49 protein-coding genes and 4 tRNA genes (2 of these 53 cut by a window edge) are annotated in these 57406 nt (G+C 68.5%); 35 read left to right on the top strand and 18 right to left on the bottom strand.

Annotated features, from left to right (window positions below; translation table 11 throughout):
• Positions 1–817: the 5' portion of an NAD(P)H-quinone oxidoreductase gene (locus RCP80_RS00760; RefSeq protein WP_308483045.1), read on the bottom strand. It extends 164 nt beyond the left edge of the window; the window shows 817 of its 981 coding nt (coding positions 1–817); its start codon is at positions 815–817; its stop codon lies beyond the left edge, outside the window.
• A 100-nt stretch (positions 818–917) separates the two neighbouring features.
• On the opposite strand from RCP80_RS00760, the gene RCP80_RS00765 reads away from it, so the two are divergent.
• The 4 genes from RCP80_RS00765 to RCP80_RS00780 all read left to right on the top strand — a co-directional run bounded on the left by RCP80_RS00765 (position 918) and on the right by RCP80_RS00780 (position 4061).
• Positions 918–1430 carry a MarR family winged helix-turn-helix transcriptional regulator gene (locus tag RCP80_RS00765; RefSeq protein WP_308480528.1) on the top strand — a complete coding sequence of 171 codons (513 nt, stop codon included), beginning with the start codon at positions 918–920 and terminating at the stop codon, positions 1428–1430.
• A 32-nt stretch (positions 1431–1462) separates the two neighbouring features.
• A tRNA-Ser gene (locus RCP80_RS00770) sits at positions 1463–1549 on the top strand.
• A gap of 268 nt (positions 1550–1817) precedes the next feature.
• Positions 1818–3122 (top strand): AurF N-oxygenase family protein, encoded by a 1305-nt coding sequence (locus tag RCP80_RS00775; RefSeq protein WP_308480529.1) that lies wholly within the window; start codon positions 1818–1820, stop codon positions 3120–3122.
• Positions 3123–3227: 105 nt separating this feature from the next.
• Positions 3228–4061: a class I SAM-dependent methyltransferase gene (locus tag RCP80_RS00780; RefSeq protein WP_308480530.1), complete on the top strand. Its 834-nt coding sequence runs from the start codon at positions 3228–3230 to the stop codon at positions 4059–4061.
• Between the two features lie 65 nt (positions 4062–4126).
• On the opposite strand, the gene lipE is transcribed toward RCP80_RS00780, so the two are convergent.
• Positions 4127–5365 carry a lipase LipE gene (gene lipE / locus RCP80_RS00785; protein ID WP_308480531.1) on the bottom strand — a complete coding sequence of 413 codons (1239 nt, stop codon included), beginning with the start codon at positions 5363–5365 and terminating at the stop codon, positions 4127–4129.
• A gap of 79 nt (positions 5366–5444) precedes the next feature.
• On the opposite strand from lipE, the gene RCP80_RS00790 reads away from it, so the two are divergent.
• On the top strand, positions 5445–5870 hold the full coding sequence (locus RCP80_RS00790) for a hypothetical protein (protein ID WP_308480532.1): 426 nt from the start codon (positions 5445–5447) through the stop codon (positions 5868–5870).
• 2 nt (positions 5871–5872) lie between these two features.
• Positions 5873–6766, top strand: a complete 894-nt coding sequence (locus tag RCP80_RS00795; protein WP_308480533.1) for an NAD-dependent epimerase/dehydratase family protein — start codon at positions 5873–5875, stop codon at positions 6764–6766.
• Here the strand turns inward: RCP80_RS00795 and RCP80_RS00800 are convergent.
• From RCP80_RS00800 to RCP80_RS00810, 3 genes are read right to left on the bottom strand one after another with little or no spacing between them, the layout of a single operon-like run.
• Positions 6753–7577, bottom strand: coding sequence for a crotonase/enoyl-CoA hydratase family protein (locus RCP80_RS00800; protein ID WP_308480534.1), 825 nt, complete (start codon positions 7575–7577; stop codon positions 6753–6755). The genes RCP80_RS00795 and RCP80_RS00800 overlap by 14 nt on opposite strands.
• 25 nt (positions 7578–7602) lie before the next feature.
• Positions 7603–7920, bottom strand: coding sequence for a hypothetical protein (locus RCP80_RS00805; protein ID WP_308480535.1), 318 nt, complete (start codon positions 7918–7920; stop codon positions 7603–7605).
• A 1-nt stretch (position 7921) separates the two neighbouring features.
• On the bottom strand, positions 7922–8971 hold the full coding sequence (locus tag RCP80_RS00810) for a pyridoxal phosphate-dependent aminotransferase (protein ID WP_308480536.1): 1050 nt from the start codon (positions 8969–8971) through the stop codon (positions 7922–7924).
• A gap of 88 nt (positions 8972–9059) precedes the next feature.
• Between RCP80_RS00810 and RCP80_RS00815 the strand changes: the two genes are divergently transcribed.
• A tRNA-Ser gene (locus RCP80_RS00815) sits at positions 9060–9151 on the top strand.
• A 16-nt stretch (positions 9152–9167) separates the two neighbouring features.
• Positions 9168–9240: transfer RNA gene (locus tag RCP80_RS00820), tRNA-Arg, on the top strand.
• 173 nt (positions 9241–9413) lie between these two features.
• Here the strand turns inward: RCP80_RS00820 and RCP80_RS00825 are convergent.
• Positions 9414–9773 carry a hypothetical protein gene (locus RCP80_RS00825; protein WP_308480537.1) on the bottom strand — a complete coding sequence of 120 codons (360 nt, stop codon included), beginning with the start codon at positions 9771–9773 and terminating at the stop codon, positions 9414–9416.
• A 222-nt stretch (positions 9774–9995) separates the two neighbouring features.
• Between RCP80_RS00825 and RCP80_RS00830 the strand changes: the two genes are divergently transcribed.
• The 3 genes from RCP80_RS00830 to RCP80_RS00840 all read left to right on the top strand — a co-directional run bounded on the left by RCP80_RS00830 (position 9996) and on the right by RCP80_RS00840 (position 24637).
• Positions 9996–10514 (top strand): hypothetical protein, encoded by a 519-nt coding sequence (locus RCP80_RS00830; protein ID WP_308480538.1) that lies wholly within the window; start codon positions 9996–9998, stop codon positions 10512–10514.
• A 515-nt stretch (positions 10515–11029) separates the two neighbouring features.
• Complete coding sequence (locus RCP80_RS00835; protein WP_308480539.1) at positions 11030–17272, top strand: beta strand repeat-containing protein; 6243 nt, start codon at positions 11030–11032, stop codon at positions 17270–17272.
• Positions 17273–18118: 846 nt separating this feature from the next.
• A complete protein-coding gene (locus tag RCP80_RS00840; protein ID WP_308480540.1) occupies positions 18119–24637 on the top strand; it encodes a beta strand repeat-containing protein in 6519 nt (2172 codons plus the stop codon).
• A gap of 134 nt (positions 24638–24771) precedes the next feature.
• Here the strand turns inward: RCP80_RS00840 and RCP80_RS00845 are convergent, their stop codons facing one another.
• The 4 genes from RCP80_RS00845 to RCP80_RS00860 form a co-directional block, all read right to left on the bottom strand.
• Positions 24772–25533, bottom strand: coding sequence for an SDR family NAD(P)-dependent oxidoreductase (locus RCP80_RS00845; protein WP_308480541.1), 762 nt, complete (start codon positions 25531–25533; stop codon positions 24772–24774).
• 56 nt (positions 25534–25589) lie between these two features.
• Positions 25590–26768, bottom strand: coding sequence for an acyl-CoA dehydrogenase family protein (locus RCP80_RS00850; protein ID WP_308480542.1), 1179 nt, complete (start codon positions 26766–26768; stop codon positions 25590–25592).
• Positions 26765–27760 (bottom strand): phosphotransferase family protein, encoded by a 996-nt coding sequence (locus RCP80_RS00855; RefSeq protein ID WP_308483046.1) that lies wholly within the window; start codon positions 27758–27760, stop codon positions 26765–26767. Before RCP80_RS00855 ends, RCP80_RS00850 begins: the two co-directional genes overlap by 4 nt.
• A gap of 82 nt (positions 27761–27842) precedes the next feature.
• Positions 27843–28589, bottom strand: coding sequence for an alpha/beta fold hydrolase (locus tag RCP80_RS00860; RefSeq protein ID WP_308480543.1), 747 nt, complete (start codon positions 28587–28589; stop codon positions 27843–27845).
• A 118-nt stretch (positions 28590–28707) separates the two neighbouring features.
• On the opposite strand from RCP80_RS00860, the gene RCP80_RS00865 reads away from it, so the two are divergent.
• The 5 genes from RCP80_RS00865 to RCP80_RS00885 all read left to right on the top strand — a co-directional run bounded on the left by RCP80_RS00865 (position 28708) and on the right by RCP80_RS00885 (position 36091).
• A complete protein-coding gene (locus tag RCP80_RS00865) occupies positions 28708–29412 on the top strand; it encodes a response regulator transcription factor (RefSeq protein ID WP_308483047.1) in 705 nt (234 codons plus the stop codon).
• Positions 29390–30895 carry a sensor histidine kinase gene (locus tag RCP80_RS00870; protein WP_308480544.1) on the top strand — a complete coding sequence of 502 codons (1506 nt, stop codon included), beginning with the start codon at positions 29390–29392 and terminating at the stop codon, positions 30893–30895. Before RCP80_RS00865 ends, RCP80_RS00870 begins: the two co-directional genes overlap by 23 nt.
• A gap of 44 nt (positions 30896–30939) precedes the next feature.
• On the top strand, positions 30940–32196 hold the full coding sequence (locus RCP80_RS00875) for a bifunctional glycosyltransferase family 2/GtrA family protein (protein WP_308480545.1): 1257 nt from the start codon (positions 30940–30942) through the stop codon (positions 32194–32196).
• Positions 32193–34151, top strand: coding sequence for an ArnT family glycosyltransferase (locus RCP80_RS00880; RefSeq protein WP_308480546.1), 1959 nt, complete (start codon positions 32193–32195; stop codon positions 34149–34151). Before RCP80_RS00875 ends, RCP80_RS00880 begins: the two co-directional genes overlap by 4 nt.
• A gap of 62 nt (positions 34152–34213) precedes the next feature.
• On the top strand, positions 34214–36091 hold the full coding sequence (locus tag RCP80_RS00885; RefSeq protein WP_308480547.1) for an alkyl/aryl-sulfatase: 1878 nt from the start codon (positions 34214–34216) through the stop codon (positions 36089–36091).
• Positions 36092–36101: 10 nt separating this feature from the next.
• On the opposite strand, the gene RCP80_RS00890 is transcribed toward RCP80_RS00885, so the two are convergent.
• Positions 36102–36677 carry a TetR/AcrR family transcriptional regulator gene (locus RCP80_RS00890; RefSeq protein WP_308480548.1) on the bottom strand — a complete coding sequence of 192 codons (576 nt, stop codon included), beginning with the start codon at positions 36675–36677 and terminating at the stop codon, positions 36102–36104.
• A 92-nt stretch (positions 36678–36769) separates the two neighbouring features.
• Here RCP80_RS00890 and RCP80_RS00895 point away from each other — a divergent pair, with 92 nt between their 5' ends.
• On the top strand, positions 36770–37378 hold the full coding sequence (locus tag RCP80_RS00895) for a histidine phosphatase family protein (RefSeq protein WP_308480549.1): 609 nt from the start codon (positions 36770–36772) through the stop codon (positions 37376–37378).
• Here RCP80_RS00895 and RCP80_RS00900 read toward each other — a convergent pair.
• A complete protein-coding gene (locus RCP80_RS00900; protein WP_308480550.1) occupies positions 37375–37713 on the bottom strand; it encodes a LapA family protein in 339 nt (112 codons plus the stop codon). The genes RCP80_RS00895 and RCP80_RS00900 overlap by 4 nt on opposite strands.
• Before the next feature lie 105 nt (positions 37714–37818).
• On the opposite strand from RCP80_RS00900, the gene RCP80_RS00905 reads away from it, so the two are divergent.
• From RCP80_RS00905 to RCP80_RS00925, 5 genes are read left to right on the top strand one after another with little or no spacing between them, the layout of a single operon-like run.
• A complete protein-coding gene (locus tag RCP80_RS00905; protein ID WP_308480551.1) occupies positions 37819–38763 on the top strand; it encodes an ABC transporter substrate-binding protein in 945 nt (314 codons plus the stop codon).
• A gap of 7 nt (positions 38764–38770) precedes the next feature.
• Positions 38771–39886 (top strand): ABC transporter ATP-binding protein, encoded by a 1116-nt coding sequence (locus RCP80_RS00910; protein ID WP_308480552.1) that lies wholly within the window; start codon positions 38771–38773, stop codon positions 39884–39886.
• 2 nt (positions 39887–39888) lie between these two features.
• Positions 39889–40569 carry an ABC transporter permease gene (locus RCP80_RS00915; RefSeq protein ID WP_308480553.1) on the top strand — a complete coding sequence of 227 codons (681 nt, stop codon included), beginning with the start codon at positions 39889–39891 and terminating at the stop codon, positions 40567–40569.
• Positions 40566–41348: an ABC transporter permease gene (locus tag RCP80_RS00920; protein ID WP_308480554.1), complete on the top strand. Its 783-nt coding sequence runs from the start codon at positions 40566–40568 to the stop codon at positions 41346–41348. The genes RCP80_RS00915 and RCP80_RS00920 overlap by 4 nt, the downstream gene beginning before the upstream one ends.
• Before the next feature lie 4 nt (positions 41349–41352).
• Positions 41353–41946 (top strand): putative glycolipid-binding domain-containing protein, encoded by a 594-nt coding sequence (locus tag RCP80_RS00925; protein WP_308480555.1) that lies wholly within the window; start codon positions 41353–41355, stop codon positions 41944–41946.
• Here RCP80_RS00925 and RCP80_RS00930 read toward each other — a convergent pair.
• Complete coding sequence (locus RCP80_RS00930; RefSeq protein ID WP_308483048.1) at positions 41912–42853, bottom strand: prephenate dehydrogenase; 942 nt, start codon at positions 42851–42853, stop codon at positions 41912–41914. The two genes, RCP80_RS00925 and RCP80_RS00930, sit on opposite strands and share 35 nt — an antisense overlap.
• A 94-nt stretch (positions 42854–42947) precedes the next feature.
• On the opposite strand from RCP80_RS00930, the gene RCP80_RS00935 reads away from it, so the two are divergent.
• From RCP80_RS00935 to RCP80_RS00945, 3 genes are all read left to right on the top strand, one after another.
• Positions 42948–43472 (top strand): tRNA adenosine deaminase-associated protein, encoded by a 525-nt coding sequence (locus tag RCP80_RS00935; RefSeq protein WP_308480556.1) that lies wholly within the window; start codon positions 42948–42950, stop codon positions 43470–43472.
• On the top strand, positions 43469–43930 hold the full coding sequence (locus RCP80_RS00940) for a nucleoside deaminase (protein ID WP_308480557.1): 462 nt from the start codon (positions 43469–43471) through the stop codon (positions 43928–43930). Before RCP80_RS00935 ends, RCP80_RS00940 begins: the two co-directional genes overlap by 4 nt.
• 167 nt (positions 43931–44097) lie before the next feature.
• Positions 44098–44188: transfer RNA gene (locus RCP80_RS00945), tRNA-Ser, on the top strand.
• A 226-nt stretch (positions 44189–44414) separates the two neighbouring features.
• Here the strand turns inward: RCP80_RS00945 and RCP80_RS00950 are convergent.
• The gene (locus tag RCP80_RS00950; RefSeq protein WP_308480558.1) at positions 44415–45761 is read right to left on the bottom strand and encodes a Fic family protein; all 1347 of its coding nucleotides are present in this window, start codon (positions 45759–45761) and stop codon (positions 44415–44417) included.
• A gap of 444 nt (positions 45762–46205) precedes the next feature.
• Here RCP80_RS00950 and RCP80_RS00955 point away from each other — a divergent pair, with 444 nt between their 5' ends.
• Positions 46206–46646: a hypothetical protein gene (locus RCP80_RS00955; protein WP_308480559.1), complete on the top strand. Its 441-nt coding sequence runs from the start codon at positions 46206–46208 to the stop codon at positions 46644–46646.
• On the opposite strand, the gene RCP80_RS00960 is transcribed toward RCP80_RS00955, so the two are convergent.
• Positions 46592–46945 carry a Fe-S protein gene (locus RCP80_RS00960; RefSeq protein ID WP_308480560.1) on the bottom strand — a complete coding sequence of 118 codons (354 nt, stop codon included), beginning with the start codon at positions 46943–46945 and terminating at the stop codon, positions 46592–46594. The genes RCP80_RS00955 and RCP80_RS00960 overlap by 55 nt on opposite strands.
• A gap of 65 nt (positions 46946–47010) precedes the next feature.
• Between RCP80_RS00960 and RCP80_RS00965 the strand changes: the two genes are divergently transcribed.
• The 6 genes from RCP80_RS00965 to RCP80_RS00990 are packed head-to-tail and all read left to right on the top strand — an operon-like array spanning position 47011 to position 52259.
• The gene (locus RCP80_RS00965; protein WP_308480561.1) at positions 47011–47628 is read left to right on the top strand and encodes a TetR/AcrR family transcriptional regulator; all 618 of its coding nucleotides are present in this window, start codon (positions 47011–47013) and stop codon (positions 47626–47628) included.
• The gene (locus tag RCP80_RS00970) at positions 47625–48710 is read left to right on the top strand and encodes a DUF1214 domain-containing protein (RefSeq protein ID WP_308480562.1); all 1086 of its coding nucleotides are present in this window, start codon (positions 47625–47627) and stop codon (positions 48708–48710) included. The genes RCP80_RS00965 and RCP80_RS00970 overlap by 4 nt, the downstream gene beginning before the upstream one ends.
• Positions 48707–49945: a sulfotransferase family protein gene (locus tag RCP80_RS00975; protein WP_308480563.1), complete on the top strand. Its 1239-nt coding sequence runs from the start codon at positions 48707–48709 to the stop codon at positions 49943–49945. Before RCP80_RS00970 ends, RCP80_RS00975 begins: the two co-directional genes overlap by 4 nt.
• A 7-nt stretch (positions 49946–49952) precedes the next feature.
• Positions 49953–50360 (top strand): VOC family protein, encoded by a 408-nt coding sequence (locus RCP80_RS00980; protein ID WP_308480564.1) that lies wholly within the window; start codon positions 49953–49955, stop codon positions 50358–50360.
• A 40-nt stretch (positions 50361–50400) separates the two neighbouring features.
• Positions 50401–51774 (top strand): WS/DGAT/MGAT family O-acyltransferase, encoded by a 1374-nt coding sequence (locus tag RCP80_RS00985; protein ID WP_308480565.1) that lies wholly within the window; start codon positions 50401–50403, stop codon positions 51772–51774.
• Complete coding sequence (locus RCP80_RS00990; RefSeq protein ID WP_308480566.1) at positions 51774–52259, top strand: NUDIX hydrolase; 486 nt, start codon at positions 51774–51776, stop codon at positions 52257–52259. Before RCP80_RS00985 ends, RCP80_RS00990 begins: the two co-directional genes overlap by 1 nt.
• Before the next feature lie 134 nt (positions 52260–52393).
• Here the strand turns inward: RCP80_RS00990 and RCP80_RS00995 are convergent, their stop codons facing one another.
• From RCP80_RS00995 to RCP80_RS01005, 3 genes are all read right to left on the bottom strand, one after another.
• Positions 52394–52927 (bottom strand): lipoprotein LpqH, encoded by a 534-nt coding sequence (locus RCP80_RS00995; protein ID WP_308480567.1) that lies wholly within the window; start codon positions 52925–52927, stop codon positions 52394–52396.
• 156 nt (positions 52928–53083) lie between these two features.
• Positions 53084–53524 (bottom strand): lipoprotein LpqH, encoded by a 441-nt coding sequence (locus tag RCP80_RS01000; RefSeq protein WP_308480568.1) that lies wholly within the window; start codon positions 53522–53524, stop codon positions 53084–53086.
• 55 nt (positions 53525–53579) lie between these two features.
• Positions 53580–54092 carry a lipoprotein LpqH gene (locus tag RCP80_RS01005; protein ID WP_308480569.1) on the bottom strand — a complete coding sequence of 171 codons (513 nt, stop codon included), beginning with the start codon at positions 54090–54092 and terminating at the stop codon, positions 53580–53582.
• Positions 54093–54178: 86 nt separating this feature from the next.
• Between RCP80_RS01005 and RCP80_RS01010 the strand changes: the two genes are divergently transcribed.
• From RCP80_RS01010 to RCP80_RS01020, 3 genes are all read left to right on the top strand, one after another.
• On the top strand, positions 54179–54943 hold the full coding sequence (locus RCP80_RS01010) for an HAD-IB family hydrolase (RefSeq protein ID WP_308480570.1): 765 nt from the start codon (positions 54179–54181) through the stop codon (positions 54941–54943).
• The gene (tgt, locus tag RCP80_RS01015) at positions 54918–56138 is read left to right on the top strand and encodes a tRNA guanosine(34) transglycosylase Tgt (protein WP_308480571.1); all 1221 of its coding nucleotides are present in this window, start codon (positions 54918–54920) and stop codon (positions 56136–56138) included. Before RCP80_RS01010 ends, tgt begins: the two co-directional genes overlap by 26 nt.
• A 101-nt stretch (positions 56139–56239) precedes the next feature.
• Positions 56240–57406 carry the 5' portion of a cytochrome P450 gene (locus RCP80_RS01020; protein ID WP_308480572.1) on the top strand. It continues 57 nt past the right edge of the window, so the window shows 1167 of its 1224 coding nt (coding positions 1–1167); it begins with the start codon at positions 56240–56242; its stop codon lies beyond the right edge, outside the window.

Below are 57406 nucleotides of genomic sequence, written 5' to 3' on the forward strand. Positions count from 1 at the left end.
CCTTGCCGGCGGGACCCTCGACCGGGCGGCCGCGCAGCGCGGTGCCGATCACCCGGGCGCGCTTGCCGATCAGTTTGCGCAGGTCCAGTTCGGCCTTGGTGCCGCCCTGCATGCCGATCACCACCAAGCGACCGTCCAGGGCCAGCGCGTCGATGTTGCGGCCCAGATACGCCGCGCCCATGATGTCGAGGATCACGTCGGCGCCGGCACCGTCGGTTTCCGCCCGGATTCGGGCCACGAAGTCCTCATCGCGGTAGGCGATCGTGAAGTCGGCCCCGAGGTCGCGGCACAGGTCGAGTTTGGCGGACGATCCGGCCGTCACCGCGACGCGCGCGCCCAGCGCCTTGCAGATCTGAATTGCGTTGCTGCCCACGCCACTTGAGCCGCCGTGGATGAGCACGACCTCGCCGGAGGTCAGGCCGGCGGCCATGGCCAGGTTGGACCAGACCGTGCAGGCGACCTCGGGTAGTCCGGCCGCGTCGACAAGGTCGACGCCGTCGGGCACCGGCATGACCTGGGCCGCGGGCACCGCCACGAACTCGGCGTAGCCACCGCCGGACAGCAAAGCGCAGACCGGTTGCCCCACCGTCCACTCGGTCACCCCGGGACCCAGCTCGGCCACCACGCCGGAGACCTCCAGCCCGAGCACCTCGCTGGCCCCGGGCGGCGGTGGATAGTGACCCGCCGCCTGCAGCAGGTCCGCGCGGTTCACCCCAGCCGCGGCGACTTTGATCAGGATCTCGTCCGGCCCGGGCGTGCTGTCGGCGATCTCGCGCCAGAACAGGCGATCGGCGGACTCCGCAATTATCGCGTGCATGGCCGCCACCGTATCCGGCCGATGCGCCGGACCGATCGGCTGCCAGGTACTTCTCAGGTTCGCCGGTAGGTTGTCGTAGGCGTCACTTAATATGTCGCCCATGGAGGGGATGATTGCGGGGCGGACTGCAAGCGATATGCCGGGACTAGATATTGCGGAGCAGCGATCATGGCAGAACTTTCTGGACGCGGGACTCCGCGTCTACGACGCATTGAATAGGGGATTGACTCAGGCGCACGAGCTGACTCTGGACGATCTGCGGCTGCTCGACAAATTGGACAAGTCGCCGACGGGCGCGCTGCGGATGGGAAGCCTCGCCGAGTCGTTGATGGCGTTGCCGAGTCGGGTCACCCGGCAGATCCGCCGTCTCGAGTCCGCGGGGTTGGTGACGCGCACGGAGAGTCCCGAGGATGGTCGCGGCGTGCTCGCGAATCTCACCCAAGAGGGGAGCCAAGTCGTCGCGAAGGCGATGGTCACCTACTCCCAGGGGGTGCGGACGCACTTTCTCGGGCATTTGTCGCGGCCGCAGATGGCGGCGATGGGCGAGAACTGCCGGCGCATCAGTTCGGCGCTGAAGGGAAACCCGCCGCCACGCGGCTACGGGCGCGGCTGAGGCCACCCGAGTGCACCGCTAGTCTTAGCGGCGGTGGCGTGGCAGAGCGGCCTAATGCACTCGCCTTGAAAGCGAGAGGTGTCTAACCGCACCCGGGGGTTCAAATCCCTCCGCCACCGCAGCTCAGAGGCGGTTTCCGGGGCGCGTCGTCGGCAAGTTGACGGCGCGTGCACCGAAAAGATGTTCGGTAAGGCGGTTACCGCTTCGGTGCACGGCCGTGATCTCTTTGCACACCGCGGGTCGGAATAATCGTGCTTTCAAGGGCGGGTCGGCACCCAAGTTTCGGCCCGCCGCCGGACACCTTCTCCGGCGGTACCGACGGGTATCCCTTGCCGAATGCTCACAGATTGATACCCTCAGCGGACAATCGGACTTTACGGACGGAAAATGACCGCGGTCAACGACGCAGATGGCCAGCACGAGGGTCTCTACCTCGATAGAGTGGAGGCCCTCACTCGTGCGACGGCGCGGTTGCGTTTTGATCCGGATGTCGACATCGACTGGGACGCACCCGAGAATGCGTTGGACGACGCCGATCCGCGGTGGCAGTTGGACCCCGCCAGCGCTCCACTGGCGGCCACGGACTGGTATGGAAAGCAGCCATTGCAGGCCCGCATCGATATGGGCCGCTGGGTTACCGCGAACACTCTCAAGGTCACGCTTCAATTCGAGATGATGTTGATCCGCGGGGTGGTGCATTACGCGGGTAAATTGCCGAATGGCTCGCCGATTTTCCGGTATCTCCTCCACGAACTGATCGACGAATGCAACCACATTCAGATGTTCCAGGAATTCATCAATCGCACCGGCGAGGATGTTCCCGGAATGCGGCGGGGCTCCCGGGTGATCGGCCCTATTTTGGGCTTCATCGGCGGATACGCCAACCTGATCCATTTCATCGGGGTGCTCTGTGGCGAGCAACCGCTGCACTTCCAGCAGACGCTGCAGCATCGCGGCGCAGCCCAGGTGCCCCCGCTGCTGAACAAGATCACCTACATTCACCTGGCCGAAGAGGCCCGCCACATTTCGTTTGCCGACGATCATCTGGCCGAGCGGTTGCAACGTAGTTGGCGTTTGAAGCGGGCGTGGTACGCGTTCCTGTTCCCATTCTTCCTGCGGTGGTTGATCGGGGAGATGATCGCGCCGCCGCGTACTTTCGCCAGGGAGTTCGGGATTCCGCGACGGGTGTTCAAGACCGCGTACTGGCGGAGCGCTCAATCACGCCAGATGATGGCGGAATCGGCGGCCGATGTCCGGCTGATTGCCGAGGACCTGGGTCTACGGCCGGCATGGGCGCGCTGGATATGGCGACTGTTGGGGGTCGAGGGGCGGCTACCGCGGTACCGCGGGGAGCCGGATCGCGGCCCCGCGCCCGCCCGGGTGGCCGGATTTCGTGCCGTGGTGTGGGCCCGCGTGGTGGCCGCCGCGACCATGGCCGGTGTCGCTCTGGTCTGCACGCCTGATGGATTACGGATCATTGCCGCTGCCGCGGCCGGGGCCGGAGTGTGGGCGATCTACCACGCGCTACGCGCGCGTCGTGGCGGTGTGGTGGGGAATCAGTCGTTCGAATGGCCCAGGCTGCTGGTCTGGGTGGTGGTGTGCGTGGCCATGATCCCCGTCGGGGGGCTGATCGGGCTCGCGCTGGTGGTGCTCATGATCCTCGCGCTGGCCGAATTCACGCGCACCATTTGACCTGCGAAATCCCCGGTGGGGGCAGGGCCGCGGCGGCGGTTCGGTCATTGCCGCCGAGCGGCTCGGCGCCCCGGTCAGCAGCCCTTTTCGTGGTATCGTCCGCGCATGGCTGACCTGCCCTACTTTGACCTGCTCATCGACGAACGGCAGGACGGCGGTGAAACCGCGCAGCTGTGGGAAAACGAGGTGCACTGGGGGTACTGGGAAGACCCCAAGTCTGCCGAGGGCACCCGCGCCGACTACATCGCGGCCATGAAGCACATGAACGGCGAGCTGCTGAAGGCCGGCAAGGTCGCCGACGGGCAGCGCTTGTTGGATGTCGGCTGTGGATTCGGCGGAACCATCCAACAGATCAATGCCGGGCATTCCGGTATGCACCTCACCGGTCTGAACATCGACGCGCGCCAGCTCGCCGCCGCCGAAGCCCAGACCAAGGCCGCCAACGGCAACCGCATCGAGTGGGTCGAGGCGGACGCATGTGACTTGCCGTTCGAGGACAACTCCTTCGACCGCCTCTTGGCCGTCGAATGCGTCTTTCACTTCCCGTCCCGGGAGCGCTTCCTCGCGGAGGCCGCGCGGGTGCTCAAGCCGGGTGGCTACCTGGCGGTGTCCGATTTCGTCCCCGCCGTGGCATGGTTCGGCAAGACCCCGTTCTGGATGGCGATTCGCACCCGGATTGCGAAGTCGTACGGAACGCTCGGAAACGTGCCCCTGCGGTCCTACAAGAGCCAGGGCAAACGCGCCGGACTGGTGTTGGAGGCAAGTCGCAACATCCGGAAGAACACGATGCCGACCTACCCCTTCCTGATCAAGTTCTTCCGGGAACAGGGTTCATCGGACGCCCAGAAGACGATGATTGTGGGCACTCGGTGGATGAAGTGGTTGTCCAAGCTCGGACTCATTCAGTACCGGGTGTACACGTTCCACAAGCCAGCCTGATCTCAGCGCGCCAACCGTTGTCGACCGCCGGCGCCGAAATCCGGGCCTGCTGACCGAAATTCGAGTCACACCCGCGGCGTGATCTCGGCGTTGATCCGGTCGAGCAGGGCCGGGTACCGCTTGGCTTCGGGATGCCCACCGGGCTTACCGCTACTGACCACGGCCGCCGCCAACGCACGCTCGGGGTCCGCCCACAGCGCGATGTCGACCAGGCCGGTATGTCCGAACGCCGCCGGGGTGTTGCGCCCGAACGGACTGAACCGCTTGGCGCCCAACATGTATCCGGTGCCCCACCGCATCGGCATCAGCCCGGTGGCCACGTCGGGACGTAGCCGGCGGGCCTGCGCGGTCGCCGCCTGCAACGTCTCGGGCTGCAGCACTCGGACCCCGTCGAGTTCCCCTCCACGGCAGAGCATCTCGGCGAACCGCGACAACTCCTGGGCGTTGGATACCGTGTTCGACGACGGCACCACACTGGTGAGGAATTCCGGGGTGTTGGTGAACGGGATGATCTGCTGCATGGTCCCGCCGACCGCCAAGCGGAACGCCCGCGCGACGGCGGCGGGCAGCGGCTTGCCGGTCGGGTGGCTCGGCGCCACCCGCGGCACGTCGGCCGCGGCCACCCCGAAGTTGGTCCACCGGAACCCGAGCGGGTCCAGGATCTCCTCGGCGAGGATGTCGCGGATGCTGCGTCCCGTTGCGGCAGAGACGATTTCACGGATCAGCGGACCCCAGGTCAACCCGTGGTAGATGTGCACCAGGCCGGGGCGGTAGACGGGTTTGAGGGCGGCGAGCATCTCGCGGGCGTAGTCGCTGTCGTTCATCCGGCGCAGGTCCGGTCGCGGTCCGGTCGCGAATGGCACACCCGCGCTGTGCGTCATGACGTGCCGGATTGTGGTGCGGTCCTTGCCGTGGCTGGTGTAGGTCGGCAGATAGTCGCAGACCCGGTCCTCCAGCGAGAAGTCGCCACGTTCGACGAGTCGGTGCACCACCGTGCTGGCGATCGCCTTGGCCGCCGAGTACACGCAGAACGGGGTGTCCGGCGTGGCGACCACCTGCTCGGCGTCCGGCGGGTCGTCGGGGGCGTTGCCCCAGCCGTGTCCGATGGCCCGGTTGAGCACGATCTTGCCGTTGCGGCGCAGGCACACCTGGATGGCGGGGTGCATGCCCGCGGCGTACCAGTGCCGCGCCGCCTGCCAGATCCGTTCGACGGCCGCGCCGTCGATGTCCGAGTGGTCCTCGGCGGCGATGGTGGTCACGGCGTCGAGGTCCGCAGGTACGCGAATTCTGCCGTCGGACGTCACTTCAGCAGGGTACGTGGTGGTTGGTTTCACGCCGCCGAACGCTTCACCGGAATCCGGCCCGGCGGCTAGCGTGGGATTCGTGGCGCGTGCACCGACCGACCACCGCAGCCGCTTCGTCGTCATCGTGTTGACGGTGTTCGGGCTCTACTCGGTGCTGCTCGGCTTGTTCATGTTGCTGGCCCCCGAGGCATTTTTCGACTCCTTGGGCGCGTTCGGGGCGCGCAACAACCATTACATTTTCGACAACGCCAGCTTCGAACTGCCGCTCGGACTGTTGCTGCTTGCCGCCATCCGCTGGCCGAGTTGGCGGCTACCGGCACTGAGCTTCGCCACCGTCCACTGGGTTTTGCACACCGTGAGCCACCTCATCGACACCGACCATGCCGCCGGCCGGGCGGTGGGATTGATCGAGGCTGCCGGGCTGGCCCTCGGCACCCTGTGGCTCGCCGTGTCCCTGTGGTTCACCATCCGCGCCGCCGGCGCACCGAGCCAGAAGGAGAACTGACCATGCGAGTGCTTGTCGCCGGCGCCACCAGCGTGCCGGGCATCCCCGTCGTGCGGGAGCTCATCGCTCGCGGCCACGACGTCGTCGGACTGACCCGCGCGCCCGGCTCGACGGGCGCGATCGCCGAGACCGGCGCCCACCCGGCCGTCGTCGACGTTTTCAACCCGGCGCAACTCAACGTCGTGCTTGCCGAGCAGCGACCCGAGGTGGTGGTCTCGCTGCTGACGACGTTGCCCAAGCGCGGCCCGATGCGGCTGACGGATTTCGAACCCGCACGGCGGTTGTGGAGCGAAGGGGTCGACAACCTGCTGGCCGCCGCGCGGCGCAGCGGAGTCCGTCGGGTGGTCGCGGAGTCGGTGATCTTCGCCTACGGCTACGGGCCGGTGGGGCCGCCGCTGCTCGAGGAGTCCGAGCCGTACCCGATGCCGCCGCCCAAGGGCGGCGAGGCGATGCTGGCCGCGTTGCGCGGGATGGAGCAGAACGTGCTTGGCGCCGACGGCGTGGTGTTGCGGTACGGGTTCTTCTATGGCGACGACGTGGCGCACATCCAGACGATGCGGCGGCTGGTGAAGTTCTGGGCGCTGCCGGTCCCCAGCGGTCACAGCATGCTGTCGTTCATCCACATCGACGACGTCGCCCGCGCGACCGCCGACGCGGTCGAGCGCGGCCCGGGTGGCCAGCTTTACAACATCGTCGACGACCGCCCCGAATCTTTCGGAGATTTCATCCGGGCCCTGGCGAAGCGCGCGGGCGCGCCGCGGCCGCTGACCGTGCCCAACCGGTTGTTCGCGCTGGCGGCCCCGTATGCCGCCCTGGCGATGGGCAACACGTGGCTGCCGCTGTCCAACGCCAAGGCCAAGGCCGAACTGGGCTGGGCGCCGGTTACTCGCCGGTGAACTCGGGCGGGCGCTTGGCGAACATCGCGGTGATGCCCTCGGTGAGGTCCTTCGAGGGCAGGAACGCCGCGTTCCAGGCCGCGACGTAGCGCAGGCTGGCCGCCACCTGGGCGGTGCGCTGCTCGTCGAGCACATCTTTGATGCCCTGCACGGTCAGCGGCGGGTTGGCGGCGATTTCGGCGGCGGTCGCGCGCGCGGCCGCCAGCGTGGCCGCGGCGTCGTCGAACACGTCGTTGACCAGACCGATCTTCTCGGCCCGGGCAGCGGTGATGTCCTTGCCCGTCAACGCCAGCTCGCGCAGATGACCGTCGTTGAGGATCAGCGGCAGGCGTGCCAGGCTGCCGACGTCGGCGACGATCGCCAGCTTGACCTCGCGCACCGAGAACTTGGCGTCGGCGCTGGCGTAGCGGATGTCGACCGCGCTGATCAGGTCGACGCCGCCACCGATGCACCAGCCGTGGACCGCGGCGATGGTCGGGGTGCGGCAGTCGGCCACCGCGGTGATCGACTGCTGCATGCCCTTGAGGTGGCGGTGGAACGCCGCGCGGGGCCCGGCCATCGCACCCTCGGCCATCATCGGGGCCAGGGTGTCGCCGGAGGCCGCGAGATCCAGGCCGTAACTGAAGTGCTTGCCCGAACCCGTCAGCACGATCGCGCGCACGTCGGGGTCGGCGTCGAGGGCCTCGAAGGCCACCGGCAGTTCGGCCCAGAACGCCGGGCCCATCGCGTTGCCCTTGCCGGGACCGAGCAGGGTCACCTGCGCGATGTGGTTGTCGATCTCGACCGAAAGGGACTCGTAGCTGTCAGCCATAACCATGGAGGCTAATCCGCGCGCGCTAACCCAGCCTCAGCAGCACCTGTTTGACCGGCTTCTCCGGCGCGCGTTCGCAGAGCAGGACCGCGATGGCCACCAGGAAGTAGGTCGGCTTGTCCGGCGCGGCGCCGAGAATCTCGTTGACCACCGTCAGCTGGTCGCTGGCGCTGAGAATGCCGAACTCCGAGCAGGTGATGTCGGGGGATACCGGCTCGATGGTCATGGCCAACTGGCCGGGTGTGGTCTGCGTGCACCCGGCGAGCAGCGAACCGGCGATCAGGGCCGCCGCGACCGTCCGGCCCGCGCGTGCCAAGGACCGCCGGCCCGGTCGAGTCGTCATGTCAGATCCAATCGGTTGCGAAGGCCAGGAATGCGTCGTTCTCGTGCGGTGCGCCAATGGTCACCCGCACCCCGTCGTCCCCGTATGGCCGGACCAGGATGCGGGCCTTGGCGGCCTGCGCCACGAAATCAGCGGTGCGCTCGGGGCCCAACGGTAGCCACACGAAGTTGGCCTGCGATGGCGGGAGTCGGTAGCCGGCCGCGCGCAGCGCCGCGCTGACGCGGCCGCGCTCGGCCACCACCGCGTCGGTCCGCGCCAGCAGTTCCTCCGCGGCGTCCAGGGAGGCGATGGCGGCCGCCTGGGCCAGCGTGCTGGCGGTGAATGGCACGTAGACCTTTCCCAGTGCGGTGATGAGGTCGGGGTCACCCACGGCGTAGCCGACGCGGGCGCCGGCCAGCCCGTAGGCCTTCGAGAAGGTCCGCAACACGATGACGTTCGGGTGGTCACGCGCCAGGGCCAGGCTGTCCGGTGCCAGGCCGTCGCGGATGTACTCCACGTAGGCCTCGTCGATGCAGATGACGATGTCGGTGGGGACGGCGTCGACGAACCGCGCCAGGTCGTCCGGTGCCACCACCGTCGACGTCGGGTTGTTCGGATTGCAGATGAAGATCAGCCGCGTCCGATCGGTGATCGCCGCGAGCATCGCGTCGAGGTCATGGGTGTGATCGAGCAGCGGAACCGGCACCGGCGTGGCGCCGGCGACGCGGACCTGCAGGGGGTAGACCTCGAACGCGCGCCACCCGAACAGCACCTCGTCGCCGACCGTCGCGGTGATCTGGACCAGTTGTTGGCACAGGCTCACCGACCCGCAACCGACGGCGATGTGCTCGGGCGCGAAGTTGACGTGCTTGGCCAGGCGTTCCTTGAGTTCGACGTAGCCGTTGTCCGGGTAGCGGTTCAGGGTCTCGGCGGCCCGGACGATCGCGGATCGCACGCTGGGCAGCGGACCGTCCACCGTTTCGTTGCTGGCCAGCTTGATCGCGCCCGGCACCGTCCGGCCTGGCGTATACGCCGGGAGGTCGGCCATCAGGGGTCGTAAACGGGCGGTCATTTGGCCAGCATAAGTGAGGCTGTGTACTCTGTGCCCTCGGCGGTTCCGGTACCGGAGATCGGGTCCGGTAACCTCTGAGAAGTTCGAAGGAGGCGTGCCAGAGCGGCCGAATGGGACTCACTGCTAATGAGTTGTCCCCCTTAAAGGGGACCGGAGGTTCAAATCCTCTCGCCTCCGCCACACAATTGAATACCCAGCGCCCGTAGCTCAACGGATAGAGCATCTGACTACGGATCAGAAGGTTAGGGGTTCGAATCCCTTCGGGCGCACTTCCCAGAGACGGCCTCCCCCGGGAGGCCGTCTCGTTTTTGGCGACAGCGCGCCCGCTACGGATGGCCCGACATGGGCTTGGGCTGGTCATCCCGGGACGCTGCGGAGCCCGTACACGACCAGGTGCGGTTCGGCAGGTCGCCTCGACCGGATGCGCGAGTCCCGGGTTCGGTCAGCTGCTGACGTTCAGCGGCAGCGAGACGAAGCCGTTGTTGCTACTCACCGATATCAGGTAGCGCCCATCGACCGGTAGCGGTACTTGCATCGGGAAGAAGACGAATCCCACCTCGCCGCCCAAGCTGGACTCCGGGACGTCGAGTTGGGCGTTCTCGGAGTTGCCGGTCGGGCCGGTGACCTTGACGTCGATCTTGGGGGACCGGTCCGACGGTTCGGGTTGGATCAACACCACCAGGGTCGCACGCGCGGCGCGCTCCGGGCCCACCCGGCAGGCGCTGATCACGCCGCCCACGATGTTGAGCTTGTTGTCCACGACCGAGGCGGATTCGGCGAGCAGTGCGCCAGTGACTATCACCGGCCCAACATACAACGGGACTACGACACCAGGGTGAAAGTCTTTGATACTGCATGGAATTCTGCGCTGCCGACGCACAGCTTCCGGTTGTCGACCGGTCGATCGCCAACCGGGTGAGGTGCGCAGCTCGGATGACATTGCGCCGCACTGAAGTCCGGCGGGGCCGGATGTTGGTGCGCATTTCGGAGCGTTCCCGCGGGTCAATGCAGTTAGGATCACGCAATGTCGGAACGCGCGGGAACGCCGCAAAATGTGCCGGGGGCGCAGCCTGTCCCGAACCGTGCGTACCGGGGATGGTTGGCTCCGGCAGCGCTGATCGTGGCGCTGCTGGCGGCCGGAATTTCGATTTGGTCGGTCGTGGAGTCATCCGATGCCCGCTCGTCTGGCGCCGAGGTGCTGAGTGCCGACGAAGCAAAGTCGAAGGCCTGTTCCGCTTTTGAGATTGTGCAACGCGCGGTGAACCTGCAGACCAACGCCGATTTGGGGCCCGAGGTGGTGGCGCGTGAAGTGGTGGCAGCCAATGCGCGGCTCGCCACCATCGGAGGCGGGCAGTACCTGTTGCACAACCTGAATGCGGGCGCGCCGGCGGAACTCGGTGACGCGATGCGCAGTTTTGCGAACGACCTGCTCGAGGTGGGCATGGGTCAGCTTGCCGGGTTGTCGAGCCACAGCCCGGATCAGGCCGGCCGACTGGCGTACCTGGAAGCGATGCGTCCGCAGATCGTGGAGCTGTGCCGGTAGGTCGCCGCACGTTCGGCGACCTGTGCTGCCTCTCGTATTAGGTCGACCGAGCCTGCTTTCGGGTCTGGGACCGGTGTCTCACTCATCTGATTCTCAGCTTGGCACCTGCGGTGCGCGGGCCGGCGGTGGCGTTGCTACCGGCGCTGGGGAGCCCAACGGGGCGCACCCGGAACGAATTAGCTGTCAGCACCATTGGCGGCTGTCCGGCGCCGGGTGCGGCGCGTCGGAGCAGTCGGGCTGGACGGAGCTGACCAGCAGGTGCCAGCCGAGCGGCCGGGCGCTGCCGGTGGCTTCCGGCGGGTCTAGGTGTGGTTGCTGCGCGGTGCACCGGGTGGTCCCTGGCGGCCGGTAGCGGGCTCGTTGGGATCGAAAACAAATGTGTTTGCGGGTGCAATCACGACGGGTTGTCGTACCCAGAATGCATCCCACCCTCAGCAAGTTCTCAGTTAGGCTGCCGTCCAAGTCGCAGGGGGTCTGCGAGCTGACTGAAATCTCAAGTGACGGGGGATCTTTCGATGGGCTATGCCAATTACGTGGGCCGGGTTGGTGCGCTGGCGGTTGCGCTGGGTATCGGTACGGCGATTGGCGGCCCGCCGGGAGTTGCTTGGGCGGAACCGGATAGCGGCAGTGGTGGGACTTCGCAGAGTTCGGGCTCGGAGTCCTCGGAGGGCGCTGGTGGAGGTGCGGGATCCGACGAGTCGGGCCCGGCGGCCGGTTCGGCCGGCAGCAGCGATCCGAAAAAGAACAAGCTCCAGGTCACCATCAGGGAGCGGGCGGAGTCGATCGCCAAAGACTTGGAGAAGCGGTCTCAGGGAATCGAGAAGCGCGCCGCAGTTCTTGAGAAGCGGGTCAACAGTTTTGAGGAAAAGGCCCGGCAACTCGCCGAGCGGCTGCAGCCGCGGTTGCGGGTTTCCGGTGGCAGCGGTGCAAGCGGCGGTGTAAGCGGGGCGGAATCCGGAACTGCTGGTTTTGAGCTGGGCGAGGGCCTCACCGACGTGCCGGTTGCAGACCCCGGAACCGTCGGCACGATCCCCCCGGTCGAGCCGACTGAACCCGTGGATGCCGCCCAACCCGGTGGCGCCGGTACCGACGAAGATGACGCGCCGCCAACCAATTCCGGCGATAGTACTGATTCGAATCCGCGGGTGCTGCGCTCCGCTGTGCCCGGGGAGGGGGCGGTTTCCGCCGAAAGTGCGTCGCTCCAGGACATTCCGGCAGAGCTCAAGCATGGCCTGGAAACGTTCGAGGTGTCCGTCACCACCGTTGCGGAGGCAGGCGCGATCACGGCGTTGATCGTTGATCAGCCTATCGAGCCGGACGAAGTCCTGCTTCCGGTGCCTGCGGTGCCTGAGCCGGGGGTTGTCGGGGGCAGTGTTGTTTTGAGTGGGTTGTTGGGTGCGTTTGGTTATACGTCCTCGGCGGCCGGGGGTGAGGTGCCGGCGGCGCCGAATCCGACGTTGGCCTTGTTGTGGGCGGCGTATCGGCGGTTGGAGGTCACGCAGGCGAGCCCGGGGGCGCAGTCTCTTGGTGGTGAGGTGGCGACGTTCAGCACGGGTCAGTCGGGTCCGGTGTCGGCGTTGGCGACTCCGGGTGGTTCGTTGTTCTCGTTCACGGTGGGGCCGTTGGGGCTGTTCGGTAATGGGACGGCGGCCAATCCCAATGGTGGTCTGTTGATCGGTAATGGTTATTCCTGGACTGCGGATACCTGCAATGCCGGTGCTGCGTGCCAGGGCGGCAATGGTGGGTTGTTGGGCAATGGTGGCGCTGGCTTCAACGGCGGAAACGGCGGTGCAGCGGGCTGGATCGGCGATGGGGGCAACGGCGGCGCCGGCGTAACGGGGCTCAACGCCGGTGCCGGCGGCAACGGCGGTACGGGCGGCTTGTTCATGGGCAACGGCGGGAAGGGCGGCGTCGGCGCATCCGGGACTGCTGGCGGTCCCGGTAGTGCGGGCGGCGACGGCGGCAATGTAGGCCGGTTGTCGGTGTTGGGCAACGGCGGCAAGGGCGGTGCGGGCGGTGCGGGCGGTGCAGGTGCTGCGGGTACTGCGACCACCGCCGCCGTGGTCGGTGGTGTTGGTGGTACGGGTGGTGCCGGGGGATCGGGCAGCTTGCTGTTCGGCCGCGGCGGCGACGGCGGCAAGGGTGGCAACGGTGGTGCCGGCGGCGCCGGTTACAACGGGTTGACCGGGACCGCCGGTGGTGGCGATGGTGAAAACGGTGGCAATGCCGCCGCTGGTGGTGCCGGTGGCGCCGGTGGCGCTGCGGGTCAGGGGCGGTTCCTGTTCCTGTTCGAGAACAGTGGCACCGATGGTGACGGCGGGAACGGTGGTCGCGGTGGTCGGGGCGGCAACGCGGGCAACGGCGGGGTGGGCACTGATGGTGATGCCGTCAATCCCGATGGTGGTCGGGGTGGTGATGGTGGTGAGCGCGGTGTGGCCGGTGCCGGTGGTGCTGCTGGTGTAGCCGGTGGTTCGACGGGTGTCGACGGGAATGTCGGTGCCGTGGGTGCAGCCGCCACCGGTGGCAATGGTGGCCGCGGTGGTAACGGCTGGGACAGCGATGATGTGAACATCGCCGGCGGCAACGGTGGCGACGGCGGTAACGCGGGCAGTCAGGGCAACGGTGGTGTCGGTGGCCAGGGCGGTGCCGGTGCGGCGGGGGTCGACGGTGAAAACGGCGTAGCGGCAGGCGAATCCGGCGAGGACGGCTCGATCGGCGGGGCGGCCGGCAGTGGCGGCAACGGCGGTTCGGGTGGTTCGGTCTCCGGTAACGGCGGTGCGGGCGGCAAGGGCGGCACGGGTGGTGTCGGCGGCAGCGGTGGTGACGGCAGCACCGCGCCGGGTGCCGACTTTGCCGGCAGCGGCGGTGACGGTGGTGTCGGCGGCGCCGGCGGTGAAGGTGGTCTCGGCGGTACCGCGCTCGGTGTCGGGGCCGACGGTCTCGATGGCGCCTTCGGTGACGGCGGCGCCGGTGGCAGTGGTGGTCTCGGCGGCAGTGTCGGCGACGGTGCAACCGGTGGTGCCGGTGGTGCCGGGGGCGCCGGCGGTGTGGGTACCGCGGCCGGGCCCGGTCTCGGTGGCGGTGGTGGTGGCGGTGGCGGCGGCGCCACTGTCCAAGAACTCAACGGCGGCGAAATCACCGACAGCACCGCGCAAGGTGGGGCCGGTGGGGTCGGCGGCGCCGGATCCGTCACTGAGTCCGGTGGGAGCGGCGGTACCGGCGGCACGGCCACGGTGATCGCCGACGGCACCGACAGCACCGTGACGGACAGTCATGCCATCGGTGGTGCCGGTGTCACCGGAGATCCCAACGGCGGCAAGGGCGGAGACGGTGCCACGGCATTGGTGCAAGCCAGCGGTGGCGCCGCGATCGAGGGCAGCACCGCGACCGCGGGCAACAGCTCCAACACCGCCGTGGGTGGTTCGGCTGTCATCGAGGCTGACGGTGCGGACAGCAGCGTGACCGACAGTGCGGCCACCGGCGGCAACGCCGGTAGCGGCGATACCGCCGGCGGTATCGGTGGTGCAGGCGGCGATGCCTACGTCTCTGCGACGTATGGCGGCGCCGTCCAGAACGGGACGGCTCAAGGTGGTAACGGTGGCGCCGGCACCAATGATGGCGAGGGCGGCGCCGGTGGCGCCGGCTACGTCTACGCGGCGGGCGCGAACAGCTCCGTCGCCGACGGTCTCGCCACCGGCGGTGACGGCGGTGACGGTACCGATAGCGGCACGGGTGGCGACGGAGGTGTGGCCTCGGTCACCGCCGGCATCGATGACAACACCGTCCAGCTTCCCAACAACACCGTCAGCAACGCTGAGGCCACTGGCGGTGGCGGTGGTGATGCCACCGGCCTGGACAGCACCGGAGGCGATGGGGGCGCCAGCTACATCCAAGGTGGAAACGGCAAGGAGATCGCCGATGGCGTCGCGACCGGCGGTGCAGGCGGGGACGCCTCTGCTGGTGGCGCTGGCGGCACGGGGGGATTGGCCCAGCTGATTTCCCTGTCTCAGGGCGTCGTCGACGACGCCACCGCCCTCGGCGGCAACGGGGGCGTAGGCACGGCAGGGGCAACCGGCGGCAACGGCGGCTTGGCTCAGGTAATCGGTTGGCAGCAGAACGCCACCGGGAGCGGCGTCGCTACGGGCGGTAACGGTGGCGCCGGCAATGGTGGCGATGGCGGCCACGGCGGAATGGGTTCCATCTATGCCAACGGAGCCAACAGCACTGCCGAGGGTTCGGCGACCGGAGGCCACGGCGGCGACGGCGGCGCCAGCGGCGGAGGTCGCGGCGGCGACGGCGGCGTCGGGTCGATCTATACCGTGACAGGTAACAGCAGCGCTGCGGGCACCGTGCTTGGTGGCCAGGGCGGTGCCGGCGGCGCCAACGATGGCGGCGGCACCGGCGGTGCGGGCGGGCGCGCCGATATTCGGATCGGCGGCGGCGGTAGTGCCACCGGTGAGGCCACCGGCGGTGCCGGTGGTCAGGGCGGTGACGCCACCGAGACCGAGGACGGCGGCGATGGTGGTGCCGGTGGCTGGGGCGGCCTCGGTTCAGCCTGGAACGGCACTGGGTGGACGGTCGGTGTCGGCACCGCCAGCGGTACCGCGACCGGCGGCGGCGGCGGCAATGCCATCGGCACCGGTACCGGCGGCGCCGGTGGCGTAGGCAAAGTTCTCGCCACGGCTGCGGGCAGCAACGCCAGTGGCACCGGCACCGGTGGTGCCGGTGGAGATGGCGCCGACGGGGGTATCGGTGGTGCCGGTGCCGAGGGCGGGGTCATCGCCCAGCGGGTCGACAGCACGGCAACGGGCACAGCTATCGGTGGTGCCGGCGGGCACGCGGACGGTGTCGGCAGTACCGGTGGCGCGGGCGGCGGTGGCTGGGTCGAGACGGGTTATTCCGCCGGCATCGGTGACAACGGCAAGGCGAGCGGGGCCGCCAGTGGCGGCGACGGTGGCGACGCGACGACCGGCGGTCACGGCGGTGTCGGCGGCTTCGCCACCGTGATCGCCAGCGGGACCGACTCGGTAGCCGAGGGCTCCGCATCCGGTGGTGCCGGTGGTGTCGGCGCGGCCGGCGGCACCGGCGGCGCGGGCGCGCGGGCGCAGATCACAGCCTTCGGCAACGCATCCAACGCCGGTGGTACCGCCGTTGCCGGCGACGGCGGCAGCGGCACCGGTCCCGGTGTGACGGGTGGCTCGGGCGGTCAAGCGATCATTGGGTCGGGGCAAAGCTCCGGCGCTGGTGTCAACAGCACCGCCAAGGGCAGCGCGACCGGTGGCACCGGAGGCGCTGGCGCGAACGACGTCGATGGCGGCAACGCAGGTGGCGCCACAATCACCGCCAGGCAGAACAACGACTCCATCACCGGCGGCATCGCTACCGGCGGCCACGGGGTCACGGGTATCAACGGCAACAACGCGAGTCTCAACACTGCCACGGGCACGATCATCGACAGCTCCGCGATCGCCGGCTCCCACAGCGAGGGGGCCGTTGGTGGCGGCGCCAGCATCGCGGCGAGCGGGGGCGGGATTGTCAGCAAAACCCACGTCACCGGCGGCGACGCGGGAATCGGTGGTGCCGGAGGAGGCGCGTCGGCGACCGCCGCCACTGGTGCCGCCATCCTTGACAGCTCCGCGACCGGCGGGGCGGGCGGTACCACCGCGGTCGGTGGTGCGGCCAGCATCGTTGCCGCGGGGGCACAGACGCTGGTCTCCGACAGTCACGTCACCGGCGGTGCCGGCGGTGCCGGCAATGACATCACCGGTGGTGCCGGTGGTGCCGCAAGAATCGAAGCTAGCGGTGCCGGTAAGGTCCAAAACCTCACCGCTGAGGGCGGTAGGGGCGGCGCCGGAAGCAACGGTGGCGTCGGCGGCGCCGGTGGCCTTGCGGATGTTCAAGCGCACCGGGGTGGGACGGCTCACGACGGGGTTGTCCGTGGCGGCGACGGTGGCAATGGCGACGCCGGCGGCCACGGAGGTGCCGGAGGCGAGGGCCAGCTGAAGACGCAGTACGACGCAACGGGCCTCACCGGTGGCGATGCGAGCGGTAATGCCAGCGGAGGCAACGGTGGTGACGCCACCGGAGTGGATAGCAGCGGTGGCGATGGCGGTGACGGCAGAATCTCCGCGCAGAACGAGGCCACCGCATACGGCGTCGCCACCGGCGGCGACGGCGGCGACGCGAGCGGCCCAAACGCGATCGGCGGCAACGGCGCCACCGGTGACATCAGTGCCGGAAGACATTTCGGCGTTCCCGGCGCCAGCACCGGCGGGACATCGCACGGCACGGCGCAGGGAGGCCACGGCGGCAACGCCGTCGGCGATAACTCGCGCGGCGGGAATGGCAGCAACGGCAGTTTCCAGGCCGCCGGCCAGGGTGCAGAGGCCAGCGGTTCGGTCACCGGTGGCAGCGGCGGTGACGGCATCAATGGCGGCATCGGTGGAGATGCCCCGTTCCATTCCCAGAACACGGCGCTGGGGGTGAACGCCAAAGCCACCGACAACACCGTGATCGGCGGCACCGGCGGCGATGGTGTTGACGGGGGCGTCGGTGGGGCGGGTGGATTCGTCCACGTCGGAGCCCGGGGCCCGGATAGCTCCTACACCAACGGAAATGCCCAGGCTGGCAACGGGGGTAGCGGCACGGGCGCGGGGAGCACCGGTGGAGATGGCAGCTCTAACGAGTTGATCAATAACCCCGGCCAGCACACCGACGGTGCGGAATGGAACGGCACCAACGGCGCGAACGTGCCGTAGCAGCCGGCGCACGGCAACACGCAACCAACTGCGGCCCGGTCGAAAGACCGGGCCGCAGTTGTGTTTTGCGCGGGGGGAACGACGTCGAGACCGTGTTCAGCGCGCCAACGTCCGAGAGGGACCCCCACGCTGAGCGCAGCCTCGATGCACGCCTGGCTAGGTGAGGGCGTAGGTCGTGGCAGTCCTAGACTGGGCCGTCACGAAGCCACCGCCGCGGACCGCCGACGCGCCCCGGGGCGGCCAAAAGACCCGCGGTTCAACGGATGGTGCTGTGCCGACGCTCGGTTCATGGGCCCGAACCCTCTCGGAGTGCTTACTGAAGGCTCGGCCTCAGTGGTCCGGGGGTGCTTCCCTCGAGTGTTGTGCTGCTTGAACTCATCCAATTCTCAGAGTAAATCCAGCGTCTGGCGCCCGACGGCGACGTTGCTGCCGGTGGCTGGGGCGGGCGACCGGATCCACCCGGGATGTATTTGCTGTCAGCGGCACCGGTGGGGTGCCCTGGTGGGCGTCCGTGTAAGCGTCGGTCATCCTCTCTGCGACTTCCGGGCCGATTGACCAGCCGGTATGTGGATCGTGGGAATGCCTGGGCCGGCGCCGCCACGCGTCGTGCACCGCAGGGGTGTGCTTGCTGGTCGTTGCGGGATAGCGCCGTCGGGGTGATGGCGGTGATCGGTAGCGGGATAATTCGAATCGCAAACAAATGTATTTGCGCGTTTAACCACGTCGCGTAGGCGCCCGTGAAATGCCGCCCGCACTCAGGAAGTTCTCAGCTAGGCTCCGGCGAACTCGTAGTACGTGCGCGAGCTGACAAGCTGACTGAAATCTCAAGGGATCGGGGATCTTTCGATGGGCTATGCCAATTATGTGGGCCGGGTTGGTGCGCTGGCGGTTGCGCTGGGTATCGGTACGGCGATTGGCGGCCCGCCGGGAGTTGCTTGGGCGGAACCGGATAGCGGCAGTGGTGGGACTTCGCAGAGTTCGGGCTCGGAGTCCTCGGAGGGCGCTGGTGGAGGTGCGGGATCCGACGAGTCGGGCCCGGCGGCCGGTTCGGCCGGCAGCAGCGATCCGAAAAAGAACAAGCTCCAGGTCACCATCAGGGAGCGGGCGGAGTCGATCGCCAAAGACTTGGAGAAGCGTAATCAGGGCTTGGAGAAGCGTGCTGCAAGTATTGAGAGGCGGGTCAACAGTTTTGAGGAAAAGGCCCGGCAACTCGCCGAGCGGCTGCAGCCGCGGTTGCGGGTTTCCGGTGGCAGCGGTGCAAGCGGCGGTGTAAGCGGCATCGGAACGGATGACACTGACCCGGTGGCGCCGGTTGTCGGCCCAGTGGAACCCGTGGATCCGAGCCTGCCGGCGGAGTCCGGCCCCGGTACCGGTGGTAATTCCGGCGGCACTGCGGGTGATTCCGGCGATGCCGCTGGTGAGTTGGGCGAAAGCACTTCCGCCCCAGCCACTTCCGGTGGCGGTGGCGGCGATGCCGACGGACGGCTGTCGAGGTCGTCGTTGGCGCAGTCGTTCACCGTCTCTGGTGAGAACGCCTTGGCTGCCTCGGTTGCCGGGTTGGACGGAGCTGACGTGGGCCTCGGTGCGGCCCCGGAGGCGGCGGCGGTCCCTGCTTTGGTCGTCGAGCAGTCGGTGGAACCGGTTGAGGCGTTGCTTCCGGTGCCTGCGGTGTCTGAGCCGGGGGTTGTCGGGGGCAGTGTTGTTTTGAGTGGGTTGTTGGGTGCGTTTGGTTATACGTCCTCGGCGGCTGGGGGTGAGGTGCCGGCGGGGCCGAATCCGTCGTTGGCCTTGTTGTGGGCGGCGTATCGGCGGTTGGAGGTCACGCAGGCGAGCCCGGGGGCGCAGTCTCTTGGTGGTGAGGTGGCGACGTTTGGCACGGGTCAGTCGGGTCCGGTGTCGGCGTTGGCGACTCCGGGTGGTTCGTTGTTCTCGTTCACGGTGGGTCCGTTGGGGCTGTTCGGTAATGGGACGGCGGCCAATCCCAATGGTGGTCTGTTGATCGGTAATGGTTATTCCTGGACTGCGGATACCTGCAATGCCGGTGCTGCGTGCCAGGGCGGCAATGGTGGGTTGTTGGGCAATGGTGGCGCTGGCTTCAACGGCGGAAACGGCGGTGCAGCGGGCTGGATCGGTAATGGTGGCAACGGCGGTGTCGGGGTGACCGGACTCGCCGCTGGTGCCGGCGGCAACGGCGGTACGGGTGGGCTGTTGATCGGTAATGGCGGCGCCGGTGGCGCGGGTGCTGCCGGCGTGAGCGGGCTCGACGGTGGTGTCGGAGGTGCGGGCGGCAATGTGGGCCGGTTGTCGGTGTTGGGCAACGGTGGTGCCGGTGGTGCGGGCGGCAACGGGGGCGCCGGTACGGCCGGCACCTTGACGTCGGTGGCTACGGTCGGTGGTGTTGGTGGTGCGGGTGGTGCCGGGGGATCGGGCAGCTTGCTGTTCGGCCGCGGCGGCGACGGCGGCAAGGGTGGCAACGGTGGTGCCGGCGGCGCCGGTTACAACGGGTTGACCGGGACCGCCGGTGGTGGCGACGGTGAAAATGGTGGCGATGCCGCCGCTGGTGGTGCCGGTGGCGCCGGTGGCGCTGCGGGTCAGGGGCGGTTCCTGTTCCTGTTCGAACGCAGTGGCACCGATGGTGACGGCGGGAACGGTGGTCGCGGTGGTCGGGGCGGCAACGCGGGCAACGGCGGGGTGGGCACTGATGGTGATGCCGTCAATCCCGACGGTGGTCGGGGTGGTGATGGTGGTGAGCGCGGTGTGGCCGGTGCCGGTGGTGCTGCTGGTGTAGCCGGTGGTTCGACGGGTGTCGACGGGAATGTCGGTGCCGTGGGTGCAGCCGCCACCGGTGGCAATGGTGGCCGCGGTGGTAACGGCTGGGACAGCGATGATGTGAACATCGCCGGCGGCAACGGTGGCGACGGCGGTAACGCGGGCAGTCAGGGCAACGGTGGTGTCGGTGGCCAGGGCGGTGCCGGTGCGGCGGGGGTCGACGGTGAAAACGGCGTAGCGGCAGGCGAATCCGGCGAGGACGGCTCGATCGGCGGGGCGGCCGGCAGTGGCGGCAACGGCGGTTCGGGTGGTTCGGTCTCCGGTAACGGCGGTGCGGGCGGCAAGGGCGGCACGGGTGGTGTCGGCGGCAGCGGTGGTGACGGCAGCACCGCGCCGGGTGCCGACTTTGCCGGCAGCGGCGGTGACGGTGGTGTCGGCGGCGCCGGCGGTGAAGGTGGTCTCGGCGGTACCGCGCTCGGTGTCGGGGCCGACGGTCTCGATGGCGCCTTCGGTGACGGCGGCGCCGGTGGCAGTGGTGGTCTCGGCGGCAGTGTCGGCGACGGTGCAACCGGTGGTGCCGGTGGTGCCGGGGGCGCCGGCGGTGTGGGTACCGCGGCCGGGCCCGGTCTCGGTGGCGGTGGTGGTGGCGGTGGCGGCGGCGCCACTGTCCAAGAACTCAACGGCGGCGAAATCACCGACAGCACCGCGCAAGGTGGGGCCGGTGGGGTCGGCGGCGCCGGATCCGTCACTGAGTCCGGTGGGAGCGGCGGTACCGGCGGCACGGCCACGGTGATCGCCGACGGCACCGACAGCACCGTGACGGACAGTCATGCCATCGGTGGTGCCGGTGTCACCGGAGATCCCAACGGCGGCAAGGGCGGAGACGGTGCCACGGCATTGGTGCAAGCCAGCGGTGGCGCCGCGATCGAGGGCAGCACCGCGACCGCGGGCAACAGCTCCAACACCGCCGTGGGTGGTTCGGCTGTCATCGAGGCTGACGGTGCGGACAGCAGCGTGACCGACAGTGCGGCCACCGGCGGCAACGCCGGACATGGCAGCAACGGCGGCACCGGCGGCGCAGGCGGTGCCGCGTTCGTCCAGGCCGACGGCATCAACTCTGCGGCCAGTGGTTCGGCGAGTGGTGGTGCTGGTGGGGCTGGTAGCGATGGCGGTAAGGGTGGTGCCGGTGGCAGCGGCTCCGTTTATGCTTTCGCTCACGGTTCTGCTGAGGGTTCTGCTGCTGGTGGTGCCGGCGGTAGTGGTGTCGGTGTGGGCAGCCAGGGTGGTGCCGGTGGCACGGCCTGGGTTCAGGCGGGCTACAACGGTGTCAACGGCGGCACTGCGAGCGGGTCTGCGTCTGGCGGTATCGGTGGTGATGCTTCCAACGGTGGTACCGGCGGCATGGGTGGCAACGCGTTGGTGATGGCGGCCGGGGCGGCCGGGGTGGCCACGAACAACATCGCTGTCGGCGGTGATGGTGGTGCGGCCACGGCAAGTGGTGCCATCGGTGGTGCGGGTGGTTTCAGCAATATCGCCGCCCAGGATGGTGAAATCACTGGCAGCACGGCGACTTCGGGTCACGGTGGTGCCGGTCACGGCGGCCACGGCGGCAAGGGCGGCGACGGCTGGATCCAGGTCAGTAACGCCGGGAACCCGATCGGCACTTCGGTCACTGACAGCTCGGTGGCCGGCGGTGCCGGCGGCGATGGTGGTGCCGACGGAACTGGCGGTGCGAGCGGTGGCGATGGCGGCACGGGTGGTTCCAGCGTTGTCTTCGTAGCTGCTGGTCAGCAGCTCACCGGGGTGAACGGTGCCGGCGGTGTCGGTGGCGATGGTGGTGCCGGCGGCACCTACGTCGACGCGGTCGCGACGGGTAACGGCGGTGCCGGCGGTGCCGGCGGTCACGATGAGGGCTTCGGCGGCACGGCGGGTGCCGGTGGCAACGGCGGGGATGGCGGCGTCGGTGCGCTCGGCGGCGCTGGCGGTGCCGGTGGCAACGCTCTTGGCACGGGCGGCCAGGGCGGTGCCGGCGGTGACGGTGGTGCCGGTGGCACCTACGTTGATGCCACCCACACGGGCAGCGGCGGCGCTGGTGGTGCCGGCGGTGCGGGTCGCGTCCGGGTCAACAACGGCACCGCGGACGGTACGGCCACCGGTGGTGCCGGCGGTGCGGGCGGCGACGGCGATGTCGACGGCAACAGTGGCGGCAGCGGTGGGACCGGCGGCGACGCGCTGATCAGAGCCACTGTCATCGGCAGCGAGGCCAGCGGCACGGCCACCGGTGGGGCCGGTGGTGCCGGCGGAACCCTTGGTGCCACGGGCGGTGCCGGTGGTGCGGCGACGATCGAGGCCTACAACGTGGTCGCCACCAACACGACGGCCAGCGGGACCGCAATCGGCGGTGCCGGTGGCGCCGGCAGCACTGGCGGCACCGGCGGTGCCGGTGGCTCGGCGTTCATCACAACCAGTGGCACCAACTCTGCGGCCAGTGGTTCGGCGAGTGGTGGTGCTGGTGGGGCTGGTAGCGATGGCGGTAAGGGTGGTGCCGGTGGCAGCGGCTCCGTTTATGCTTTCGCTCACGGTTCTGCTGAGGGTTCTGCTGCTGGTGGTGCCGGCGGTAGTGGTGTCGGTGTGGGCAGCCAGGGTGGTGCCGGTGGCACGGCCTGGGTTCAGGCGGGCTACAACGGTGTCAACGGCGGCACTGCGAGCGGGTCTGCGTCTGGCGGTATCGGTGGTGATGCTTCCAACGGTGGTACCGGCGGCATGGGTGGCAACGCGTTGGTGATGGCGGCCGGGGCGGCCGGGGTGGCCACGAACAACATCGCTGTCGGCGGTGATGGTGGTGCGGCCACGGCAAGTGGTGCCATCGGTGGTGCGGGTGGTTTCAGCAATATCGCCGCCCAGGATGGTGAAATCACTGGCAGCACGGCGACTTCGGGTCACGGTGGTGCCGGTCACGGCGGCCACGGCGGCAAGGGCGGCGACGGCTGGATCCAGGTCCCGGAGCCGAACGCCCCCGCGGGCACCGTCATCTCCAACGCGACCGCCGCCGGCGGCGACGGCGGCGACGGCGGGGTGTCTGACGGGGCCAACGTCGGCGGTGACGGTGCTGCCGGCGGAATTGCCGGCGTCTACGGATTCTCCGGCGGCGAGGTGTCGGGCTCCAGCGCGACCGGTGGTGCCGGTGGCGCCGGCGGGGCAGGTTCGGCTGCCGGCCCGGGCGGCCATGGCGGTACCGGCGGCAACGGCGCAGTCACGGCCATCGAAGGGGTCATCACTGATGGTCACGTCACCGGCGGCGACGGCACCGCCGGTGGTCCCAACGGCGTCGACGGCAATCCCGGAGCCGACAACTCGTTGTATGTCCTTAGCGCCGGCAGCGTCACCGACACGGTGGTCACCAGTGGTCAGAACACCGAGAACTTCACCGGTGGTGCGGTGACCGTGACGGTCGGTGCCGGCGGCGTCATCTCCGGCAGCACGGTGACAGGTGGCAACGCCAGCGACACCGCGGCCGGTGGTGCGGCGAGTATGTCGGCGACCGGCGCGGGCAGCACCATCACCAACAGTTCGGTCACCGGTGGCGACGCCGGGGTCGGTAGCACCGGCGGAAGCGGCGGCACCGGTGGTGCGGCCACCATCGAGGTGACCAACGGTGGCACCGTCGATGGAGCCGAGGCCGTCGGCGGTGAAGGTGGCGACGGTATCAACGGAGGCGTCGGCGGTAACGGCGGTCTCGCCATGATCACCGTCGACGACGGCACGCTCACAAACGTCGTGGCAACCGCGAATCGGGGTGGCGACGCGGACGGTGCTGACAGCACTGGCGGTAGGGGCGGCGGCGCTGTTGTGGAAGTCCTCAGCGGCGCCACGGTGGAGAACTCCACCAGCACCGGTGGCGTCGGCGGCGACGCCACAGCCGGGGGCACCGGCGGCAATGGGGAAAGGGGCTACCTCTGGGCTATGAATGACGGCACCGTGACGGCGGGTCATTCCTTCGGTGGTGACGGTGGCTACGCCGAGGGTGAGGGCGCCGTGGGTGGCAATGCCACACTCAGCTACATCTCGGTGGGCCGCACCTTCGGCGGATTCACCGGGGGCACCGCGTCCGGGACGGTGTACGGCGGCGACGGCGGTGACGCGATCGGAGTCAACGCCAAGGGCGGCAACGGGAACCGGGCCGCCATCCAGGCGACCGGCGACGGAGCCGAGGCCAGCGGCACGGTCTTCGGCGGCAACGGCGGCAACGCCATCGGGGACAACAGCATCGGCGGCAACGGCAGCACCCTGGTGAGTCAGATCACCGCGCTGGCCGATGGGGCTACGGCCACCGGTACCACGGTCACCGCTGGTAATGGTGGCGACGGCGTCGACGGCGGTACGGGCGGCGCGGGCGGATACGTCAACGTCGGCGTCAACACCGGATCCGTCAACGGCCAGTGGACCAATGGGACCGTCAGCGGCGGTAACGGCGGCACCGGTACGGGAGCCGGTCATACCGGCGGCGACGGACAATCCATCGAAAGGTTCGCTGCCAGTAATCAGGTGCGGGACGGGGAGACTCTGACCGGTACCGACGGCGCGGACGCACCGTAACTGCCGCACGGCATTGCACAACAACTGCGGCCCGGTCGAAAGACCGGGCCGCAGTTGTATTTTGAGCCAGAAACTGCGCCCACCGCGCAAAAGTGCGAGAAGCACTCCCGCTCAGCGCAGCGTCAACGAAACACTCAGGTGATGGTGATCCCACCGTCGACGGCAATCGTCTGGCCCACCACATAGCCACCGGCCGGCGACGCCAGCCACACCGCGGTGGCGGCCAGTTCGGCCGGATCGCCGGTGCGGCCCAGCACCACGCGGGGCATCTGCGAGTCGAGGTAGCCCGGCTTGTATTCATCGGTCATCTCCGAGAGGAAGAATCCCGGAGCCAGGGCGTTGACGCGAATTCCCTTGCGGCCGCCCCATTGCTGGGCCAGGTCCCGGGTCATACCGATGACCCCGGCCTTGGAGGCCGCGTAGGCCGCCTGCGGCAGCTCGGCGGTGGTGATCCCGAGGACGCTGGAGATGTTGATGATCGAGCTACCGGGTCCCATCACCCGGCCGCAGGCCTGCGCCATCCAATACGAGCCGTTGAGGTTGACGTCGATCACGTTGCGGAACTCGTCGGGGGTCTCGCGGGTGGCGGGCACCGCGGTGCCCACGCCGGCGTTGTTGATCAGCACGTCGACACGGCCGAACTTCTCCATCGCGGCGTCCACCAGGGCCTGGCACTGCGCGGGGTCGCTGACGTCGGTCGCCACCGACAGTGCCCGCCGGCCCGTCTTCTCGACCAAAGCCGCGGTGTCGGCCAGCTTTTCGACCCGCCGCGCACCGAGCACGACGTCGGCGCCGGCCTCGGCGAACGCCTGGGCGAACGACACTCCGAGCCCCGACGAGGCGCCGGTAACGATGACGACCTTGTCGTCGAGTTTGAACGAATCGAGAACAGTCATGGAATTTCCTCGCTCCTCCTCGGGGCTCGTACCTCGCCCCGCATTGTCGACTCGGCTCATTTGGGATCCCTCAATACTTGGCGGGCGATGGCGTACTTGTGCACTTCGGTCGGTCCGTCATAGAGCCGGAAGGCGCGGATGTCGGAGAAGATCATCCCGACCGGGGTTTCATCGGAAATACCCATACCGCCGAGGATCTGCACGCAGCGGTCGGCGACCTTGAACAATTCCTCGGAGACATAGGCCTTGACCATGGAGCTTTCGTGGCGGCCCTTGGCGCCGCCGTCGAGTGTCCAGCAGGCCCACCAGATCGCCAGCCGGCATTGCTGCAGGGCGATCTCGTTGTCGGCGATCATGAAGCTCACACCCTGGTGTTCGCCCAGCGGCTTGCCGAAACCCGTTCGGGTGCGGGCGTGTTCGATCGCGATGGCCTGGGCCCGCGACGCCGCGCCGAGCCAGCGCATGCAGTGCGTCAGCCGGGCCGGGGCCAGCCGCAGTTGGGCGTAGCGCAGCGCCTGTCCCACCTCGCCGAGCACCGCCGACGCCGGCAGCCGCAGGTCGTTGAACACGACGACGCCGTGGCCCTCGACGTAGTTGCGGTCCATGGTGTTCATCACGCGTTCGATCTCGATGCCCGGGGTCTGGCCGTCGCACAGGAACAGCGTCGGCCCGTCGGCACCGTGCTCGTTGGGCGCGACCCGGGCCATGATGATCCAGCTCCGGGCACCGTTGGCGCCGGTGATCAGCCACTTGCGGCCGTTGATCACGTAGTCGGTCCCGTCGAAGACGGCCTCGGTGTTGAGCTGGTTGGGGTCCGAGCCGGCGCCGCCGGGCTCGGTCATCGCGAACACCGAACGCTGCCGCCCGTCGATCACCGGGACCAGGAACTTCTCCACTTGCTCCGCGTTGGCGATCTTCGACAGCAGGAACATGTTGCCCTCATCGGGTGCCGCGCAGTTCAGCGCGACGGGGCCCAGGGTCGACCAGCCGGCCGCCTCGAACAGCACCGCCTGCTCGATGTGGGACGGCTCCCGGCCGCCGAATCGGCTGGGCGCCTGGAAGGTCAGCAGTCCGGCCGCCCGCGCCAGCTCCACCATCTCGGTGCGCAGCTCCTCGGTGGGGCCGTGCCGGGTAAGCCGGGGATCGGTCTCGTAGGGAACTATCGTCTCGGTGACGAACGCGCGGATTTCGTCCCGCAGGGCCGCCAACTCGTCGGAGATCGCGAAGTCGATCACTGTGCACCGTCCATCAATCGTTGGGCTCTTTCGAATAGGAGAAGCGTCGCGGCGTGCAGGTGGTCTCCGACCTCCTTGGGGGCCAGGCCGGCCCCGGCGCGCGCATGGGTGCCCTCCAAGATGATGCCGAGCTTGAAGCAGGCCAGCACTCCGTACCAGTTGATGTTGCTCAGGTCCCGCGTGGTGTTCTGCGCGTAGCGGTCGATCATGTCCTGGGGCGTGCACAACCCGCCGGCCCGGCTCAGGGCGTGGTCGAGGACGTCGCCGCCGCCGTCCTGCCAGGTCGCCACCAGCCAGCCGAGATCCAGCAGCGGATCGCCGATGGTCGACATCTCCCAGTCGACGATCGCGACCAACTCGGGTCCGGTGTGCGAGAACATCACGTTGGCGGCGTGATAATCGCCGTGCATGATCCCGGGTTGCCAGTCCTTCGGCAGGCGTTCCTGCAGCCAGCGCGCCACGCCGTCGACGTCGCCGATGTCGGGGCCCGGATAGTTCTCGATCTTCGAGTAGGACTCCAGTTCCGAAAGCCACCGCGGCACCTGGCGTTCCAGGAAGCCGTCGGGCTTGCCGTAGTCGGACAGGCCCACCGCGACGTGGTCGACGGCGCCGAGCTTGGCCAGCGAGTCGGCCATCGACAGACCCATCTGGAACCGGATGGCCGGATCGGAGGCGTGCAGTTCGGGCAGTTCGGCCCCGGCGTTGAAGCCGTCGATGGGTTCCATCAGGTAGAACACGGCGTCACCGAGCACCGCGGTGTCCTCGCACACCGCGATCAGCCGGGGGTGCGGGACGTCGGTGCCGGCGAGCGCGGCGAGCACCTTGGTTTCCCGCAGGATCACCTTGTTGCTGATGGGCCGCAGATGCTGGGGTCCGCGCCGGAACACATACGGTCGGCCCGCGCGCTCGAATCGCAGCATGATGTTCTGGGTGCCGCCGGTGATCTCGGTGATGTTTTCCAGCGGGCCCTCGCCGAGGCCGTGCGCGGTCATCCAAGCAGTGACTTTTTCCTGGTCCTCCACGAGGCTCAACCTACCGGGGGGTTGGTTGGCGGGGCCGAGGGGTCCATCGGCCTCAGTCCAGGGAATCCCAGAACCGCGTGAGCACCTCGGCGGCCCGGTCCGGGTCTTCGAGCATCCACCAGTGCCCGAGTCCGTCCAGCACCTCGATGCGCGCTCCGGCCCGTGCGGCGGCGCGGCGCTTCATCTCCGCGGAACCGACAAAGGGGTCCTCGGTCGCCAGGATCGCCAGCCCGGGTTTGGCCGCCGCATTCGGGAGGCTCCGACCCGCCTCGGCCAGCACCGGCTGGGCCGCCGACCGGTACAGCGCCAGGATCGCCGTACCCATCTCCGGGGTCTGCCCCAGCGCCAACTCCGCGGCGACGTCGGCGGGGATTCCGAGCGCGGTGTTGCGTTCGGCGCGCTCGGCGGCGTCGCCCGCCAGCATGGCCGCGACGAAGTCTTCCCCGGCGCCGGGTGTCTGCCAGATCTGCGCCATGTCGTGCCAGACGTAGTCGGGGTCGAAGAGTCCGATGACGTCGGTGGTCCAGCTGCGGACCAGCTCCGGCCGGTGCATGACGACGTTGACGACGTGCCCGCCGCCCCAGTCGTGGCCCACCAGATCGACCGGCCCGTCGATCGCGACCAACTCGGTGGCCAGCCAGTCGCGGTAGGCCTCGTGGGTCGCGGGAAAGCCGTCGGGCAGTGGGGCGCCGAACCCCGGCGGCGACAACGCGATCACGTCGTCGCGCCTGAGTCGCTCGCGCAGCGGTTGCCAAATGGCGGGGGTTTCGGGGTTGCCGTGCACCAGTACGACCGTCACCGGGCCATCCTGACACGAATGCTTCTCACAGCGGGCGCACAGGATCTGCATAGGGTTGGCCCATCGCGGGGCGGGATACTGGACTGCCATGGCGTCTTCAGGAGCCGAGCGGGTCGTGATGCGGCGAGCCGACGGCAGCCCCATCAGTGTTCTTGTCGTCGACGACGAGCCCGTGCTCGCCGAGATGGTGTCGATGGCGCTGCGCTATGAGGGCTGGACGATCACCAGCGCGGGCGACGGCGGCAGCGCCATCGCCGCGGCCCGCACGGCCCGCCCCGACGTCGTGGTCCTCGACGTGATGTTGCCCGATATGAGCGGCCTTGACGTGCTGCGCCGGCTCCGGGAGGCCAATCCGGCCCTGCCGGTGCTGCTGCTCACCGCCAAGGACGCAGTCGAGGATCGAATCGCGGGTCTGACCGCCGGCGGCGACGACTATGTGACCAAGCCGTTCAGCATCGAAGAGGTGGTGCTGCGACTGCGCGCGCTGCTGCGCCGCACCGGGGTGACCACCGAGGACAGCGGCGCTCAGCTGGTTGTCGGAGACCTGGTGCTCGACGAGGACAGCCACGAGGTGACGCGCGGCGGCGACCCGATCACGCTGACGGCCACGGAATTCGAGCTGCTGCGCTTCATGATGCGCAATTCCCGGCGGGTGCTGTCCAAGGCGCAGATCCTCGACCGGGTGTGGAGCTACGACTTCGGCGGGCGGTCCAACATCGTCGAGCTCTACATCTCCTATCTGCGTAAGAAGATCGACCACGGTCGCGCGCCGATGATCCACACCCTGCGGGGGGCGGGGTATGTCCTCAAGCCGGCCGCCTGAACAGGGCTGGCGTTCGCCGGGCCGCTGGTCGTTGACGGCGCGCCTGGTGGTGGGTCAGGTGCTGCTGTTGGCCCTGGTGTGTATCGGCATCGGGGCCGCCACCGAACTGGCGCTGCGTCAGTATCTGATGACGCAGCTCGACCACAGTCTCAATGACTCCTCGCGCCGCTCGGCGATGATGGCCGGCCTCCCGCCCCCGTCGCCGCCCCCGGGCGTGCGCCCGTTCCGGCAGCCCGGTCCGGGACCGGACTTTCTGGACGCGCCCGGTCAACCGGTGGGCCTGATCGCCGCGGTGCATCGATTCGACGGTGCGGTGACGGCCGGGGTGCTGACCACTACCGGCGGGCGCGGTGCCTTGTCGCCCACGGCGATTCAACAACTGGCTGCAGTGGAGCCAGGCGCCGCCCCGGTCACGGTGGACCTCGACGGCGTGGGTGACTACCGGTTGGTCGCGACCGGCAGCCGCGTCGGCGACGTCATCGTCACCGGGATACCGATGGCCGAGGTCAACGACACGATGCTGCGGGTCCTGCTGATCTTCGCGGTGGTGGCGGCCGCGGCGGTGCTGGCCGCGTCGACCCTGGGCATCGTGATCACTCGGCGCGCGCTGGCGCCGCTGAACCGCGCCGCGGCCACCGCGCGACAGGTGGCGCATCTGCCGTTGGACCGCGGCGAAGTGGAGCTGCCGGTTCGGGTGCCGGAGGCGGATACCAACCCGAATACCGAAGTGGGGCAGATGGGTTCGGCGCTCAATCGCATGCTCGACCACATTTCCACGGCGTTGTCGACGCGGCAGGCCAGCGAAACCCGGGTGCGCCAATTCGTCGCCGACGCCAGCCACGAACTGCGCACCCCATTGACGGCGATCCGCGGCTACACCGAACTGGTGCAGCGGCGGCGAGACGAGTTGCCCGACGAGGTAGCGCACGCCATCGGCCGGGTGGCGTCCGAGTCCGAGCGGATGACCAACCTGGTCGAGGATCTGCTGCTGCTGGCGCGGCTGGATTCCGGTCGTCCGCTCGAGCGCGCCCCCGTCGACCTGTCCCATCTGGCTATCGACACGGTGGCCGACGCGCACATCGCAGGCCCCGAGCACCAGTGGAATCTGGATCTGCCCGACGAACCGGTGGTGGTGCTCGGCGACGACGCACGACTGCGCCAGGTGCTGGCCAACCTGCTGGCCAATGCGCGCGTGCACACCCACGCCGGTACGACGGTGACCGTCGCACTCCACGATTCGGGCGCCGAGGCCGTGGTGCGCGTCAGTGACGACGGGCCGGGTATCCCCGCGGACCTACAATCCGAGGTGTTCGAACGATTCGCCCGCGGCGACTCGTCGCGCTCCCGCAACGGCGGCGGCACCGGGCTGGGGCTGGCGATCGTGGCCGCCGTCGTCAGGGCCCACCACGGCAGCATCGCGGTGCGTAGCGTGCCCGGCGACACCGAATTCACCGTTCGGCTGCCGCTCACAGCCGGCACCTAGGTTGTGCCCACATCCGGCCCATCTCCGCACCCGAGGATCAGGGTATGACCATCGCTGTTGACTTCGGCGCCGATCCGATTCGACCCAAGCCGATTGCGGTGGGCGAGGCCGCGCGGCGCAGAATCCCGGTGCTGGATGTGGTGGTTCCGGTTCACAACGAGCAACGTGCGCTTGCCGATTCGGTTCGCAGGCTGCACCGGCATCTGAGCGAACAGTTCCCGTTCTCCTTCCGGATCAGCATCGCCGACAACGCCAGCCTCGACGCTACGCCCCAGATCGCCGCTGAACTGGCCGTCGAATTCGACGAGGTGCGGGTGTTCCGACAGGAGCAGAAAGGGCGCGGCGGGGCGCTGCACGCGGTGTGGTCGACCTCCGATGCGCCGGTCCTGGCGTATATGGACGTCGACCTCTCGACCGATTTGGCGGGCCTGCTCCCGCTGGTGGCCCCGCTGATGTCCGGGCACTCGGATCTCGCGATCGGCACCCGACTGTCCCCCCGGGCCCAGGTGGTGCGCGGGCCCAAGCGCGAAATCATCTCGCGCTGCTACAACTTCATTCTGCGCTCGACGCTGACGGCCAGATTCTCCGACGCACAATGCGGCTTCAAGGCCATCAGGTCCGATGCGGCGCAGGCCCTGTTGCCGCATATCGAGGACACCGAGTGGTTCTTCGACACGGAACTGTTGGTGCTGGCCGAACGATGCGGACTGCGGATTCACGAGGTTCCGGTCGACTGGGTCGACGACCCCGACAGCCGCGTCGACATCGTCGCGACCGCGATGGCCGACCTCAAGGGCATCGCCAGGCTGGTGAGGGGGTTCGGCTCCGGTGCGATCCCGGTGGCGGCGATTGCCCGGCAGTTCAACCGGTCGCAGCAGGATTCCACTCCGAGATCGCTACTGCGCCAAGGCGTTTACTTCGCCACCGTCGGAACCGTCAGTACCGTCGCCTACCTGCTGCTCTACCTGGCATTGCGGAACGGACTGGGCGCGCAGGGGGCGAATCTGGTGGCACTTCTGCTGACGGCGATCGGTAACACCGCGGCCAACCGGCGGTTCACCTTCGGGGTACGCGGACGGGCTGGGGTGGCGCGGCATCAGTTCGAGGGGCTGTTGGTGTTCGCCATCGGCTTGGTCCTGACCAGTGGGGCGCTGGCCCTGTTGTACGCCGGGGGCGAACCTTCCCGGGCCGTCGAACTCGTCGTCTTGGTCGCGGCCAACCTGTTCGCCACGGTGGTCCGTTTCGTCCTGCTGCGCGGCTGGGTCTTCCACCCGCGCCGCACCCGGGGGGCCGCCCAGTGATCACCGGCGAGCCGACCGCGCCAGCCGATGGGGAAGTCCATGCGGGCGCCGAGGAGCCCGCCGTCGGCACCCCCCGCTGGCAACGCCCGGCGCTGCTGGCCCTGCTCTCGGGCACCGCGGCGCTCTACCTGTGGGCGCTGGGGTCGTTGGGCTGGGCCAACGAGTTCTACGCCACGGCGGTGCAGGCCGGGACGCAGAGTTGGACCGCCCTGTTGTTCGGCTCTCTGGACGGCAGCAATGCGATCACCGTCGACAAACCACCGGCCGCGCTGTGGGTCATGGGTCTGTCGGGCCGGCTGTTCGGATTCAACCCGTGGAGCATGCTGGTCCCGCAGGCCCTGATGGGCGTTGCTGCGGTCGCCCTGCTGTATGCCGCCGTGCGCCGCACCTCCGGGCCGGGCGCGGGATTGCTGGCCGGTACCGCGCTGGCACTGACGCCGGTGGCGGCGTTGATGTTCCGGTTCAATAACCCCGATGCGCTGCTGGTCCTGTTGCTGGTGGCCGCGGCCTATTGCGTGCTGCGTGCACTCGACGCCGACCGTGCGCGGTCAACGCGGTGGATCGCTCTGGCCGGCGTCGCGCTTGGCTTCGCCTTCCTGGCCAAACTGCTGCAGGTATTTCTGGTGGTGCCGGCGTTGGTCCTGGTGGTCCTGGTGGCGATGCCCGGCGGGGCCTGGAAGCGCATGCGCGACCTTCTCGTCGGCCTGGTGGCAATGGTGGTCTCAGGCGGCTGGTTCGTGGCGCTGGTCAGTCTGTGGCCCGCCGACTCACGTCCCTACATCGGCGGTTCGACAGATAACAGTCTGCTGCAGTTGACCCTGGGGTACAACGGAATCGGTCGTATCCTCGGTGGCGACGGAAACCCCACCCTCGGCAGTGGCCCCGGAGTTTCTGGTCCGGGCCCGGGCGGCCCCGGTGGCCCCGGCGGGCCCGGCGGGCCCGGGGGCGTGGCATTCGGCGGCCACCCCGGGTGGTCGCGGATGTTCGGCGAGTCGATGGGAACCGAGATCTCCTGGCTGCTGCCTGCCGCGCTGATCGGCCTGCTGGCCGGGCTGTGGTTCACCCGCCACGCGCCCCGCACCGACCTGAACCGCGCCGCCCTGCTGGTGTGGGGCGGCTGGACCGTGGCCACCGTGGTGGTATTCAGCTACATGAAGGGGATCATGCATCCCTACTACACCGTTGCACTGGCCCCGGCCATCGCCGCGTTGGTGGCCATCGCGGTGCGAGAGTTGTGGCGCAACAGGATGTTTCGTAGCACACGGGTGCTGCTCGCAGCGATGCTGGCGGCCACCGGAGCATGGAGTTTCGCGCTGCTTGATCGGACACCGGACTGGCAGCCGTGGCTGCGTTGGACGGTGCTCTTCGGATCCGTGGTGATCGCGGCTCTTCTGATGCTCGATGCTTGGTTACGACGCGGCTATTCGGTGGCCGTCGGCGTGGCAGCGTTGATACTCGGTCTGGCACCCACGGCCGCCTACACCGTGGAGACCGTGCTGCAGCAACCTGGCGGCCCGATCCCGACCTCGGGACCGGCTCGTTTATCCGGACCGGGCGGACCAGGCTTCCCGGGCGGTCCGCCCGGACCGGGTGACCTGGCCTCCGTGCGGGTGGAGTCTTTGCTGGCCGCCGCCGACAACCGGTGGGCCGCGGCCACAGTCGGATCACATGTGGCGGGCACCCTCATGCTGGCGACCGGTGCTCCCGTCATGGCTATCGGCGGATTCAGTGGCGGCGACCCCTCGCCCACGCTTGAACAGTTCAAACAGTATGTGCGCGCCGGTCAAGTGCGCTATTTCATCGCTGCCGAGTTCCCGGGTGGCCCAGGTATGCCCCCAGGTCCGCCGCCCGGCTTTGGCGACGCGGGCACCGGACCCGAGATCACCGAATGGGTAGAGGCCAACTTCGGCGCCGAGCAGATCGACAAGATGTCGGTCTACGACCTGCAGAACTGAACTGCCGAGGAAGGGGCCCCAAACAGCAACCGCGAGCCCGGTCACCGCGAGACACTGAGCCCATGAAACCTCAGGCACCGGCCCCGAGCATCGAGGCCGCCCACCGCGAGCACCTCGGCACGCTGCCGTTCGAGGACACCCGGGATTTCGAGGACGCGGACCGGGGGTTCCTCGGCGCGCTCGAACCCTGCGTGGTCCGCGCGGCCGACGGGCGGGTGGTGTGGGACAACGACAGTTACGGCTTCCTGGCCGGCGAGGCGCCACCCACGGTGCACCCGAGCCTGTGGCGGCAGAGCCGACTGTGCGCCAAACAGGGCCTCTACGAGGTGGTCGAGGGCATCTACCAGGTCCGCGGCCTGGACCTGTCGAACATCACCTTCGTCGAATCCGACACCGGCATCATCGTCATCGATCCGCTGGTGTGCACCGAGACCGCCGCCGCGGCCCTAGCGCTGTACCGCGCGCATCGCGGCGATCGGCGGGTGATCGCGGTCATCTACACCCACAGCCACGTCGACCATTTCGGTGGCGTGCTCGGCGTGACGACCCAGGCCGAGGTGGACGCGGGCCGGGTGGCGGTGCTCGCACCCGCCGGTTTCACCGAACACGCCGTGCAGGAGAACATCTACGCGGGTACCGCCATGGCCCGCCGCGCGGGCTACATGTACGGCGCGGCGCTGGACCGCGGACCGCACGGCCAGGTGGGCTGCGGTCTGGGCCAGACGCCGTCCACCGGCGAGGTCGCGCTGATAGTCCCGACGCTCGACATCACCACCACCGGTGAAACGCACAGCATCGACGGCGTGGACATCGAGTTCCAGATGGCGCCGGGCACCGAGGCGCCGGCCGAGATGCATTTCTACTTCCCGCAATTCCGGGCCCTGTGCATGGCCGAGAACGCCACCCACAACCTGCACAACCTGCTGACGTTGCGCGGGGCGCTGGTACGCGATCCGCACGGCTGGGCCGGCTATCTCACCGAGGCGTTGGACTCCTTCGCCGGGCGCACCGACGTCGTGTTCGCCTCCCATCACTGGCCGACCTGGGGCCGGGACCGCATCGTGGAATACCTTTCGCTGCAACGAGATCTGTACGCATACCTGCACGACCAGACACTGCGACAACTCAATCAGGGCTACACCGGCATCGAGATCGCCGAGCACTTCGAGATGCCGCCGGCGCTGCACAGGGCCTGGCACACGCACGGCTACTACGGCTCGGTGAGCCACAACGTCAAGGCGGTCTACCAGCGCTACATGGGTTGGTTCGACGGCAATCCCGCGCGGCTGTGGGCGCATCCGCCCGAGGCCATCGGCCCCCGCTATGTCGCGGCCATGGGCGGTGTCGACCGGGTCGTCGAGATCGCGCAGCAGGCCTTCGATGACGGTGACTTCCGGTGGGCGGCAACGTTGTTGGATCACGCGGTGTTCACCGATGCCGAGCATCGCGGTGCCCGGGCGCTCTACGTCGCCACCTTGCAGCAGCTGGCCTACGGCTCGGAGAACGGACCGTGGCGCAACTTCTTCCTGGCCGGGGCCACCGAGCTGTCCGACGGCAACTTCGGCACGCCCACGCAAGCGGCCTCCCCCACCATGCTCGCGCAACTCACCCCGGAGCAGGTCTTCGATGCGCTGGCGATCAGCGTCAACGGTCCCCGGGCGTGGGACCTCGACCTGACGTTCGACGTCACCTTCGGTGATCTGGGCGTCAACTATCGGCTCGCGCTGCGCAACGGCGTGCTGGTGCACCGGAAGGTGCCGGCCGAACCGGCCACTGCGACAGCCACCTTGACGGTCGCCGCCAAGGCGCGCCTGTTGGCCCTTGCCGGCGGTGACCTGAGTTCACCGGGCCTGGGGATCGACGGCGACACCCAAGCGCTGCAACGGTTCATCGAGGTGCTCGACCGGCCCGACCCGGCCTTCAACATCGTGACGCCCTGAGCGCTCGGGTCTAGCGTGCGCCGATGCCGCGCAGGCAGAAGTTCACCACATGCGCGATGTCGCGCGGCGTCGGCCGCTGACCGGCACCGAAGTAGCGCCGCATGGTGCCCGTGGTGCACTGGAACACCAGCTCGGCGTCCAGGGGCGGGCGCCCCAGCGCCGCAATGGGTTCGGCGAGCAGGTCCCGCATCGGCGCCATGATCGCGCTGTTGGCCACATTGCGGTTGGCCGAGGCCGACATCTGAGCGGTGGTGGCGCGGCTGGTGCTGAGCAGATCCGGGTCGGCCACCTGCTCCAGCACGCCCTCGATCCAGCGCGCGATCTTCTCGGTCGGCTCGGACTCCTGCGCCATCTGACGTTCCAGCGAGGCCACGGTCAGCGCGACCCCGCGCTCCATCACCGCGACGAACAACTCGTCCTTGCTGGCGAAGTACCGGTAGAACGCCTTGTTCGACGAGTTCGCCTCGGCGACGATATCGCTGACCCGGGGCGTGGCCGGGGCCACCCGTTGCATCACCTCGACCGCGGCGCCGAGGATGCGCTCGACCTCGTCGGTCACCTGATCGGCACCGCTGTGTTCGGTCATCGTCTGCTCACCACCCCGGGGTCCGCGCACGCACGGGCTTTATGGTTGCACGGGCGAACGAGCGCCCCTGGACCGAGCGGAGGTTGATCGGGATGCAACTGCTCCTCATCCGACACGCCCTGCCGCACCGCAGCGAGCACGGCGACGGTTCGGATCCCGAGCTGGCCGACGCCGGCCGGGAGCAGGCACGGCGGTTGCCCGAGGCGCTGGCGCGCTTCCCGCTGGCGCGGGTGATCAGCAGCCCGCAGCGCCGCGCCATGCAAACCGCCGAACCGGTGGCGACGGCGCGGGGCCTCGAGATCGAGGTCGAGGCGCGGCTGGCCGAGTACGACCGCGACATGGCGGGTTACGTGCCCATCGAGCAGCTGCGCAGCGAGCGGCCCGAGGACTGGGCCAGGATGGCCAACGGTCATCTGCCCGACGGGGTCGACGAGGCCGAGTTCCGCGGCCGGATCAGCGCGGCGGTGACCGACATCGTCGCGGCCGCGGAGCATGAGCACACGGTCGCGGTGTTCAGCCACGGCGGCGTCATCAACGTCTTGTTGCACGAGATTCTGGGGACCCGGCGGCTGCTGTCCTTCCCGATCGACTACGTGTCGGTGACCCGGCTGCTGTTCTCCCGCTCCGGGCAGGCGAGCGTCGATGCCATCAACGGCACCGAGCACGTCTGGGATTTGTTGCCGCGCACCAATCGGCGCTAGCCGGAACCGAGCTTCAGATTGCTCCTGGCCGCCCGCCGCAGCTGGAACATCCGCACCGCGCCCACGGCGACGGTGATCAGCCCGCCGGCCACCGCGGCGAACAGGATGGCCACCCCCAGCGGCAGCGTCCAGTGCCAACCGAGGAAGGCGAACGCCACCGATGTCGTGTTCTGCGCGATGAAGATCAGCAGCACGATCAGGATCAGGAAGCCCAGGATCAGCGCCGTCCACAGCGCGGCGGCCTTGGTGAATTTCGCTTCGGCGCCCGGCCCGTACGCCGCCCCCGCCGGCGGCGGCAGGTCGGGTGACGGCGGCACACTCGGATCGCTGCTCATACCGCCATCTTTGCCCTTTCGGGCAAAGAAGCAAACAGCTTTGCGGTGTGTTCCCGCTGAACCAAACGGCTCCACAGTCGACGGTGGCCCGTTAGTGTCGGCCGAATGACCCCGCCGACGCGTCGTTGGGCCGCGGTTCTGGTTTGCGTGCTGGCGTTCCTGGTGCCGGCCTGTGGCAGCTCCAACCCGCTGGGCGGCGGCAGCGCCTCCGGTGACCTGAAGTCGGTGGTCGTCGGTTCGGCCGACTTCCCCGAGTCGAAGATCATCGGCGAGATTTACGCCCAGGCGTTGGAGGCCAACGGATTCACCGTGGGCCGGCAGTTCGGTATCGGCAGCCGCGAAACCTACATCCCCGCGTTACAGGACTACTCGATCGATCTGGTGCCCGAATACACCGGCAACCTGTTGAATTACTTCGACCCCGAGGCCACCGCCGCCACCCCGGCGGCGGTCGAGTTGGCGCTGCATCGGGCGCTGCCCGGCGGACTGGCGATGCTGACGCCCTCCCCGGCGGCCGATGTCGACACCGTCGCCGTCACCGAGGAGACCGCCCGCAAGTGGAACGTCACCAGCATCGGCGACCTGGCGGCGCACTCCGCGGAGGTCAAGTTCGGCGCTCCCTCGGAGTTCCTGACCCGCAAGGAGGGTCTGCCCGGGCTCAAGGCGATCTACGGCCTGGACATCGCGCCCGCCAACTTCATCGCGATCAGCGACGGCGGCGGTCCGGCCACGGTCCGTGCGCTCGTCGACGGCACCGTCACAGCCGCCAACATCTTCTCCACCTCACCGGCCATCGCGCAGCACAATCTGGTGGTGCTCGAGGACCCCGAGAACAACTTCCCGGCCGCCAATGTGGTGCCGGTGGTCAACGCCCAGAAGATGTCCGACCAACTCAAACAGATCCTGGATGCGGTGTCGGCCGAACTGACCACCGAGGCGCTGATCGAACTGAACACCGCGGTATCGGGCAACGCCGGTGTCGACCCCGACGAGGCGGCCCGAGAATGGGTGCGCAACCACGGCTTCGACCAGCCCCTCGGGGACCGGTGAGCCGGCCTTGATCACGTTCGAGGACGTCACCAAGCGCTACCCGGACGGCACGGTCGCCGTCGACCGGCTGACATTGCGGGTCCCCACCGGGACCCTCGCCGCCTTCGTCGGTCCGTCGGGATGCGGCAAGACGACGTCGATGCGGATGATCAACCGGATGATCGAACCGACCTCGGGCACGCTGACCGTCGACGGCCGCGATGTCGCGACCGTCGACCCGGTGAAGCTGCGACTCGGCATCGGCTACGTCATCCAGAGCGCGGGACTGATGCCGCATCAGCGGGTGATCGACAACGTCGCCACCGTCCCGGTGCTGCGCGGGCAGTCGCGCCGCAAGGCCCGCCAGCAGGCCTACGGCGTGCTCGAGCGGGTCGGCCTGGATCCCAAGCTGGCCAGTCGGTATCCCGCGCAGCTCTCCGGCGGTCAGCAGCAACGGGTCGGGGTGGCGCGCGCGCTGGCCGCCGACCCGCCGATTCTGCTGATGGACGAGCCGTTCAGCGCCGTCGACCCGGTCGTCCGCGACGAGTTGCAGGCCGAGATCCGGCGGTTGCAGGACGAGTTGCGCAAGACCATCGTGTTCGTCACCCACGACATCGACGAGGCGCTCAAGCTCGGCGATCAGGTGGCGGTGTTCGGCCGCGGCGGGGTGCTGCAGCAGTACGACCCGCCGGAGCGGCTGTTGTCGAATCCGGCCAACGACTTCGTCGCCGGGTTCGTCGGCGCCGACCGCGGCTACCGCGGCCTGCAGTTCTTCGCCGCGACCGGCCTGCCGCTGCACGACATCCGCCGCGTCGACGAGGACGGCACCGCCGCGCTGGAGCTGGCGCCCGGCGAGTGGGCGCTGGTCACCAAACCGGACGACACCCCGTACGCGTGGATCGATGCCGCGGGCGTCGCGCTGCGCCGCGCCGGCAAGTCGTTGTACGACAGCACGATCGCCGGGGGATCGCTGTTCCGGCCGGGCGGCTCGCTGCGGCAGGCCCTGGATGCGGCGCTGTCCGCGCCGTCGGGGCTGGGCGTGGCCGTCGGCGACGACGGTCGGGTCCTCGGCGGCGTGCGCGCCGAGGATGTGCTGGCGGCGCTGGCCGAACAGCGCCGCCACCGTGAGCCGCGGCAGGACTAGGCATGCGTTATCTGCTGGCGCACCTCGACACCGCCTGGGCCCTGACGGTGGTGCACCTGCGGCTGTCGCTGGTGCCGATCGTGTTCGGTCTGCTGATCGCGGTGCCGATCGGTGCGCTGGTGCAACGCACCACCACGTGGCGGCGGTTGACGACGATCACCGCCAGCATCGTCTTCACCATCCCGTCGCTGGCGCTGTTCGTGGTGCTGCCGTTGGTCATCCCGACCCGGATCCTGGACGAGGCCAACGTCATCGTCGCGCTCACGCTCTACACCGCGGCGCTGCTGGTCCGCGCGGTGCCCGAGGCCCTGGACGCGGTGCCCGACCACATCCGCGACGCCGCCACCGCCGTCGGCTACCGGCGCCGCACCCAGCTTCTCAAAGTCGAACTGCCGCTGGCGATCCCGGTCCTGGTGGCCAGCCTGCGGGTGGTCGCGGTCACCAACATCTCGATGGTGTCGGTGGGTTCGGTGATCGGCATCGGTGGGCTGGGCACCTGGTTCACCGAGGGGTATCAGGCCGACAAAAGCGATCAGATCATCGCCGGCATCATCGCGATCTTCGTGCTGGCCGTCGTCATCGACGCGCTCATCATGCTGCTGGGCCGGGCGATCACGCCCTGGGTGCGGGCCACCCGCGCGCCGCGGCGCCGGGTTATGGCCGCGAGCGGGGGGTCTGGATGAACTTCCTCTCCGAGGCGCTGTCGTTCATCTTCACCGCCGCCAACTGGGCCGGCCCGGCGGGAATGACCGCCCGCACCCTCGAGCATCTGCACTACACCGTGCTCGCCTTGCTGTTCTCGGTGCTGATCGCGGTTCCGCTGGGGATGCTCATCGGTCACACCGGCCGCGGCACGTTCCTGGTGGTGACCGGGGTCAACGCGCTGCGCGCGCTGCCCACCCTCGGCGTGCTGCTGCTCGGGGTGCTGCTGTGGGGACTGGGGCTGGTGCCGCCGACGGTCGCGCTGATGTTGCTGGGCATCCCGCCGCTGCTGGCCGGCACCTACGCCGGGATCGCCAATGTCGACGCCGGCGTGGTCGACGCCGCCCGCGCGATGGGGATGACGGAGTCGCGGGTGTTGCTGCGCGTCGAGACGCCCATCGCCCTGCCGCTGATCCTGAGCGGGCTGCGCACCGCGACCCTGCAGATCGTCGCGACGGCCACGGTGGCGGCCTACGCCAGCCTCGGCGGACTCGGCCGCTATCTGATCGACGGCATCAAGGTGCGTCAGTTCCATATCGCGCTGGTGGGGGCGCTGTTGGTGACCGCGCTCGCGCTGATTCTCGACGCCGCGTGCGCGTTGGCGGTGTGGCTTTCGGTGCCGGGTTCGGGCCGGCTGGGCCGCTGGGGTGGCCGCATGCCGCAGCCGTTGTTGAGCGATGAGGTGGCGTTGGAGTCCGGCCGCCGGCCCGGCTTAGTCGCCGACCGGGCTACGAAGCCGCGGCCTCGTCGCTTACGGTAGACGCGTGAGTGCCCCCGAGAGTGCCAAAGACAGCGCCTGGCCCGCGATCTTGACGTGGCGGGGCCACAATCTGCCGCGAATGGAATCGGTGCGGGTTCAACTGTCCGGGAACCGCATCAAGGCCTACGGCCGGATCGTGTCGGCCGCGACGCCGTCGACCCCGGCCTTCGGCGCCTCCTACGACCTGGTGACCGACGAGTCGGGGGCCACCAAGCGCCTGTCGATGACGGTGACGTTGGCCGAGCGTGAGCGCCAGCTGTCTATCGCGCGCGACGAGGAGAACATGTGGCTGGTGCAGGATCACACCGGCCAGACATCGCGGGCGGCGTTCGACGGCGCCCTCGATGTGGACGTGGTGTTCAGCCCGTTCTTCAACTCGCTGCCGATCCGCCGCACCGGGTTGCACCGGCGCAAGGACTCGGTGACGTTGCCGGTGGTCTACGTGTGGTTGCCGGAGCTCACCGTCGAACCCGTCACCATCGGGTATGCCAGCGCCGCCAGCGGTATCAAGCTGCAGTCGCCGGTGAGTCAGACCACGATCACCGTCGACGACGAGGGTTTCCCTATCGACTATCCGGGCCTGGCAGCGCGGATCTGATCACCCAGCCGGCGCGGCCGGCGGCGGCGAGTTGGTCTCGCCAGTTCTGCTCGCCGACCGCGATGCCGACGATGTTCGGGCGGGTGAAGCTGTCGTAGCTGACCCGCGCGGCGTGGCCGGCTTCCACCAGTTCTCCGACGGAGTCGTGTTCGGCCAGCGTGCGCCGCGCCGCGGTGAGCAACTCGATGGTCTGGTCCAGCAGCGGAATCAGCTCGGTGCTGTTGGCCTCACACATGGCGCGGACCAGATCCGGTGCCGTGGCCGCGACCCGGGTGCCGTCGCGGAACGAGCCCGCGGCCAACGCGAAGGCCAGCGGCACCCGGGACGCGGTGATGGCCAGCGCCTCGGCGGCCAAATGGGGCAGATGTGAGATGGCCGCGGCCGCGGCGTCGTGTTCGTCGGAACGCGCCGGCACCACGAACGATCCGCAGTCCAGCGCCAATCCCAGCACCTCGGTCCACGCCTGCGGGTCGACGTGGTCGTCGACCGTGACCACCCACGGCGTGTCCACGAACAGTTGGGCGTCGCCCGCGGCCCAACCGGAGTGCGCGGTGCCGGTCATGGGATGCCCGCCCACGTAGCGGGTCAGCAGGCCGGCGTCCCGGACGGCGTCGAGGACCGCGGATTTGACGCTGATGACGTCGGTCAGCGCATTGTCGGGGGCGGCCGCGGCGACGTGCGTCAGCATCGTGGGCAGCGCCGGCATCGGAACCGCGACGACGATCAGGGCGCCGGTCTCGGCCGCGCGCAACAACGTGGCGTCGAGGTCGTCGGAGGCGTCGAAGCCGTCGGCCTGCGCGCCCTGGACGCCCTCGATCGAACGGTTGTAGCCGAACGCCGGACGGCCCGCGTTGGTCGCCGCGCGCAGCACCGAACCCCCGATGAGGCCGAGGCCGAGCACGCACACCGGTGTCGCTGTCACGTAGTCCAGATTGGCATACCGCGGGGCCCGGCACCGACTGCCTGGTCAACCGGTACGTCTGGGACTACCGTTAGCCCGCATGGGACCCCAGCGGTCGAAGCAGGACGTATCCACCGAGGCCGCCACCCCCGACGGGTTCGGGGTGGCGGTGGTCTACGAGGACGGTAAATGGCGATGCACGGCGCTGCGGTCGAAGGCCTGGATCAGCCTGACCGCGGCCGAGACCGCGCTGCGTGAGCTGCGCGCCGCCGGGGCGGTGTTCGGGCTGCTCGACATCGACGACGAGTTCTTCATCATCGTGCGGCCCGCCCCCGGTGGGACCCGGCTGCTGTTGTCGGATGCGACGGCGGCACTCGACTACGACATCGCCGGCGAGGCGCTGGACACCCTGGATGCCGATATCGACGACGACGACCTCGAGGACTGCGACCCGTTCGGCGCCGGGGACCTGGGGGTGCTGTCGGATCTCGGGCTGCACGACGACGTGCTGGGCGCGATCCTGGCCGAGACCGACATGTACGCCGACGAGCAGCTGACCAGCATCGCGCGCGAGATGGGTTTCGCCGACGAGCTGTCGGCGGTGCTGGACCAACTCGATCGGTGAGTGCGCTCTCCGACGACGAGACGCTGATCCGGTCGGCGCTGGCCGCGGCCCGGGAGGCGGGCCCGCGCGACGTGCCGATCGGTGCCGTCGTGTTCTCGGCGTCCGGTGTGGAGCTGGCCCGCGCCGCCAACGCCCGCGAGGCGCTCGGTGATCCGACGGCCCACGCCGAGATCCTGGCGCTGCGCGCGGCCGCCGGCGTCCTCGGCGATGGCTGGCGGTTGGAGGGCGCGACCCTGGCGGTGACGGTGGAGCCGTGCACGATGTGCGCCGGCGCCCTGGTGATGGCGCGGGTCGCCCGGGTGGTGTTCGGCGCGTGGGAACCCAAGACCGGCGCGGTGGGCTCGCTGTGGGATGTGGTGCGCGATCGCCGGTTGACGCACCGCCCGCAGGTCCGCGGCGGGGTGCTGGCCGCCGAATGCGCGGCCCCCCTCGAGGACTTCTTCGCCCGCCAGCGCTGAGCCCCCACACCGCCAGCGCTGCCCCCCATACCGCGAGCCCCCATACCGCGAGCGTGCGTGTTCCCGGCCGACACGCCGGACTTTTTTCGTAGTCTGCGCACCCCCGTCATACACCGCTGCGCTCCCGCAATTAGGGCCTGCGGACCCCGACCGGTAAAGTGCCTCCCGGTGGCGTGTCCGAGCGGCCTAAGGAGCACGCCTCGAAAGCGTGTGTGGAGTAACCCTCCACCGTGGGTTCAAATCCCACCGCCACCGCCATAGCACTCCAAGCGCCCAGCATTTCGGTTAGCCCCGACGCGCTGGGCGTTTTTTCGTCGGCACGACACGCCACAGCGTCTGCGAACGACAACGCCGCGGTTGACAGCGCTCACTGCCGCGTTTGACCTAAGGCTGAGCTGAGCGCCTCGAAGAAGTACTCGATTTCAAGGGCAATGTCGCGGAACCTCGATTAAGCCAGGCCGGTGGTGGCCCGCCACGCGCGGACTCAGCTCTCCGCCGCCTTGATGCGATCAGTGAGGTCGACTGGCGCAGTCCACACAAACTCGCGCCCGATCTTGTCTCGCTCCAAGAGCATTCGGTCCTGCAATTCATAGAGATCGTTCCTCGCAGCCTGCTCCGAAACCCCGTGGCTCTTCGCGTGTGACTTGACGGTGTAGTACTCACCTGGGTGCTTGATCGCGAACTCCAGAAGCGAAACCTGTCGATAGTTGAAATTTCCGGCCGTGGGCGACAGGAGCTTTCGGGTGCTCTGGAGCTCTTCCGACTTGCGTGCCAAGTACTTGTCGAGATCGTTGAGTGCGCGCTGGATGACCTTGAGTTGGTAGATCAAGAAGTAGGTCATGTCGCCACGGTCCTGCTCAGTGAAAATGAACGATCGTGTGTACTTCGCGGGCGCCTGCTTCAAGATCCGCGAGATCGTCAAGAACTCAGAAAGCCAGTACCCTTGTTTCAGCATGCTCCAGTAGAAAAGCGCGCGTGCAGTGCGGCCATTGCCATCTTCGAAATAGTGGTCATATCCCACCATGAAATGGATTGCCAACGCGCGGACCACCGGCGGAACGTACACACCCTGACCGTCTTTCCCATTTGCGAAGTCGCATAGTTCTTGAAGTCGAGCGGGCAACTCCCCGACGGGCGGCGGTGTATGCAACACGTTGCCTTCGCCGTCGAAAACCTTCACCCTGTCATCGGGATCCGGGTTCGTCTGGATCTTCCCGGCGCTTTCGGGGGCGTCCAAGGTGTTGTAGGTGACAATCTCGTGCAGTTGGCAGATCGCGCCTGGCGTGAAGTCGACATTCCGGTTGGCGCTGACATGCTGCATCGCGAGGTAGTTGTTCATGATCATCTGCTCGCTGCGGGTAGTCGGCTTCCGGTCGTGGCGGATCATTTCCTTTGCCCGCTTGCGACTTGTGGACGCTCCTTCGAGTTGGCTGCTGGTGATCGCTTCCTCGATGAGTGAATTGATGACGTAACGGTCCTTGGTAGCCGCGTTAGTGACCTGCTCAGGAACGGCAATCTGTCCACTGGCTCGTTGCGTGACCTCATCAAGCAGTCGCAGTACCTCGTCTGGCAGGGCATAGCTGAAATTGCCCTCACTATCCAACATCCTGAGCGGAAGAGCACGCTTGATGCTGTTGCGTGCCATTCTCGTGGCCAGCCACCACTCCTCAGTCGTAACTCCCTCTGGAGGCTTGCGGTAGCGGAGTTCGTCCCAGGGAAGATACGGGTCCGTCGAGACATTGACCTCCTCGAACATGACCTTCATTAGTCGGTGTCCGCCCACGACTCTGAGAATGCTCTCGTCGGTGGGTGGCGGCATCGGCTTCTTCATAGCGGACCTCCCCTGGCGGTCTGAGCAAAAGTACACATAAAGTCAAATAAAATCAAAGCTTGACTTTCCTGCCACCTCGAGTTGGGTGTCGCTCAACTTAGCGCGGGCATCGGAGCGGCATCAGTGCAGCTACGGTTGCGGCAACCCCAGTCTAACTTCAAAGTTTGGAGTAATTTGACGATACGTTGACGTTTGAGGATGCACCACAAGATCGAAATGAAGCATGCGCTAGCTAACCTGGACCTCAGGTTGGAAGCACCCCGTGAGGAGTGGCCATCGAGGGATCTGTCGATGACGGGCTGGGTTAGATGGGACCACAGCCCCTGCGAGACACCCCCGACCAACATCGCGTAGCCGATTACGCGTGGCCTGCCCGCGCGCGCGGACCAGCATCGGTGCTGCGCTGATCGGCGCAGCACGGACTATCACCAACAGGAGCGCGCGATGTCTCAACTCATCGAAGCAACCGGCAGGTCCTCGGATACCCAGTACGAGTCGGTGGGCGTGATCGCGCCGCCGACGGTCCAACCATCGCCGGAATCCGCGACCGAGTACGAGTCGCCGAACGGGCTGGAACTCAACAACCCGACGCCCGACGAGGAATCGTCCGGCGCAACGGCGCTGTCGGTGGGGGAGGATGCCGAGATCGAATTCGGGTCGCCCGCAAAATCCGGCCCCGGCTTCGGCGCCGCGGTCGAGGTGTTGCCGGACGCCATCCTCGGGAGCTATCCCGAACTCACGGATGTCGCTGGCACACACGGTCGCCGCCGACCTCCGGTCCGACGAGGGCGAGCAGACCCTCGTTGTCCGGTGAGTGCGGGCGGCGCGACCTACCAGATGACGGCGATACCGGCCGCGGTCAGCACCAAAGCGCCCACCGCGTAGAACATCCCGCGCGGCACGGCCTGCCCCGTGCGTTTCTGCCGGGCAGCGCCCATCCCGATCAGCCCGCCGATCACCACCAGCAGTACCAGCTTGATGCCGAGCTTCGGATAGTTCAGGTCGATGCCCGCGGGCCACGGCGCCGCCAGCGCCGCCCCGGTGAGCAGCGACACCAGCAATCCGTAGTCCATCACCCGGCTGACCCGGAATTGCTTGGAGACCAACTCGGTGACCCAGGCGCCGAAGAGCGTCGCGAAGCCGATCAGATGAACCAACACAACGACGTCGCGTAGTACTTGCACGTGCCGATCTTAAACGGCCGCGCCACCCTTGCCCTGATTACGTTACGTACTGTAAAGATAATCGCGTGTCCGTCGACGAGGCCGCCGCGCGGGGCCGCCCCCGCGATCCCCGCACCGATCGTGACGTCATCGCCGCCACCCGTCGCCTGCTGGCCGACGACGGCTACGAACGGGTCAGCATCGAGGCGATCGCCAAGGCCGCCGGGGTCAGCCGGCCCACCATCTACCGCCGCTGGCCGTCCAAGGCGCATCTGGTCTTCGACGCCGCGTTCGCCGTGCCGACCGGTGCGGACCTGCCGACGCCGTCCGGGGACTTCGACGCCGACCTGCGCACCTTCGTCCGCGCGGCGCTGCACTTCTGGGGCGATCCCGTGGTCGAGGCCGCGGCCCTGGGCATCCTCGCCGAGCGGCATCGCGACCACGAGTTGCACATCCGCACCCAACAACTGCTCGACGAACGCACCCTCACCAAGTTCCGGGAACTCGTCCGCGCCGGCATCGAACAGGGCGTCGTCGACGCCGGCGTCGACACCGACACCTGCTATCACGTGCTCATCGGCACCACCTTCTACCACGCGCAGCTCGGGGCCACCGCGGACACCGATGAACTCGCAGAGCGCCTGTGCGCCCTGGTGATTCAGGGAATGCGTCCCACCACCAAACGAAAGAGGAACCAGCGATGACCGCAGCACCGGAGCTCTCGGCCGCCTTCAACGAACTGCTCGATGAGCTGCGCGCCTTCGAGCAGAAGCTGCTCACCGCCGAACCGGCGCTGAGCGAACCCGACCTGCTCGACGGCTATCGGCTGACGTTCAGCCTGCTGCGCGTCACGGTCGACGCCTACGTCTGGGGTGACCGCGACAACCCCGTCCTGGTCGACGTCATCGGTCCGTATCTGAAGTGGGGCGGCGACAATTCCGACGCCTATTACCAACTCGCGCCGCTGGATCCGGCCCGTACCTACCGCGTCACCGGCAACCGCGGCGATGCCGTCTACCTGTCGATGACGGTCTACGGCGGCCCCGGCGGGGGCCAGTACAGCAACCGCATTGTCGGCACCATGAACGACCGCAACTTGGAGTTCGACGCCGCGGGCAACTTCGAATTCCTACTCGGCCCCGAACCGCGGGGCGGCGCGTGGCTGCGTCTCGATGCCGACGCGGAGTTCGCGCTGACCCGCGACTACCTGACCGAACCCGGCGTGGGGCGTCGACCCGTTTGGAAGATCGAGGCGCTGGCGCCGCCGGCCCGTCGTCGCGACAGCGCCGAGGATCTCACCCGTCGGCTCCGGTCCGCCAAAACCTGGCTGCGCGAGCAGGTTTCGTTCGTGCCGAGCCGGATCGGTCCGCCCAACGAGATCCACGAGCCGTTCCCGGTGCCCGAGCACGCTTACGGCTGGTCGGCCGCCGACGCCGCCTACGCGATGGGCGCCTACGAACTCGATCCCGGCCAGGCGCTGGTGGTGACGGGAACCTCGCCGGAGTGCGCGTTCTGGAACCTGTGCCTGTGGAATCCGTTCCTGCACACCTACGACTCGTCCTACGAGCGCGTGACGATCAACGGTGCGCACATCAGCTACGAACCCGACGGCTCGTGGGAGATCGTGATCAGCGATCAGGATCCGGGGCACCCGAACTGGGTGTCCACCGCCGGGCGGACGACGGGACTGATCTGGCTGCGTTGGTTCCTGCCCGAGCAGACCCCCGCGCGCCCACAGTGCCGCGTCGTCGACGCGGACGAGCTGGCCGGCGGGAGCACGCGGTGACCACGCGGCCGGCGCCGGTCCGGTTCACCGATTTCGCCGACCCGACGTATCCCGAAGCCGCCCAACCGATCCGCGACGGGCTGGCCGGTTACGGGGCCACCCTGGTGCTGCGCCCCGACGCGTTGTGTGCGGCCGCCGAGCAGCGCACCGGTCTGACGGCATGGGGGGATCCGGCGTTTCGTGACCGCCTCGACGCGTTGTGCACCGCGCTGCGCGAGGAGGCGGACCTGTCCGGCGCGGGTACCGCCATCGCGTTCGAACAGCTGACGGGGCACCTGGTCAACCGGCTGCGGCTCGAGGCCTTGGTGGCCGCGCACCCCGAGATCGAGCAGGTCGCGATCGAACGGCCGATCATCATCTGCGGACTGCCGCGCACCGGCACCACCCACCTGCACAATCTTTTGGCCGCCGACCCATCGCTGCGGCACCTGCCGTACTGGGAGAGCCTCGAACCGTTCCCGACGGGCGAACCCGACGATCCCGAACCCCGGCGGCAACGCTGCGCCGCGGGCCTGGAACTGGTGCACACCTCGATGCCGGAGTTCCGCCGCATGCACGACATGACCGTTGAGCACGCCCACGAAGAAATCCAACTGCTGGGCAACGACATTGCCGGCATGCTGTTCGAAACCACGCACCACGTACCGAGTTTCGCGGCCTACTACAAGTCGCACGACCAGGCGGCGTCCTACGCGTACCTCAAGCGAACGCTGCAGGCCCTGCAATGGTTGCGCGGCGGCACCCGGTGGGTGCTCAAATCCCCGCAACACCTCGAACAGTTCCCGACCCTGGCGGCCACCTTCCCGGACGCTACCTTCGTTGTCACGCACCGGGATCCCGTCGCGGTGGCCACCTCGATGCTGACCATGATCTGCTATGCGGCGCGGATGTCGTCGGCCCGGCCGGACCCGACGATCCTGACCCGGCACTGGGTGGCGCGCATCGGGGATCTGCTCGACGGATGCGTGCGCGAGCGCGACGTGCTGCCGGCCGCGCAGTCGATCGACATCCGGTTCGAGGACTTCATGGCCGACGAGGAGGGCACGCTGCGCGCCATCTACGAGCGCGCGGGCCATCCGTTCGACGACGGTGTCCGCGCGGCCATGCGGGACTTCCTGCGCGCGAACCCGCGCGGCCGCTACGGGGAGGTCGACTACGACCCCGCGGTGCTGGGGCTCGATGTCGACGCGGCGGCCGAGCGGTTCCGCGCCTACCGGGACCGCTTTGTCCCATGATGAGGGGATGACGGTGAAACTGGACCTGCTGACCCCCGGGATCGAGGTCGCGTTGGTGACCACCCGGCTCGACGAGATGACCGCGTTCTACGAAGGCTTCCTCGGGCTGCAGCCGCAGGGCGAGGTGGAGTTTCCGGGCGGTTCTCAGCGTCGTTACGCCGTCGGCAACAGCGTGGTCAAACTCGTCAGCTACGACATCCCGCCGGAGCCCGCGGCACCGGGTGGCGGCCCGCGGACCGGGATTGGCTACTTCACCATCGGGGTAAAGAACCTTCGTGCACTTGCGCAACAGATTTCCGAATCCCCGTACGAATTGCTGGAACCGGTGACCGAGTTCGCGCCGGTGCCCGGGATGGGTTGGCTGTTCGTGGCCGACCCGGACGGGAACCGGCTCGAGTTCTTCGGAACGCTGTGATTCCGACCGCGCCGGGGTCCGACGCGAGTAGGAATGGCCCATGGAGCTGATATCGCCCACCGACCTGATCTTTCTGGCCGGCGAGAGTCGCGAACACCCGATGCATGTCGGCGGGCTGTCGCTGTACGAACTTCCCGAGGGTGCCGGTCCGGAGTTCGTCCGCGAACTCTACGAGCAGGTCGCCGCCGTGGGCGATTTCCAGCCCACGTTCCGCAAGCACCCCGCGGCGCTGCTCGGCGGCATCACCAACGTCGCGTGGAGCTACGACAACGACATCGACATCGATTACCACATGCGGCGTTCGGCGTTGCCGAACCCCGGTCGGATCCGTGACCTACTCGAGCTGACGTCGCGGTTGCACGGCACGTTGCTGGATCGGCATCGCCCGCTGTGGGAGGCCAACATCATCGAGGGTCTGCCCGATCGGCAGTTCGCGGTGTACACCAAGATCCACCACGCCCTGCTCGACGGCGTCTCGGCGCTCAAGCTCACCGAACGCACGCTGTCGACCGACCCCGACGACACCGAGGTCCGCGCCCCATGGGCGCTGGCGCCCAAGAAGCGCGACAAATCGGGGGGCGGCTCCTCGGCCGTGGGGAACCTGCTGCGCACCGTCACCGACACCGCCGGGTCGGTGGCCGCGCTGGCACCGTCGACGGTGAAACTGGCGCGTGCCGCGTTGATCGAACAGCAACTCACCCTGCCGTTCGGGGCGCCCAAGACGATGTTCAACGGCAAGATCGGTGGCGCGCGCCGGGTCGCGGCGCAGTCCTGGCCGGTGGAGCGGGTCAAGCGGATCAAGCAGGCCGCCGGGGTGACGCTCAACGATGTGGTGCTGGCGATGTGTTCCGGGGCGCTGCGGGCCTACCTGCTGGAGCGCCACGCATTGCCGGAGGCCCCGCTGATCGCGATGGTGCCGGTCAGCCTGCGTTCGGAGGCCGACGCGCACGCCGGCGGCAACCAGGTCGGGTCGATCCTGTGCAGCCTGGCCACCGACGTCGAGGATCCGGCGGTGCGGTTGGCCACCATCCGCGATTCGATCTCCGGCAACAAGAAGGTGTTCTCCGAGTTGCCGAAGATGCAGGCGCTGGCACTGTCGGCCGCCCTGCTGTCCCCGTTGGGTCTGGTGCTGCTGCCGGGCATCGTGGGCAACACGCCCCCGCCGTTCAACATCGTGATCTCCAACGTCCCGGGCCCGCGGCAGCCGATGTACTGGAAGGGCGCCCGGCTGACGGGCAACTATCCGTTGTCGATCGTGCTGGACGGCCAGGCCGTCAACATCACGCTGGTGAGCAACGGCGACCAACTCGACTTCGGCATCGTCGGCTGTCGGCGCAGCGTGCCGAGTCTGCAGCGGTTGCTCGGCCACCTCGAGGATGCGTTGAAGGACCTCGAGCGCGCCGTCGGCGTGTGATGGCCAGGCTCAGCGCCGGTGTGCTGCTGTACCGCGACGGGCCGGGCGGGGACGTCGAGGTCCTGATCGCGCACCCCGGCGGCCCGTTCTGGGCCCGAAAAGACAACGGCGCCTGGTCGATTCCCAAGGGTGAGTACGGCGTGGGGGACGATCCGTGGGAGGCCGCGCGCCGGGAGTTCGCCGAGGAACTCGGACTTCCGGTGCCCGATGGGCCGCGCCTGGAACTCGGGGCGGTCAAACAGGCCGGCGGCAAGGTGGTGACGGTGTTCGCGGTGCGCGCGGACCTCGATGTGACCGAGGCCCGCAGCAACACGTTCGAGCTGGAATGGCCCCGGGGATCGGGGCGCATGCAGGAATTCCCCGAGGTGGACCGGGTGGCCTGGCTGCCGGTCGAGGCCGCGCGGGTCAAGCTGCTCAAAGACCAGCACCCCTTCCTCGACCGCCTCCTCGCCCACCCGAACGCCCACCCGAACGCCCAAAGGTGAGGTTGGGCCGGTTTGTGCGAGTGGGTTTCGGCATTTCGTCGAACTCGGCGCGCCGGCCCGGCGGTCCGCCGGCGCGCCGGAAACTAGCGCGGCGACGCACCCATTGGGCGCGCCGCCGCTGGTAGGACCTGCGACTACGGGCAGGTCACCTTGATCTCGAAGGGTTTGGTCACCATCTCCATGGGGTTGGCCATGTCGGCGCCGGTGGCGGTGCCCTTGATGGTGTAGGTGTTGCCGTCCTTCTCGGCGGTGGCTTCACCGCCCGGCGCGCCCTCGGCGTAACCGAGCGCGACGCCGTTGACGTTGCCCAGACCGACCGACCGCACGACGGGTTCGTCACCCTCGCTGACCTGGGCGCCGACTCCGGTGGTGGCGTCGCCGATAGCGATCTGAATGTTGCCGCCCATCGCGGCGCAGGTGACGTTGCCCTCGACGTTCTGATCCTCACCGTCGATGCTGACGCGGGGGCCGTCCATCGCCTCGCGGGCGGCATCGGTGGCGGAAGTGACCGCGCTCTTGGCGGTCTCGGTGGCCTCGTTGATCGCGCTGCGCGCGCTCTCGGTGGCCTCGTTTACCCGATCAGATCCGGAACCGTCATTGGAACAGCCGACCAATCCACCGATCAGGATGGCCGCCCCGCTGACAGCGACTGCTAACGCTCGCTTCACCACTGTTCTCCTTTTGTCGTTGACCCGTCTCAGTAGGCGGATCACTCAAAAAGTATGGTCGGGACCCGGTGGATCCTCCGGAAAATCGGCAAAATATTTGCTGACCCTTCGAACAATGGCGAAAACGCCGCTCTAGGCGTTTGCTGACCGCCCCTGTCAGCAGGCCACCTTGATGGTGAACGTGCCGGTGGTCCGGAAACTGGGCTTGTCGGTGGCGAACCCGTCGGCGGTGCCCGAGACCGTGTAGGTGTTCCCGGTCATGCTCACCTCGGCCTCGTCGCCCAGCCCGCGGTTGTAGCTGCCGGTGAAGCCGCCGAGTTCGCGAATCGACACCGACTCGGTGATCAGTTCCTCGGCGTTCGAGATCACCACAGTGCTGCCGGAGGCGTCGTCGCCGGTGGTGATCGTGGTCAGCGACCCGGCGGGGGCGCACGACACCGAGTCGAACTCGCCGAGATCGGTGCCGTTGACCGTGATCTCGGCGGTCCCGCTCACCAACGTTCCGGGCTGCGGTTCGGCCTGCTCGGAGTCGGAGGAACAACCCGCGGCCACGGCGGTCACGGCCGCGGCGGTGACAAGCAAATAGGAAATCTTCACGACAGGAATGTAGCGGGACCGACCTCGTCCCGGCCCGGATTCGGCGCAGCGCCGGTCAGGGGCAGCTCACCGCGACCTCGAAAGGCATCTCCACGGGTGTGCCCGGATCGCTGGTCTCCGCGGAATCGGTGCCCATTCCGGATCCGGTCACCGTGACCCGGTTGCCGTCGCGCTTGGCTTCCGGCGTCGGCGAGACACCCTGCAGGAACACCAGGGACGGTCCGTCCGAGCCGGCCTCCCCGATGCTCACCGACTTGACCGCCGGTGTCTCCTCGTCGGTCAGCACCACGGTCGCGTCCTGATCGGCCTCGACCGTGATCGTGGTGACCCCGCCCTCGCTCTGGCAGGTGACCGACGAGATTTCGCCGACGTCCGAACTGCCGAACTTGATGTGGTCGGCGGCCGCGCCGGCCGGCGCATTGCCCGATTCCGCCGGCGCGTCCTCGACGGTCGCCGAGGTCGCGGTGGTGCTTGCGGTGTCGTCCGGGGTGTCGGCGTCCTGCGAGGAGCAACCGGCCAGGAGTACGAGTGCCACGGTGCAACCGCCGGCAAGAACTGATGACTTCATGGGTCGAGTATGACCGTGCTGCCGACGCCGGATCGGCGGGAAGGCAGACTCGCCTAAACTGGCCGCGTCGGAAGGGGTCGACAAGCGTGACGGATCTGACCGCCGAGGTGGCCGCGGGACCACCGGGCGCGCGCATCGGGGCGTTTTTCGATCTCGACGGCACCCTGATCGACGGCTTCACGCCGTCCGCGCATGCGCGCCATCGAATTCGGAACCGCCAGGCCAGGATTGGCGAGGTGTTCGGCATCGCCGAAGCCGCGTGGCGATACAAGTGGGGCCGCATGGAGTTCGACCGGCTGCTGGTCAAGGCCGCGGGCTTCCTGCGGGGCACCCCGCTGGACGAGCTGGAGGCGCTCGGCGAGCAGCTGTTCGCGCAGAGCATCCGGCCGCGGTTGCACGCGGACATGCTTCGGCTGATCCGCACCCATCAGGACCTCGGTCACACCGTGGTGCTCAGTTCCTCGGCGCTGACCATCCACGCCGGCCCGGTTGCGCGGGGACTGGAAATCCCCCATCTGATCTGCAACCACTTCGAGGTCGACGAACGCGGCCGCCTCACCGGCGGGATCGTCACCCCGATCATCTGGGGCCAGCGCAAGGCCGCCGCGGCCACGGAGTTCAGCGCGGCCCGCGGCGTCGACCTGGCCGACAGCTACTTCTACGCCGACGGCGACGAGGACCTCGCGTTGATGCGGTTGGTGGGCAATCCGCGACCGGTCAACCCGCGGCCCGGGCTGGCGGCGGCCGCCCTCGCGCAGGGCTGGCCGGTGCTGCGGGTGAGCGGCCCGCGTCGGGGTGCGCTGCGCGTCGGGTTGAATACCTGGCGTGGGCGAACTCTTCGAGGTGCGTGACACGCTGCCGGATGGCCGCGGTCGCGTTGGGGTGATCCACACCCCGCACGGTGAAATCCAGACCCCGGCGTTCATCGCCGTCGGCACCAAGGCCACCGTGAAGGCGGTGCTGCCCGAGACCATGAAATCTCTTGGCGCGCAGGCAGTTCTGGCGAACGCCTACCATCTGTACTTGCAACCCGGCCCCGACATCGTCGAGGAGGCCGGCGGCCTGGGCACGTTCATGAACTGGCCCGGCCCCACGTTCACCGACAGCGGCGGGTTTCAGGTGCTGTCGCTCGGCGCCGGATTCCGCAAGGTGCTGTCGATGGACGCCAACCGCGTCCAGGCCGACGACGTCATCGCGGCGGGCAAGGAGCGGCTCGCCCGGGTCGACGACGACGGCGTGACGTTCACCTCACACCTCGACGGGTCCCGGCACCGGTTCACCCCCGAGGTGTCGATGGGCATTCAGCATCAACTCGGCGCCGACATCATCTTCGCGTTCGACGAACTCACCACGCTGGTCAACACCCGCGGCTATCAGGAGCAGTCGGTGCGGCGCACCCAGGCCTGGGCCGTGCGGTGCGTGGCCGAACACCAGAAGCTCACCCGCGGCCGCCCCGACAAGCCGTATCAGGCGCTGTTCGGGGTGGTGCAGGGCGCCCAGTACGAGGACCTGCGCCGGGAGTCGGCGCGCGGTCTGGTGGAAATCCGCGGCGAGGACGGCCGGGGTTTCGACGGGTTCGGCATCGGGGGCGCGCTGGAGAAGCAGAACCTCGCGACCATCGTCGGCTGGGTCACCGACGAGTTGCCTGAGGACAAGCCGCGCCACCTGCTCGGCATCAGCGAACCCGACGACCTGTTCGCCGCGGTGGCCGCCGGAGCCGACACCTTCGACTGCGTCTCGCCGTCGCGGGTGGCCCGCAACGCGGCCGTGTACTCGATGACGGGGCGCTACAACATCACCGGGGCGCGCTACAAGCGGGACTTCACCCCGATCGACGCCGAATGCGATTGCTACACCTGTGCGCATTACACCCGCGCCTATCTCAACCACCTGTTCAAGGCCAAGGAAATCCTGGCCGCCACGCTGTGCACGATCCACAACGAGCGCTTCGTGATCCGCCTCGTCGACCAGATCCGCGACTCGATCACCGACGGCCGCTTCGACGAACTGCGCGAGCACGTCCTCGGCCGCTACTACGGCACCTGACCCACTGCGCCGAGATCGACGAAATTCCGGAAGGCACTCGCACTTTCCGGCCCACACTCACCGTTGGGCGGGGGGTGGGCGTCGGCGTGCACAATGAGAAGATGCAGGGACTCGCCGAACCCAAGCAGCTGCTCCTTCGCCTGCTCGACCCCGCCAGCCGGGTCGACCCCTACCCGCTCTACCGCGAGATCCGCGAGCGTGGGCCCATCGCGATGCCGGAGTCGCACTTCGCGGTGTTCGGCACGTTCGCGCAGTGCGACGAGATCCTGCGGCACCCGGCCTCGGCCAACGACCGGCTCAAATCCACCCTCGCGCAGCGGGCCGTCGCCGCCGGGCAGCCGGCCCGACCGTTCGGTGCCCCCGGCTTCCTGTTCCTCGATCCGCCCGACCACACCCGGCTGCGCAGGCTCGCCCAGCAGGCGTTCGCGCCCAAGGTGGTCCGAGCCCTGGAACCGGAGATCGTGGCGCTGGTCGACGGACTGCTCGACGCGGTGCGGCCCGGGACCGAGTTCGACGCGCTCACCGGCCTCGCGTACCCGCTGCCGGTCGCGGTGATCTGCCGCCTGCTGGGCGTGCCGCTGTCGGACGAGCCGCAGTTCAGTGCGGCCTCGGGGCTGCTGGCGCAGGGCCTGGACCCGTTCATTACGTTCACCGGCCAGGTGTCCGACTCGTTCGCCGAACGCCTGGAGGCCGGCCGCTGGTTGCGCGGCTACCTGCGGGACCTGGTCGCCCGTCGCCGCGCCGAGCCGCGCGAGGATCTGATCTCGGCGCTGATCGCCGCCGAGGAGGACGGCGATCAGCTGACCGAGGACGAGATCGTCGCGACCTGCAATCTGCTGTTGATCGCCGGGCATGAGACCACCGTCAACCTGATCGCCAATGCGATCCTGGCGATGCTGCGCGAGCCCCGGCACTGGGCCGCGCTGAGCGCCGACCCGACCCGGGCCGCGGCGATCGTGGAGGAGACGCTGCGCTATGACCCGCCGGTGCAGCTGTCGAGCCGGGTGGCCACCACCGACATGACGATCGGCGGGGTCACCGTGCCGGCCGGGGACATCATGATGGTGATGATGGCCGCGGCGCAACGGGATCCAGACCTGTACGACGATCCCGATACCTTCGACCCCGGCCGCGGCGCCATCCGGCACCTGGCATTCGGGCTGGGCCCGCACTTCTGCCTCGGCGCGCCGCTGGCGCGGCTGGAGGCCACAATTGCGTTGTCCGCGTTGACGGCTCGCTTCCCGCATGCACGGCTGGCGGGCGAGCCC

Source organism: Mycolicibacterium sp. MU0053, assembly GCF_963378095.1.
GTDB classification, from domain to species: Bacteria; Actinomycetota; Actinomycetes; order Mycobacteriales; family Mycobacteriaceae; genus Mycobacterium; species Mycobacterium burgundiense.

Excerpts from the sequence above, each read along its gene's own strand:
- RCP80_RS00795 (WP_308480533.1), top strand. The coding sequence starts at position 5,873 with ATGCGAGTGCTTGTCGCCGGCGCCACCAGCGTGCCGGGCATCCCCGTC.
- RCP80_RS00985 (WP_308480565.1), top strand. The coding sequence starts at position 50,401 with ATGGAGCTGATATCGCCCACCGACCTGATCTTTCTGGCCGGCGAGAGT.
- RCP80_RS00865 (WP_308483047.1), top strand. The coding sequence starts at position 28,708 with ATGCGGCGAGCCGACGGCAGCCCCATCAGTGTTCTTGTCGTCGACGAC.
- RCP80_RS00780 (WP_308480530.1), top strand. The coding sequence starts at position 3,228 with ATGGCTGACCTGCCCTACTTTGACCTGCTCATCGACGAACGGCAGGAC.
- RCP80_RS00840 (WP_308480540.1), top strand. The coding sequence starts at position 18,119 with ATGGGCTATGCCAATTATGTGGGCCGGGTTGGTGCGCTGGCGGTTGCG.
- RCP80_RS00920 (WP_308480554.1), top strand. The coding sequence starts at position 40,566 with ATGAACTTCCTCTCCGAGGCGCTGTCGTTCATCTTCACCGCCGCCAAC.
- RCP80_RS00765 (WP_308480528.1), top strand. The coding sequence starts at position 918 with ATGGAGGGGATGATTGCGGGGCGGACTGCAAGCGATATGCCGGGACTA.
- RCP80_RS00895 (WP_308480549.1), top strand. The coding sequence starts at position 36,770 with ATGCAACTGCTCCTCATCCGACACGCCCTGCCGCACCGCAGCGAGCAC.
- RCP80_RS00800 (WP_308480534.1), bottom strand. The coding sequence starts at position 7,577 with ATGGCTGACAGCTACGAGTCCCTTTCGGTCGAGATCGACAACCACATC.
- RCP80_RS00990 (WP_308480566.1), top strand. The coding sequence starts at position 51,774 with ATGGCCAGGCTCAGCGCCGGTGTGCTGCTGTACCGCGACGGGCCGGGC.
- RCP80_RS00980 (WP_308480564.1), top strand. The coding sequence starts at position 49,953 with ATGACGGTGAAACTGGACCTGCTGACCCCCGGGATCGAGGTCGCGTTG.
- RCP80_RS00970 (WP_308480562.1), top strand. The coding sequence starts at position 47,625 with ATGACCGCAGCACCGGAGCTCTCGGCCGCCTTCAACGAACTGCTCGAT.
- RCP80_RS00905 (WP_308480551.1), top strand. The coding sequence starts at position 37,819 with ATGACCCCGCCGACGCGTCGTTGGGCCGCGGTTCTGGTTTGCGTGCTG.
- RCP80_RS00935 (WP_308480556.1), top strand. The coding sequence starts at position 42,948 with ATGGGACCCCAGCGGTCGAAGCAGGACGTATCCACCGAGGCCGCCACC.
- RCP80_RS00890 (WP_308480548.1), bottom strand. The coding sequence starts at position 36,677 with ATGACCGAACACAGCGGTGCCGATCAGGTGACCGACGAGGTCGAGCGC.
- RCP80_RS00805 (WP_308480535.1), bottom strand. The coding sequence starts at position 7,920 with ATGACGACTCGACCGGGCCGGCGGTCCTTGGCACGCGCGGGCCGGACG.
- RCP80_RS00855 (WP_308483046.1), bottom strand. The coding sequence starts at position 27,760 with ATGACCGCGCACGGCCTCGGCGAGGGCCCGCTGGAAAACATCACCGAG.
- RCP80_RS00885 (WP_308480547.1), top strand. The coding sequence starts at position 34,214 with ATGAAACCTCAGGCACCGGCCCCGAGCATCGAGGCCGCCCACCGCGAG.
- RCP80_RS00830 (WP_308480538.1), top strand. The coding sequence starts at position 9,996 with ATGTCGGAACGCGCGGGAACGCCGCAAAATGTGCCGGGGGCGCAGCCT.
- RCP80_RS00845 (WP_308480541.1), bottom strand. The coding sequence starts at position 25,533 with ATGACTGTTCTCGATTCGTTCAAACTCGACGACAAGGTCGTCATCGTT.
- RCP80_RS00870 (WP_308480544.1), top strand. The coding sequence starts at position 29,390 with ATGTCCTCAAGCCGGCCGCCTGAACAGGGCTGGCGTTCGCCGGGCCGC.
- RCP80_RS00835 (WP_308480539.1), top strand. The coding sequence starts at position 11,030 with ATGGGCTATGCCAATTACGTGGGCCGGGTTGGTGCGCTGGCGGTTGCG.
- RCP80_RS00915 (WP_308480553.1), top strand. The coding sequence starts at position 39,889 with ATGCGTTATCTGCTGGCGCACCTCGACACCGCCTGGGCCCTGACGGTG.
- RCP80_RS00950 (WP_308480558.1), bottom strand. The coding sequence starts at position 45,761 with ATGAAGAAGCCGATGCCGCCACCCACCGACGAGAGCATTCTCAGAGTC.
- RCP80_RS00875 (WP_308480545.1), top strand. The coding sequence starts at position 30,940 with ATGACCATCGCTGTTGACTTCGGCGCCGATCCGATTCGACCCAAGCCG.
- RCP80_RS00955 (WP_308480559.1), top strand. The coding sequence starts at position 46,206 with ATGTCTCAACTCATCGAAGCAACCGGCAGGTCCTCGGATACCCAGTAC.
- RCP80_RS01005 (WP_308480569.1), bottom strand. The coding sequence starts at position 54,092 with ATGAAGTCATCAGTTCTTGCCGGCGGTTGCACCGTGGCACTCGTACTC.
- RCP80_RS00775 (WP_308480529.1), top strand. The coding sequence starts at position 1,818 with ATGACCGCGGTCAACGACGCAGATGGCCAGCACGAGGGTCTCTACCTC.
- RCP80_RS00810 (WP_308480536.1), bottom strand. The coding sequence starts at position 8,971 with ATGACCGCCCGTTTACGACCCCTGATGGCCGACCTCCCGGCGTATACG.
- RCP80_RS00900 (WP_308480550.1), bottom strand. The coding sequence starts at position 37,713 with ATGAGCAGCGATCCGAGTGTGCCGCCGTCACCCGACCTGCCGCCGCCG.